Here is a 57,671-nt window from a genome sequence, read left to right on the forward strand (position 1 = left end):
GCAGCTGATGCAGCTGCGCTAGACCGAACTTATCAGCGCGCTCAATGATAATAGTATTAGCATTAGGCACATCGATGCCGGTTTCAATAATAGTTGAACAAATCAGTACATTGAACTTTTTATGATAGAACTGCTGCATAATTTGCTCAAGTTGCCGCTCTTGCATCTGGCCATGCGCGACCCCTACTCGCGCCTCTGGTACCAGCTCACGAATGGTCTCTGCCATGCGCTCAATACTAGCGACATCATTGTGCAGCAGATAGACTTGCCCGCCGCGTAACAGCTCTCGCAAGATGGCTTCTTTCATCAGCGAGTCGGTCTTTTGCATGACGAAAGTCTTAATCGCTAGGCGGCGCGCGGGCGGCGTAGCAATAATCGACATATCGCGCATCCCTGAGAGCGCCATATTAAGCGTACGCGGAATCGGTGTGGCAGTCATTGATAAGCTATCGACGTCAGTCTGAATGGCCTTGATACGCTCTTTATGGCGTACACCAAAACGGTGCTCTTCGTCGACAATCATTAAGCCTAGATTGGCGAATTTGACGTCTTTTTGTAGCAGTTTATGCGTACCAATGACGATGTCGACTTTACCGGCTGCAAGATCAGCAAGTACCGTATCTTGATGCTTTTTGCCGCCAAAGCGCGATAAAGTCTCAATACGCACCGGCCAATCGGCAAACCGGTCGCGAAAGTTATCCTCATGCTGACCTGCGAGCAAAGTGGTCGGTACTAACACCGCGACTTGGTAGCCAGCACTGACCGCAATAAATGCCGCCCGCATAGCGACTTCTGTCTTACCAAAGCCGACATCGCCGCAAATGAGACGATCCATCGGCTGATTTTGGCGCATGTCTTCCATTACTGCATGAATGGCATTGGCTTGATCAGGCGTTTCTTCAAAGGCGAACTGGCTAGCGAACAGCTCATATTGCGAAAACTCTATCTTAAAGTGAATGCCGACTTTAGCCTCGCGCCTTGCCTGCATGTTTAACAGCTCAGCCGCCACATCATGGATTTGCTGTAAGGCTTTTTGCTTGGCTTTGTCCCATTTACCGCTACCAATCTTATGCAAAGGTGCTAACGCCGGATCGCCGCCACTGTAGCGGCTGATCATTTGCAGGTTAGCTACTGGCACATAAATACTAGCATCGTCAGCGTATTTCAGATGAATAAACTCTTGCTCGCCATCGCCGACATCTAGAATGATTAGGCCATTATAACGCCCTATACCGTGCTCGATATGCACCACTGGACTGCCTTGGGTCAGTTCAGTGACACTCTTAACTAAGAACTCTTCAGACACGCCGCTTTGGCGACGACGACGGGTTTGTAGCACTTGCCGACCAAACAATTGTGTCTCGCTAATGACTACTAAGCGCTCGGGCACATAAACGCCGCGCTCAATCGGTGCGACGGTCAAGCCTACGTGCGGTAGGTTATTGTCCTTACTGCTATTATCAGAGGCACTATGATCAATGGCTAAAAAGCCTCTGAAACTATCGTAAGCTTTAGTCTCGATTTTACCTTTGAATAACTCAATGAGGATTTCACGGCGACCTGCGGTTTCAGCCACAATAAGTACGGGCGTCGCCGTCTGATTCTGCGTCTCTAGAAAAGCTAATAAATCAGCTAAAGGCTCAGCTTTTTGGTGATTCACAGACAACTGAGGCGGCTTTTGGGCGCTTAAGGTGACTAGCCCCTGTATCTTTTGATTATCTGAGCTGCTCTCCTCTGCTACCGCCTGAGTCTGGCTAGTCACAAGCTCGCCGCGCGCGCTAACAATCACACGCGGATAGCGATTGAGCTGCTCGTTAAAGCGATTAGCAGGCAAATATAACAACTCAGGCGCAAGCACGGGCTTATCGATATCATGGCGACGCTCTTCATACCGGCGCTGAATCTGTGACCAGTAATCGACTTGCCGCTCGCCAATGAGCTCATCGGTTATAAATAGTGCGTCACTAGGTAGATAATTGAATAAGCTACTCTCTTCTTGCCAGTCATCAGCGTCAAAGAATAACGGCTGATAATACTCTAGGCCGCTACTAGCAATACCCGCCATCACATCTTTATGTAGCTCAAACTTGCGGCTACTCGCATTAGGGAACATAGTGGCAAAATTAGTGCGGAATGTCTCACGGCCTTCATCCAGCGGAAATTCTTTAGCAGGCAGGATTTGAAATTTTTTGATCGGTTTTGAGATGTCAGGGAGCTTGTGTAATAGCGATAGCGACTCTGCGCCCATGCTACTGTCATTGCCCGACAACATGGACCGCAGATCATCTTCAGTTAAGGTGCGCTGCGTCTGCGGGTGAAAGAAGCGAATAGTCTCAATCTCATCATCAAACAGATCTAAACGCAGTGGAAATGGCTGACCCATAGCAAAAATATCGATGATACTACCGCGTACGGCAAACTCACCAGGCTCAAAAACGTTTTCTACTGCCCGGTACCCCGCTTTTGCCAATAGCTCGCGCTGAGTATTGATATCGAAAACATCACCCACACTCAAGTCAAAATGCTGACCTATCAGCCAGCTTGGCGGTGCCACGCGCTGCATTAGTGTCTGTACGGATATTAGCAACACCCCTATCGTCGGCATGTCAGTCAACAGGTTGATACGCTCACTAACAATATCTTGATGCGGAGATAGCTCATCATAAGTTAAGGTCTCCCAATCAGGAAACACATAAGCATCAACGCCGCAAAACGCCAGTTCAGTCTCAATCTGATTGAGCTGGTTTTGATCGCGCGCCACCATAATCTTTAGCCGATCAGCCACTTGCCATAATTCAGTGTTGACTAAGCTTGCAAGCCAAAGGCTACCCACCGCGCCATGCACGGGAGCCAGCCAACGTCGTTGCTGATCCTTGATAGGAAAAAGTTGCTTGTTAATAGGAAAAAAAGCGTCAGTCAAAGCAGTGATAGGCATAAAGAGTAGTATCGAGGTTAAGAGATCAAGGGAAGTTATAAAACAAAGGAATATTATACGAATTTTTTAGCCATAGACCAAAAGCTATGCGGTAACGGTTTGTCAGTTTAACGGCTTATTTGTCTGACGTTTTCGATTTTAAAGATATGGACGAATGGTCAAACCAAGCATTATAAAATGAGCTAAACGCTAACTTGCAGTATGAAGTCAACGCTTAGCTCTCTATTTATCTTATTATCATTTTGTCATTATTTTGCTTAGTAAAATCATGGTACTTATTAAGTATTGTACTTATTGTAGTCATTTGACTGGTGTACAAAACTAATGGTTAAGAAGCCTAACTGTTAAAGTAACGCTTTATCACTAGCGATCATACCGTTATTGTCAGCATAGAGATACATACCTGAGTTTAGCGTCAGATCACCAAAACTGATCTCAATATCCGTTTGTCCTTCGTCACGGCGCGTAGATTTGCGAGGGATACAGCCTAATGCCATTACCCCTACTTCCATCTGTGCCATATCATCGACATCACGGACGCAGCCGTAGACCACAACGCCTGCCCAGCCATTATCAATAGCCGCCTGCGCTATCATATCACCAAGTAACGCGCAGCGCATGGAGCCACCGCCATCGACGACCAGCACCTTGCCTTCGCCATTTGTGTCCTTGCCATCGCTATTGAGCAATGCCTTAACTCGGCTATTATCTTCAAAGCACTTCACCGTCACAATCTCGCCGCAGAATTTATCTTTGCCGCCGAAGCTATAAAACGATTTGCCTTCGATATTTGGCAGACAAACTTGTGATTCAGGATTGGCGTCCAACAAGTCACAAGTCACAAAGTCTTCTTTGGTCATCTCGTTAATATCTGGCATAGTTCTCTTCCTTTTTGAGCATTATCGGTAATGTTTTTAGTATTTTTACTTAGACCATTTAGTCTATCAAACTCAAGATGTTTGGTTCTTGAGTCTTCAATACTAGTGTTTTACTCGCGTCATCGCAAGCATCTGCTTATTTTCAATAATACTTGTCGTACTAGGCAAATCAGCGGACTGAAATTTGCGGCGCTCATAAAGATTATTAGCGCTCATAGTCATCGCGCTAGCGACTCGCCTAGCGCTAATAGGATGAATAGCTAATGACTCTGGTACTAAAGGCGAGAGGACTTTAAAGACGTTTTGACTCATATTTTCAAGTGTTCGCCCTTTGTGTTTACCTAGTAATAACGAGGGCCGAAAAATAAGCAGTTGCTTAAACCCCAAAGCTCTAATGGACTGCTCCGTTTCTGCTTTTACACGGTTATATAAGAAGCGACTGTCAATATCATTATTCATTGCGGATAATAAAAAGAAATTTTCTACGCCTTTTTCTCGGCATAACGTTGCAAAGCTGACGTTATAATCGTGATCGACTTTACGAAATGCTTCATCACTACCGGCTAGCTTGCGAGTCGTACCTAAGCAGCTAAAGGCATCGGTATTTTGATCGGCACCAACACTACTACATATTTCAGTTAAGTTATCAAAATCATTAACTTGATAAAAATGAATGCTGGCATTGATATAGCGCAGCGGTCGTCTTGCAATCACGATTAGAGTGTCATAAATCTCGCTTAATTGCTTTACTAAGTATTGTCCTACCAAGCCTGTGGCGCCAATTACAATTGCTTTTCGCTGCATAGCCTATCCATCATCATAGTCAAGTATTTTGTGGTCAATCTTTTTGTCATCGTCTCAGATACTTTAGGGTCTGTCAGTGCCAAGGTCGAATGTTCAACAAACCCTAGTTCTTATCGACAACAACTCTTATAAGTTAACCCATTACCTCTATTATTGCTTATCATTAATTGTAAGAGATTTTATCAAAAAATCGATGGTAAAAGTGAATATCGATAAAGCAGAAATTTTGTCTCCTAACAATGTCTAACACCCTAAGTTAAAAAAATTGATATAATATTGCTGATACTTAAATACACACTTCTTTGTGCTTCTTCGCTCAAACATATTGTTCTTAGATCAATAATTTGTTAAAATGACCGGCTTTACACGTTGAAGCTATTTAATTATTCCAAACGGCTTTGACGCATTTGATGACTTACTATACATTTGGCATCAACATCATGTTTGGCGAGACGGCTGCTCGTCACCGATGATGGTTAAAACTATTACTGTATTCAACATTCATATTTTTATCTGTCTTTATCAAGGAGATACGCGTGGCTAATACTGCACAAGCTCGTAAACGCGCCCGTCAAAACACCAAACGTCGCCAAAACTCTGCTTCACAGCGTTCTATGGTTCGTACTTACCTTAAGCGTGTTGACGCAGCTATCGAGTCAAAAGACTATGATGCGGCAACTGAAGCTTACAAAAAAGCGGTACCGGTTCTAGACCGTATGGCTGACAAAGGCATTATTCATAAGAATAAAGCAGCTCGCCGTAAGAGCCGTTTAAACAAAGCAATCAAAGGCTTACAAGCTTAATAATAAGAGTATTCTCTTATTTAGATTGCTAGGTTTAAACCGAAAAAACCTTGTCACAGACTAAAATGCTGAGACAAGGTTTTTTTATGGGTGTTAAATCGTCAAAGCTATCGGCGCTATCAGATAGTTATTACTTATTAGTTATCAAGCTCGCAAAGTTATTAGGTTAAAAAAACCGCTACAACCTTAATCCCACTTCACCTCTGGCGGTAGCAGAAGTTTGTCACTATCAAAGCCTGTCGCACTATAGTTCTCTAATAATCGACTCACTGGGCGGATATAATGCTTACCTCGCCATATCAGATTAGCGTTCACACTTTCAAAATCGCCGTCATCGAACCATAAAAACACCCCTTCCATCATCTTGGGCCAATCATTCCAATCAATCTCTACAAAGTCTAGCATCACCGCCAAAAAAGCTGATAACAAAGTATCATGACTTACCGCTAACAGCATATGACCTGGCTGCGGCTGATGTTGATAAAACAGCGAGAGAATATCTAAGCCGCCTTGATAAGGGTTCTTGGTACCATCAAGATTATTTTGCAAAAAACGATTGATAAAGTTCAGTACACCGATCTCTTTAAATATTGGATTGGCAATGTCGGGATCGGTGACTAAGCTACCCGGCTCCACCAATAGCGACTGATGGATAATACTACGGCTGAGGCCTGCGCCTTGTTGCATGAGCATGGCCGTGTCTATGCAGCGACCTATCGGACTTGAGAGGCTATCGACATCTAAGGAGTACGGTAGATGCCCGGATAGCCATCGTCCCCAAGCTTTGGCCAAGACGCGCCCTCTAGGGGTCAAAGGCAACTGGTAGCTGGCAAAACCGTTACCGTCTGAGCGCTCACGCAAAGAGTGCCGAGTAAATAATATTAGCCGCTTGTCATCAGGTAACACCCCAACAGAAGACATCATACTATCGGGCAGATGCGCTGGAGCTGGTGTGCTTGGGCTATGTCTTGAGTGCACATCCAAGAAAGAGCTAGCACGATTAGGGTCAGTAGTATTAGTCATAAAAGATAGTGTAACGAGCTCTTTATTTATAGGGGTAAAAATACAATTTTAGTAACAACTTTGACTAGTCCACTTTTAACTGGTCTACACCTCAATAACTTTATCCCAAGCGAACTCAAGAGCAGTACTGCTCACTTCGTTCGGATAAGCACGCGGGTTGACGATAACGCGAGTATCATTGATACGATAATCGAACGCTTCATGAGTATGACCATGCACCCAAAGCGTTGGCGCCCAGTCCTCAAACATCCAAGCAGATAAGTCGGTGACAAAAGCGGCGTTACTCGGTAGAGTGGCATACTTCTGGGACACTGACAGAGGACTGATACTATGATGGGTCATCACTACCGTCTTTTTCCCCAACTGTTTGGAGGCTATAAGCGCTTGCTTGAGCCATCGACGCTGCTCATCATGAATCTGCATGGAGACTTCCGGTGAAAACAGCTCATGACCCGCGTATATTTGCTTATAGTCGCGCATAAAGCGCTTGGCAATATCTATAGTATCGCCATCAGCCTGATATTGATAGTCCGTCCATAAAGTACAGCCTAATATCCGTACCTCACCGATATCGATATGCTGACACTGTAAAAAACGTAAACCTAAATTCTGAGTCGCATCGTAATTATCCCAAGTCGCTAGCTTTTTATCAAAATGCAAAATATCTTCGTTGAAATATTCATGATTACCAGCAATCGTTAGCAAAGGGACTTGTAGCCGTGCAGCTTGCTCCTGTAGCCAAGGCATACCGCTATCACTGTTAGCAGTATCGCCTGCTACTAACACAATATCAGCATCAGTCTTTGGAATATGTCCTATGGGGTGCGATTGTCTAGCATAGCTATCGATATGAAGATCGCTTAATATCTGGAATTTCATACAACTCAATATAATAAATGGTTAAAACTGTAGATTTTGAACCGTTTTAGCGGTGAGGCTAAGACGCTCATCTAGTGTAGCATTTATTTATATGGCGTTAGAGAGTAAAAAAGACAACGGCTAGGTTGTCTTTTTATAATAGCATGAGGCGGCTTTAATGATATCTTATACAAATAGCTATACCTTAGATATCAATACTGCGTAGGATAGTCTGTAATTTAGCAGTAGGATCAGGCGAGTTGGTAATGGAGCGCCCAATGACTAGATAGTCGGCGCCATCATCTAAGGCTTGTTTAGGCGTACAAATGCGCTGCTGATCATCACTATTATCTTCTGGCAAGCGGATACCTGGCGTAATCAGTTTAAAACCATTACCGCATAATGTTTTGAGCCTTTTCGCCTCTTGCGCAGAGCAAACCACCCCATCAAGACCTGCACTTTGCGTCAATTGTGCAAGCTTACTGACTTGGGTCTCAATCTCATTATTGACTCCGATTTGCGCTAAATTCTGTTGATTCATCGAGGTCAGTACGGTCACTGCAATTAGTAGCGTTTCATAATGACCATCAAGCAAACGCTGTTTGGCTAGATTCATAGCATCGTGGCCACAGCTAGCGTGAACGTTGACCATCCATACTCCCAAATCAGCAGCAGCCATGACGGCTTGAGCAGTGGTATTAGGAATATCATGGAATTTTAAGTCTAAAAATACCTCAAAGCCTCGCTTTTGTAGCGCCTGTACGATAGCAGGTCCTGAGCGCGTAAATAGCTCTTTACCTACTTTAAGACGGCATAGCGCAGGGTCTAGTTTATCTGCTAACACAAGAGCAGCATCTAAGGAGGTATTATCCAAAGCCACAATAATAGGAGACGTCAGGGTTGTGGAGGCTGCTTCGAGAGGCGCTAAAGTATCAGTCATTAGTTTACCGCTTTATTTAAGATAACAATTGATGAGTTGGTATTATATGAAGCAAATATCCCATCAACGACGAGGACTTTTGCTAATGGTCTCAGCAGCAATGGTATGGTCAATCTCATCAGCGACTACTCCAGGCTGAGCGGGCGTGCCATAGACGGCTTGTTCGGCTGTTGGCGCATTAGCTTGACGATCAATAGCAATATTGGCTTGATTGAGCTGCTCTTGTAGATGAGCATTGTTTTTTTGCAAACGGGAAATCTCCCATTTATTCTGAAATACTCGAAACAACAATAATGATAGAAGCAGACCAATCACAATACCAAGAGTCATACTCAAAATTAGTAACAACCCTAAATTCATAGCAGGCGCTTGTGAGAATAACAAGTTCACGCCAATATCAGAATTATTCGCTAGTACTAAACCAAGCGCGTAGGCAAAGCTCAGAAATAGTAGGACAAATAGTATAAAGCGCATAATGGGGTTACCTTTTAGTCAGTAGTCATCTGTTGGTAGAGCCTAATCTTGAGCAAAGCTTCAACTGCAGTATAAAGCCAAAAGTAACTACACCGCTACTTTATCATTGACCGCTTCACGCAGCGCTTTACCCGGCTTAAAGTGCGGAATAGCTTTTGCAGGGACAGGAACACTTTCTCCCGTTTTAGGATTGCGCCCTATACGTGCACGTCTGTGATGCAAACAAAAGCTGCCAAAACCGCGTACTTCAACACGGCCATCATTTGCTAAGGTGTCCACCATAAGGTTGAGTATTTCACGCACTGCGTCATCAACGACGCTCTCAGCCATCGTGTCACAGCTGACACTCAAATTATTAATAAAATCAGATTTATTTATCGCTTGCTGCATTGTCACACTTGCCTTATTGATTTAGATTTGCCAGATTAAAAAGAAAAACCTTTACTTGTTCAAGCACTTAATATGAGTTTACGTCTCAAAACTCATGGTGACAAATGATATCTCAAATAAAAACAAATAGAAATCAAAGTTTGCTCATTTTAGCTAAAATTTTTTTATTTTTTATAAAAATTGGTTTTATCATCAGATAATATGATATTTAACGGTAATAGTCACATCTACCGTAGAAACATATATCGCAAAAAGTTAAACATAAAAAAAAGCGACCGAAGTCGCTTTTTTTAGTCATGCTTTAGAGTATTTACTGTAGCGTTATTATGATCTAAAGCTTACTGCATTTGCTCTTTGATCAAGTCACCAATAGTCTTAGGCTGAGCATCAGAACCTGCCGCTGGAGTCGCTCCTGCGCCGCCAAGATCTTTAATCGCTTGACGCTCTTCAGCTTCGTCTTTGGCTTTGATAGACAAGCTGATGTTGCGAGTTTTACGATCGACACTGATGATTTTCGCTTCAACATCATCACCTACAGATAAATGCTTAGTAGCATCTTCTACGCGGTCACGTTGAATCTCAGAGGCACGTAAGTAAGCTTCAACTTCGTCAGCAAGCTCAACAGTTGCGCCTTTAGCGTCAACTTCTTTCACTTTACCATTGACGATAGCACCGCGGTCATTGGCGACTAGATATTCGTTGAATGGATCAGAGCTTAACTGCTTCACGCCTAGGCTGATACGGTTCGCTTCTGCATCTACTGACAAGACCATTGCTTCAACGGTGTCGCCTTTGTTGTAGTTACGGATAGCATCTTCGCCAGTCTCATTCCAAGAGATGTCAGATAGATGAACCAGACCGTCGATACCACCGTCCAGACCAATAAAGATACCAAAGTCAGTGATAGATTTGATGGTGCCTGTGATCTTATCACCGCGCTCATGCTTCTTATCAAACTCATCCCATGGATTCGCTAGAGTCTGTTTGATACCTAAGCTGATACGGCGACGTTCTTCGTCGATATCAAGGATCATCACATCAATCTCATCGCCAACTTGTACGACTTTTGAAGGATGGATGTTCTTATTGGTGTGATCCATCTCTGATACGTGGACTAGACCTTCGATGCCCTCAGAGATCTCAGCGAAACAACCATAATCAGTTAGGTTGGTTACGCGAGCCTTAACAATACTGCCTACTGGATAAGTACCGCCAACATTATCCCAAGGATCTGTACCTAATTGCTTAAGACCTAAGCTGACGCGATTACGCTCACGGTCAAACTTCAATACTTTAACTTTAAGATCTTGACCCACTTCAACCACCTCAGATGGGTGCTTGATACGGCGCCATGCCATGTCAGTGATATGCAGAAGACCATCGATACCACCAAGGTCAACGAACGCACCGTAATCAGTTAGGTTCTTCACGATACCTTCGATCTCGATACCTTCTTCAAGCTTATTCAATAGCTCTTCGCGCTCAGCTGAGTTTTCAGCTTCCATAACCGCACGGCGGCTAACCACAACGTTGTTACGCTTTTGGTCAAGCTTGATAACTTTAAATTCTAGCTCTTTACCTTCAAGATGCGTAGTATCACGGATAGGACGGACGTCAACCAATGAACCTGGCAGGAACGCGCGTACTGAACCGATATCAACGGTGAAACCGCCCTTAACTTTGCTTGAGATGATACCTTTGACAATCTCATCATTATCAGCGATCTTCTCTAAGAAGTTCCAAGTCTCAACACGCTTCGCTTTTTCGCGTGACAGTAGGGTTTGACCCATACCGTTGTCAACAGCTTCAACGACAACATCAACACTATCGCCAACTTCAACCTCAAGTTCGCCTTCTTCGCTTAAAAACTCTTCACGAGCGACGATACCTTCTGATTTAAGACCTGTATCTACAGTGATCCAGTCGTTATCGATGGCGACAACAGCACCAGTGATGACCGAGCCACGCTCGATATCTAGGCCTGTTTCTTCGATGCTCGCTTCAAATAGTTCAGCAAATGATTCCATTATGTCTACCTTTGTATAGCCGTAGCCTGTCCAGCACAGTACGGATCAAATTTATGATTTTATAAAACGTTATGCTGGTTTTATATCTTATAAAATCATATAAAAAAAACGGTTGTTGCTAATAAGCATGTCGTTATATCAACTCACTAGTAACAACAGTCTAAAATAGGGAATCAATCAAAAATTAGTGCTCTATCGTTATCAATGGTCAGTAAAAGCGTATAAAAATGACACTAATACGGCTCAATGATTTAATCTTACAATTTTACCCTAAAACAGAGTCATTTACGACTCATTAATCGTTATATTTCTGTCAAAAACATATACCTCGCTTTTGACAATAACTTTTTATCTGCTCATAAACCAAATTAGCATCCAATGCAGAGCTATCTAGCAATAAAGCATCAGAGGCAGGCTTTGATGGCGCGGTACTCCGGTTTTCGTCGCGATCGTCACGCGCTTTGATCGTCGTTAAGATAGCTTGGTAGTCGGCGACTTGTCCGGCCTGCTCTAGCTGAATCACTCGGCGCTCAGCTCGCGCCTCTGGGCTGGCTGTCAGGTACACTTTGACATCAGCATCAGGAAACACAACCGTACCCATATCACGGCCATCAGCCACCAACCCTGAACGCGTGGCCATATCCTGCTGTAGCTGCAATAAAGCTTGACGCACTTCAGGGAATACCGCCACTTGCGAAGCATAGCCACCAACGGTCTCATTGCGAACTTGCTCACCTACTCGCTCATCGTTGACGATGATATCGATGCGCCCTGAGGTGTTATTCAGCTCAAAAGCAATATTTAAGCTTTGAGTCAGCTGTAAAAGAGCAGCTGCATCGATAGCCTTATTGCCGTCGGCATCGATCAATCCGGCTTCAAAAGCTTTTAGACCGACAATCCGATATAACGCTCCAGAATCTAACAGCTGATAGTCTAAGCTTTGCGCCAGTCGCCATGCCACCGTGCCTTTGCCAGCACCGCTAGGACCATCAATACAGATCACAGGATAGCGCACTGGCGACACTTGACTATCTTTATTTGCAAATTCAGTCTTGTTAGTAAATTGATTAGATAGCTCAGGTGCAGTCATAATGGCTCAGTCATCATTAGTTAGCAATACTAGTTGGAGTAATTATCAACTCAAGAAATAGCTCTAGTGGCTAGCAAGAGAAACCACTTTGATCAACAAATAAAGAGTATTTGCACAATTAAATAGCGTCATATTATAGCAAAATAACGCGGCTGCCACTAGCACTAGATGGATACCATTGTCTGACGATGGCATCGCTTTTATTAGCCTTTAGGTGCCATGTCTACTCTTACAGTACTTGCTAGTGCTGTGCTTGCTGAATTTTACTAGCTTTTAACGCTTGTCGGCGCTGCCGAAAAAACGCTTTTAAAAGTTGACTGCTATGCTCCCGGCATAAGCCTTGTTGCACTTGTATATGATGATTATAAAAAGGCTGAGTACTCAGATTCATCTGACTACCGACCATACCAGCACGCGGCTCATTAGCCGCATATACTAGCCTGCCCACTCGAGCGTGAATAAGCGCGCCGATGCACATAGTACAAGGCTCTAAGGTGACATATAAAGTTGTAGCCGCCGGCAAGCGATAATTATCTAGACTCTGGCAAGCCGCTCTTATGGCAATCATCTCCGCATGCGCGGTCGCATCGTGACGACCTATCGGCTCGTTAAAGCCTTCACCGATAACGCTATGTTCATGGACTAATACGGCGCCTACAGGTACCTCTCCATGCTCAGACCCTTGCCGAGCAAGCGCCAAAGCATAGTGCATCCAGTGGTAATCTGTAAATGACCAAAAATGATAACTAGCTAGCTCATAACCAGTGGCTGCTTCAAATAGCTCATTGTCAGACCGTAAAGGCTGCAAAGCTCTTAAGGAACGCCATAAGGGCGATAACGGTAAATATTGACTGCTCATTTGCATAGTAAGCTACTGCGGTAATTGCCAATCGATCGGGGTTTGACCATGCTGCTTTAAGTAATCGTTGGTCTTGGAGAAGGGTTTAGTGCCAAAAAAGCCACCACGGTTGGCGGCTAGTGGCGAAGGATGAACCGCAGTCAAAATTAAGTGCTTATCGGTATCGATATATTTGCCCTTTTTTTGCGCTTTACTGCCCCATAAGATAAATACAGTATGCTCGGTTTGCTCGTTTACCACATCGATGACTTTATCTGTAAACTGCTCCCAACCTGCGTTTTGATGGCTATTGGGCTCGCCCTCGCGGACCGTCAAAGAGCTATTTAGTAATAGTACTCCTTGCTGCGCCCAGTGCGTCAGATCCCCATGCTTGGAAGGCGTTGTACCAATATCCGTCGCCATCTCTTTTAGTACGTTATTGAGTGATGGCGGCTTAGGGATGGTTTTAGGGACTGAGAACGATAAACCCATCGCTTGACCTGCGCCATGATAAGGATCTTGTCCTAAAATGACGACTTTGACACGCGATAAAGGAGTCAAGTTTAAAGCATTAAACATTAAAGGGGCCGGAGGATAAATGCTATCACCTGATTGATAAGCTTGTTTTAGAAATTCGCGCAATTCATCCATGTTCTCTGAGGTCAGCTCTTCTTCTAGTGCGCGCTTCCAGTCTTCTGGTAGCTTTACTTTATCTAAAATTTCTTTTTTTTCGGCGGCGGTTTTGGTGTTAGAGTCATCATCCGATAGATCATCAAATAAATTCATGGTTATCAAGCCTTATTAATTATCAGTAAATCTCAATAGCAAGGGTAACAAAAATAACTGTTGCTTTTCATTAAGCTTTTAAAATAAATTTAGCAAACTAAAAAAAACGACTACCTCTATAAGTAGAGATAGCCGTTCTATTAACTCATTATCAAGTTTTAGCTGGCGACAGATTCAGAATCTGAGCGCGGCTCATGAGTCTCAACGACTGTCAAAATGATACGACTATCATCTGAACCTTTTGCTTTGTGGCTGCTCTTATCAAGATCTACCGACTCTGTCGTTTGCTCCTCTTCAGGCGCCAAAGTGAGATGCACAACTCCGCCATTCACCAAATCGCCAAATAAAATCATACTGGCAAGCGGCTTTTTGATCTCATCTTGAATCAGACGCTGCATCGGACGCGCGCCCATTAGACGATCATAGCCTTTATCCGCTAAGTAGTCACGCACTTCATCATCAATCTCAAGGGTGACTTGCTTGTCATCGAGCTGAACTTGTAGCTCAACTAAAAACTTATCAACCACTGAGGTGACTACTGAAGGCTCTAAGGCGTTGAACTGAATAATCGCATCTAAGCGGTTACGGAATTCAGGAGTAAACACGCGCTTGAGCGCTTCGGTATTATCGCGGCTATGATCTTGCTCGGTAAAACCCATCGATGAGCGACTAATACTGTCGGCACCCACGTTGGTAGTCATAATGATAATAACTTGTTTAAAGACCGCAACACGGCCATTATTATCCGTCAAAGTACCATGATCCATCACTTGCAATAGTAGATTGAAGACATCAGGGTGGGCTTTTTCGATCTCATCAAGCAATAATACACAGTGCGGATGCTGGTTGATTTTTTCAGTAAGCAGGCCGCCTTGATCAAAGCCAACATAACCAGGAGGCGCACCGATCAGACGAGAGGCTGTATGCGCTTCCATATACTCTGACATATCGAAACGGATCAGCTCAACACCTAACAAGTTTGCAAGCTGACGCGATACCTCAGTCTTACCTACGCCAGTGGGGCCTGCAAACATAAAGGAGCCAATAGGTTTATCTGGCGCTTTAAGACCAGCACGCGATAGCTTGATCGCATCTGCTAGATTTTCAATCGCTTCATTTTGACCGAAAACCAAGTGCTTAAGATCACGGTCTAAATGCTCAAGAATGCTCTTATCATCGGTAGAGACGGACTTAGGCGGAATACGAGCTAATTTTGCGACAATCGCTTCAATATCAGCCACATCGATTTTGATGGGTGCTTTTTGCGCTTTATCAGAGCCGGCATAGTCAAAATCAGTAGCTTGCTGAGTATTTTTAGTGGTCTGCGATTTATCGTCCGATTTCGCTAATTCTGCTTGCTCACTCATCTCATTATCAGTGTCATCGTCAAGACTGGCGTCAATATCATCATAATCTGTCTCATCGATGTCCTGCTCAATATCAGCGATAAAGCTCTCTTCTGCTTGAATATCTTCGGCATCAGGAATTACACCCAAACGCTTATACGCGCCAGCTTCATCAATAACATCGATCGCCTTGTCTGGCAAGAAACGTTCATGAATATGCTTAGAGGACAGCTCTACTGCGCTAACTAAAGCCTCATCGGTATATTCGACATTATGGAACTCTTCATAGCGAGGCTTTAGACCACGCAGGATATCAATACTATCGTTTACACTGGGCTCTTTGACGTCGATTTTTTGGAAACGACGTGATAGTGCATGATCCTTTTCGAACACTTGACGGTATTCTGTGAAGGTCGTGGAACCAACGCAGCGTAGCTCACCATTCGCCAATGCCGGCTTAATCAGATTAGAGACGTCCATGTTGCTACTCATAGAGGAGCCAGCACCGATAATCATATGAATCTCATCGATAAACAAGATTGCATTGGGCTTTTTCTTGAGCGCATCAAGCAGTGATTTCATGCGTTTTTCAAAGTCGCCGCGATACTTAGTACCCGCAATCAGAGAGCCGATATCAAGGCTATAAATCACGCAGCCGTTGAGTGGTTTTGGCGCTTTATCATTAATAATTAACCAAGCTAAACCTTCAGCAATGGAGGTCTTACCTACGCCTGGCTCACCGACTAATAACGGATTGTTTTTGCGGCGGCGGCATAATACTTGTGCGGTGCGCTCAATCTCAGGAGCACGGCCGATTAGTGGATCAGTCTTGCCTTCAGCGGCGCGCTGATTAAGGTTAGTGGCAAACTCCACTAGAGGATCTTTACTGGTCTTCTCAGAAGAACTACGGCGCTCACCAGTCATAGAAGAACGCGACTCAGCAGGCTCGTCTTTGTCTTGACCATGCGAGAGATACTGGGTCAACTCTAAGCGGCTGATACCTTGTTTTTTGAGCAAATAAACCGCGTAAGTATCATGCTCTGAGAACATAGAAACTAAGATATCCGAGCCTTCAACCAGACGGCCACCACCGATAGACTGCACATGAAAAATAGCGCGCTGCAAGATACGATCGAAGCTTTGAGTCGGCTGCGGAGACTGCTCTAAATCGACATCTACCGTTGGCGTATGCTTATTGATATAAGTTTCAAGCTCTGTACGCAAACTTGAGATATTAGCATTGCAGGCAGTCAGCGTGTTGGCCGCATGAGTGTTCTCAAGCAGCGCTAGTAGTAAGTGCTCAACAGTGAGATACTCATGCGATTTTTGGCGCGCAAGCGTCATTGCTAAACGTAAAGAAACTTCAAGATGACGACTTAACATAACGAATTCCTACGGTTGTATAACTCTTTATAATTTAATAGCTTAACTGGTAAATTAGGGCGATATAATGAATGTTCAAGCTCAAATAACAGGGTTATGAATAGATAATAGCTGTTATTTGTTGCTGATTGAAATTTTCATTAGCGTTTATTCATATCAACATGATAGCAATAGATAGTCAATCTTTTAACGGCTACTAAAATGTATCAAGGCATATTAGCTATAGGGTAAACGAGTAAGTAAGCAAGCAAGCGATAATCAGCCACTTAAACATTGACTAATAAAAATAATAATATATTGAAGACGATGAAAGTTTAAAGAAGATAATAAGTTACAAAAGCTGTGGCAGCTATAGCTGAATAAAAGAAGTGCTGTAATGAGAATAGTTTTATAAATAAGACTGACTATATGAGTCTAGCCCTTATAAACTATATAGGGCTTTATATCATAGAAATCAAGGGATAAAACAAGGAGATAATACGAAACAGACCCTAGAATGACTCCGTGAAAAATAGAGTAAGACGAGTTGATTAAGCATTTATTAGAGAGAGAATTTAGACTCGGTTATTTATTATTCACCTTGATGTGGTTCAATTTGGGTTAATAGCGGATAGCCTTCACGATGCGCTAAGCTATTTACCTTTTTGGCTTTCGTTTCAGCAATATCTTTAGGATAGATACCCGCAATACCTTTGCTAGTATTATGAATCGTTAACATGATTTGTACCGCAGAATCGACATTATGCTTAAACTCTGATTGCAGCACATAGACGACAAACTCCATAGGCGTATAGTTGTCATTGTACATCACCACCGCATACATAGGCGGCTTAGCAACCTCAGGCTCAGCCACTAGTACGTCGGCTTGCGGCGCGCTTTCTGTATCTGGGTCGTCATCTTGCGCGCGGATACCTGCAGGCATACTGGGCAGATGCCAATCCATCACCATAGGTTCACTGTTTTTAGCGGTCGATAATTGGGATGTCATCATAATAACTTCGTAATAATAATATTAAAATAAAAAAGTAAAGATAAGCTACCAGTAACCGATCGTAACTAGACTGGTAGCCGTATTGAATAGGTTAAAGCGCCAAGGAGTTAAGGCGTGCACCTATATGGGAGATTGATCAACTTCTGGCAGATCTATAAGAGACAGCGGCATACTATCTACTCGATCCCCTAGCGTCCAGTCATATAGCTGCTCAACTTCTTGACCGTTAGCTGTTAGTACGAGCTTGACTTGTAATGGCTTAAAATTGTTAGGCATAACAAAGCGGCCACGAATACGCGTAATCCCTTTGAGCAAATAACTAGCCGAATCTAAGGGAACTTCTACAAAATCATCATCGTTCAGCAACGTCAAAGTGGCATTCAACCGTTTGGCCTGACCGTCTTTGCTCAACATGGCAATATCGAAGCCAAACTCAAAAGAGTTCTCAGGTAGTGGCTCAATTTTAGCCCCTAGTACTTGTAGCGGCAGACCACCTTCTTCACTGAGAGCTTCAGCATAAACTTCATTAAGCTGGTTGAGCTGTTTGTTTTCGATACTGAGCTCTTTTTGTTTCTCACGTAATTCATCTAAGTTATTTAGGCTGATGGTAAGCTCTTGCTTGGCTACCGCAACTTGATTGCTCAGCGCTTTATAACTCGCCCGCATTTCCTCTAATTCTTGCACCGTCATCTGACTACTGTTGAGCGCTTGTTTATTCTCAGCTTCTAGAGCATGGTAGCCACGCTTGTAACCTAAGTTATGACCGAGAATAAGCCCTACTATTACCGTAAGCATTATCGCTGCCGCGAACAATGCTAGTATCCAAGAGGCTGCACCTGTCTGTCTGCTTTTAAAGCTAGTACTGTGAATTTGCTTGATACTCGAAGCTTTTATAACACTACTCTTAAACTGATGATGAGCATTTTTTATCTGACGTGCTCCGCTCTTTGCTGACTGATCGCCGTTATTGCTAGCTCTCTGTTGCTCTGTCAATACTGACTTAAAAGACGGTAAATCAGCCTGATAGGACAAAGGTACTGGCGGCAAGCGTAAGCGAAGGTCAGTCTTAACACGCATCTGGACAGTATCTCTTAAGAGGAAAGGCGAGACATTATAACGGAATTTATGAGCAATACCTAGCATCGCTCCGTAAGCCAAATGAATCAATAGTCAACATCCTTGATTAAATTATTGTCAGCCTTAATCATTATTAGACTCAGTAAAAGCAAGTTTATCCCTAACCTATAGCGTCAGTAATTAGCATCAGCAATCAAGAATTATACTGATTTTTTTGGCTTGATTGCGGTGATAAAAAAACTATCAAGGTACAATCGGTGCCGCGTTCAAACCCATTGATTCCTCAAAACCAAACATCACATTCATGTTCTGCACAGCCTGTCCTGCTGCACCTTTAACCAAATTATCTTGTACTACCAAGACCGTCAGCTCACGGCGCTCACTGTCTTGATAGATAGCAATACGCAAACGATTGCTCGCACGAACACTACGCGTGTCAGGATATAGACCACTCGGCAATACATCAATAAAGGTTTCGCCGGCATAACTATTCTCAAACTCCTGCTGCCAATCAATAGCCGCACCTGCCTCTGTCAGCTCTACATGAATAGAGCTGAACATGCCGCGAATCATCGGTACTAAATGCGGCAAAAAGCGAATACGCTGAGTGAATTGACTCTCTAATAGCTGCTCCACCCCTTGCTCAATCTCGGGTAAATGACGATGTCCTGTCACCCCATAAGCCTTAAAATTATCAGTAGTTTCTGCATAGTTAAGCGCTAGACTAGCTTGGCGTCCAGCGCCTGAGACTCCAGACTTTGCATCGATTATGATACGAGATTCTATCAGCCGCTCATTTTGCTGATTTTGCAAAGCGATAATCGGCTTTAGGCCCAAAATAGCAGTTGTCGGATAGCAGCCTGGATTACCTACTAACATAGCATCGGCTAATTTATCACGGTTGATCTCAGGCAGGCCATAAACTGCGCTTTTGAGCAGATCAGGGCAGGCATGTGATTGCTTATACCATTTTTCAAACTCCGCTAAAGACTGCAAACGAAAGTCAGCGGCTAAGTCAATTACTTTAACGCCAGACTCAGTCAAAGCCTCAGCCTGCTGCATAGCCACGCCATGCGGTGTGGCAAAAAACACTACGTCACACTTTTGCAGCGCCGCAAGCGTATCCTCACCTAGATCGCTAAAGACGATATCAGAAATCCCGCGCAAGCTTGGAAAAATCTCATCAGCGCGAGTGCCCGCCTCACTTCGTGAGGTCAATAGATCAATAGACACGTTAGGATGAGCAGATAATAAGCGGATAAGCTCAATACCTGTATACCCTGTACCACCGACAATCGCTGCTGAAATCATAACTTATCCTTTTCTAAAACTTAATTCTATCCTTAACACCCAACTGATATCTCTACCGTTTAAATCGAGTGTTTAAATCTGATAGTCATGCACGGCATCAATAAAGACTTTGGCGTTATCAGGGTTGACCCACTGAGTAATACCATGGCCTAAATTAGCAATATAACCTGTTTTGTCACCACCCGCATAAGCACCATCTAGCATCAGCTTGACCTCGCTGCGAATGGTCTCTGGGGAACCGTATAAAGTTGCTGGATCCAGATTTCCTTGTATAGCTTTACTGCCCTGCAAGGTCTTATGACGCTTCGTCAGATCACGCTGGCTTTCAGTCAATATTTGGCGAGCACGGTCCAATGGCATGGTCCAATCTAGCCCTAACGCATCCGCGGCACTATCGGCCTGCACATCGAGCCACAAACCGCCGCCCTTAGTAAAGAGCACCACAGGTACGTCTGGATGGCGCTGTTTTAACTCAGCGACAATGCGCTTATTATAAGCATGCGAGAAGTCGATAAATTGACGATGGCCTAGCGCCCCGCCCCAACTATCAAATATCTGCAAGATTTGCGCGCCAGCGATGACCTGCGCATCTAAGTAATCGATAACCGCAATCGCGAGCTTATCTAATAACTGATGTAAAAAATCAGGATTGCTATACAAAAAGCCTTTGGTATAGCGATAATCTTTTGAGCTACCGCCCTCAATCATATAAGTGGCCAAGGTCCAAGGGCTACCTGAAAAACCAAACAACGGTACTTGTCCATTAAGCTCTTTACGGATACTAGTCACTGCACGCATCACGTAATCCAAAGAGTCATTGACATCTAAGGTTGGTAGCCGCTCAAGATCGGCCTTAGTACGAATAGGATGCTTGAATTTAGGACCTTCACCAGTTTCAAAATAGAGACCTAAGCCCATAGCATCAGGAATCGTCAAGATGTCACTGAATAAAATAGCAGCGTCCAAATCATAGCGACGAAGTGGCTGCATAGTGACTTCAGTCGCGCGCGCCGTATCTCTACATAAGCTCATAAAGTCGCCCGCTTCCGCTCGCGTCACTTTATACTCTGGCAAATAACGACCTGCTTGACGCATCATCCATACCGGAGTGGTATCAATTGGCTCAAAACGCATGGCTCGCAGCAATCTATCATTTTTTAGGGGAGCAAATTCGTGCTTAGGCGAACGGCTACTGTCTGAAACACTCATTGACAAATCTCCAAAGTAGAAATAGGTATTATTATAAAAAATTTTGTTATAGGCCAAATATTTGTTGTAAGCTGAATAACAGCTAGCTCAACAAAGACGTTCAGCTAGGGCAAGTTACGCTGTCGCTAACCCACCCTACAAGATTAAGTTGAAAGTGGCGTATCAATTAAGCATCAAGATGTCAAAGCTAAGTTATCGCGGTGCACCATCACTATACGCTCATCTTTATTACCAAGAATTTTATCGAACTGCTCAGTGCGCTCACGTGCCACACGGCGCGCCTCGGTAGAAGAGAAGTTTACTTGACCGACAGCCAAACGCTCATTAGTGTCTTGATGCACGATTTCAACGACGTCGCCCTCATCAAAACCACCACGCACTTCTACTACCCCAACCGGTAATAAGCTACGATTTTGCTCAACAAGAGCTTTAGCCGCCCCAGCATCAACGATCAAACTACCTGCCATACGCAGATGAGCCGCTAGCCACTGTTTACGAGCAATGATTTTGTCCGCTTCATTGGTGGTCAATAAAGTACCTAAAGCCTCGCCTGAGACCACACGAGTAATCACGTCATCAATAGCACCACTCACAATCACGGTTGGGCAACCGCCCATGGCCGCAAGACGCCCAGCGCGAATCTTCGTTAACATACCGCCGCGGCCAAGCTTACCGCCATCACCAGCTATGTCGAACAAATAATCTGCCATAGCACGTTCTTGACGGATCATCTGAGCATCAGGATTGTCGCGCGGGTTATCGGTAAACACCCCTTCTTGATCGGTTAAGATAATGTATAAATCAGCATTGACTAAGGTCGCTGACATAGCCCCTAAGGTATCGTTATCACCGAATTTGATCTCATCAATAGTGATCGTATCATTCTCATTAATGACTGGTAATACACGCCATTCAAGTAACTGAGTCAAGGCGCCGCCAGTATTTAAATAACGGCTACGATTGGATAAGTCATCATGAGTCAGTAGCAGCTGCGCGCTTTGGACGCCATGTTGAATCAGCGCTGACCACCAAGTTTCGATCAATCCCATCTGACCGATAGAGGCGCAAGCTTGTAGCGCCATAAGCTTTTTGGGACGCTCCTCTAGATTCATCCGTACTACGCCTTCAGCGACGGCACCTGATGAAACGAGCAACACTTCCATGCCTTGGTTATGCAATTTGGCAATCTGTTTCGCCCAGCCATAAATAGCAGTTCGATCGAGCCCGCGACCGTTATTGGTCAATAATGATGAGCCGATCTTGACAATAACGCGCTGAATATCAAAGTTGCGGGATTGCTCAATAAACCTTGCTTCTTCCGTCGTTTGTTCGTTGTCAACTGCCATAAAAAACTCCTTTCTATGAATGGTGCTTAGGGATTGGTGCTTAGATTAATATCTATAATGCGCTGTTAAAATTTTGGGGGAAGATACCACTCAAAACCTTAAGCGCTAAATCTAACACGTTTACTTCTTAGTGTTGAGCAATGTTGTATCAGAATCTATCAACTCGCCAGTTAGTGAACCGATATATGATTATCGTTGCATTTATGGCTATTGTATTTATGACTATGGCACATAAACCACTTCTACGCCGTCATCGTCGTCATCATCGAAGTCCGTTAGATTCTCATCAGCAATCTCAGTACCTTCACGCTGCGCTTTACGAGCAGCACGATAAGCTTCGCGCTGAGCTTCCGTATTACGACGCACCTCGATCTCTAGACGCTCAAACCGCTCTTTTTGATCTTCGGCGAAAATAGGATCTTCAAGTTCGCGCTCACGCTCACGCTCGATCTCATTCATCAGATGGTATTTGACCGCATCGACACCTTCACCGGTAAGGGTAGAAGTACGAAACACAATACCGGTCCAACCAAGCTCAGCGACAATGTGCGTACACAGCTCATTAAGCTCTGTCTCGTCAACGATTTGATCGACTTTATTGAGCACTAAAATTTGTGGTAGATTAGCTAACTCTGGTGAAAAACGCTCAAGCTCATTTAAGATGACATTGGCATTCTCAACAGGATCACTACCATCAAGCGGCTGTATATCCACTATATGTAATAAGCGGCGCGTGCGGGCCACATGTTTTAAAAAGCGAATACCAAGCCCTGCCCCTTCTGAAGCACCTTCAATGAGGCCTGGGATATCCGCCATTACAAATGAGCGATGCTTACCAATATCGACCACCCCTAAATTAGGAACTAAAGTAGTGAAAGGATAATCAGCCACCTTCGGGGTAGCGGCAGAGACTTGGCGAATAAAGGTAGACTTGCCGGCATTAGGTAGCCCTACCAGGCCTACATCAGCCACAACTTTTAGCTCAAACTTGAGCACCTTTAGCTCACCTTCAAAACCTGAGGTCGCCTTACGCGGAGCTTGGTTGGTTGAGCTTTTAAAATGGGTATTACCCAAGCCACCATCACCACCTTTAGCGATCAGTAAGGTTTGATCAATCTCAGTCAAATCACCGATGACTTCATCGGTCTCGGTATCAATAATAGTCGTCCCAATAGGGACTGGCAAGTAGATATCGTCAGAGCCTTTACCGGCGCAGTTCTTGCTATGGCCGTTCTCACCGCGCTTGGCATCATGGCGACGAGTATAACGATAATCCACTAAGGTGTTAGTATTGTCGTTGGCGATGACATAGACATCTCCCCCTTTACCACCATCACCACCATCAGGACCACCGCGAGGGACGTATTTTTCTCGGCGGAAACTGGCGATTCCGTTACCACCGTCACCTGCCTTTACCGTTACGACGGCTTCATCAATAAATCGCATGCTACGTTCCTTAATTTACTATTCAAGTACTGCTAAATATAAATACTGCTAAATAATTTGGGCATTTACGGTCTATTAGTAACGTTTACTTATACACAATAAGGTTATAGACCATAATACCAACAACACCCGATAACCAATGCGACTATCGGGTGTCTTATAGGCGACATTATACAGCTTAAAAGCAGTGTTTATTCGCTATGATTGGCTATATAGTGACAACCTGACCGGTCTACTCTACGCGCGCGCAAGCAAACATTACGCAGGGATTTGCGTATAGCTGATACCAGCCATTTGCGTCGCTACCCGTAAGACTTGAGTGCTGTAGCCTACTTCATTATCGTACCAAATATAAACCGTGGCATGATTATCAGTGACGATAGTTGCTTGCGCATCAACGATACCGACATGTTTAGTTCCTACAAAATCAGTAGATACCGCTTCTGTAGAATCAGTATAAGCAATTTGAGATTGCCAAGTGCTACTATTTGCCATGTCACGTAGGAAATCGTTAAGAGCATCGGCACCTTTTGGCGCAGTTTTTAGATTGAGATTTAAGATAGCTAAGCTGACATTCGGCGTCGGTACACGAATGGCGTTACCGGTCAATTTACCACTGAGCTCTGGCAAAGCTTTACCCACTGCTTTAGCCGCGCCAGTACTTGTAATCACCATGTTCAACACCGCACTGCGGCCACGGCGATCCGCTTTATGATAGTTATCAATCAAATTTTGATCATTAGTAAAGGAGTGAATAGTCTCAACATGACCGTTTTCGATACCGTACTCATCGTTTAACACTTTGAGCGTCGGGGTAATGGCATTAGTCGTACAGCTTGCGGCGCTAACGATTTTATCATCACCGATAGTGTCGCTGTTCACTGCATAAACGACGTTTTTGATATCGCCGCCAGCAGGAGCCGTTAACAGCACCTTTTGTACGCCTTTAGATTGTAAATGCTTACCTAAGCCGTCTTCGTCTTTCCAAATACCAGTATTATCAATAACAAGCGCGTTGTCGATACCATAAGCGGTGTAATCGATCTCACTTGGGTCTTTGGCATAGATAACTTGGACGAAACGACCATTGATTAAGATGCCGTTGTTCGCTTCATCAACACTAACACTACCGGTGAAACCGCCGTGGATGGAGTCACGCTCAAGCAGTGAAGCACGCTTAGCTAGATCGCCTGCAGGCGCAGGACGGACAACGATAGCTTTTAGTTGTAAACCCTTAGCACTTGAAGCCTGTGCTAATAATAAGCGAGTGAGAATACGACCAATACGACCAAAACCGTAGAGCACCACGTCAGTAGCGTCGTTAGTAGCGCCATTAGCGTTAGCAGCTTGTAGCGCTTGCTGTACATCGCTGTCGTTTGCAATGAGCTGACCGACATCTACGCTTGCTGCGGTAACATCGCTTTGTCCTAGCGTTTTTACGATGGCTAGCGTATCAGCAATAGCGATTGCTTTATCGCCATGATTGCGATTTGCTGACTTTTGATGCAGAGCCAATATTTGCCCTACCGAGTTAGTATCTAATGTCTCACCAAATAAAGTGACTTGTACATCTTGCTCATTATAGAGGGTATTGAGTAAACCCATCAGCTCAATAGCTTGTTGCTCTTGGTTATTATATTGGCTTAACTGGTCTTGATGTAATTGGCGTAAGGTATCAGCATTGCTCACAGGAAGCATCCTTATAGTCAGTAAATGAAGAAACAATAAAAGAGAGGAAGAGTGTGTTAGTTGATTATCCTTTGATGACCGCTACAAACAATAGAGGACTCAAAGGCAATAAATGGCGTAGATTTTAGCTCAAAACGCTTTATTTTGCCAGTACTAACCGCTTTGCTTGAAATAATATCACCTTATCGCCACTCTATAGCGCTATCGGCAGCTATACGACAAAAAAAAGCTTTTATCGCTTTTCGCCTTCCTTTATCTTATATACTACATGTCGAATCCTAGTGTTAGTATCTGAGGGTTCACAGCGTCAGGTTCAACCCTAAATCCATATCATCTGGTGTTTGAACTATTAGGCTTAATTCTTATAACCATTAACGTTTTTAGTTTAATACTGCCAAAAAGTATAACCTACTCCATAGTGCTTAATCTAAGTGACACTGCACCTGTTATTATATCATTCACTCAAGATCTCTAAATCTTATGGGATTAAGGTAACTGTTTGCTCAGCATGCGGTGTCAGAGTGAACTCCTTGAGATCATACCCTTGACCCTGTGCAATCTGACGATATTTGGCATAGGTCTGCTGAGTCACATTAGGTGAGCGAGCTAGTAACCACAGATATTCTTTATCTGGGGTGCCGACTAACGCCGTTTTATAATCGGCGTCACGCGCTAATACCCAATAATCAGCGCGACCAACAGGCAACCAGCGAATCCAAGTAGGAAGGAAAGTCACTTTTAATTTACTGCCGGTACCATCATCCGGCTTAGCTAAGCCTTCAGCGACGATTTGTGAGCCGTCTTTATCCAAACATTTATTCGTCACAATAATGCCAGAACCATCTGTCTTTTCGGTATAGTTAGCGGTTACATCGCTTGCGCAATTGCGCTGAAAGTACATAGGCAGGCGTCCTATCTCATACCAAGTGCCCACATATTTATCCAAATCAACGCTGTCTACTGTCGTAGGCTCAGTAGCTGACTTATGAATAATAGCCTCGGGATCAATACTTATCTCTGCTGTTTGATCCTTAGTTTCGTTGGTAGCATTTATTATCTGCGTAGGAGTCGCCGCATAAGCTGAAAACGCTGCTAGTGGAATAATAATAGCTAAAGCAATGCCAGTGTGCTTAAGAAGACTGGTCATAAAGACTCTCTCCGAAACTTCAATAGTAGTGGTTATAGTACTTTGATTATTGTGCAGCTTTTTATTGGCCAAATCAGGATTATCTAGCGCTACAGTAGCCCCTAACTCATTATTAGTAGAGGGTTTTTTTACTTCTTTTTTAATTATGTCTTGGCTACTTTGCCCTAAGCTCTTTTGCTCTATAGCGCTATAAATATTTTGCTGATTATTAGTTTGCTCAGCATCATTTTGCATCTCGGTATCATTCTCCATATAGTGCAATAGCATTTCTTCTTCATCAGATACTAAAGCATTGCCAACAGCAGGCGTGGCTTTTTTGTAGCCACAACTGACATCACTAGTGCAACTAGGAGCACTGACTTGTTCACTAAGTTTATTGGCTTGCAGGATATTTTGCTCATAAGCATAACTTGCATCATTACTCGCAATTGAATTATTTGCACTCGATTGTGATAGGCCAGACTGCAACAAAGAGGAATAGCTATCATTTGCTGATTTTTGCGTAGCGAGCAATTTTTGAGTATTTTTAGCCTGATGACCGTTCGCCTGCCTGTCGTATGAGCTGTCATACGGGTCGGACTTAGGTAATGTATTGGCTTTCATAAGGTTACCGTGTTTATTCATTTATTGAGGTCTATCAAATAAGACACTCCTTTGATATTTATGCTATTAATGATAAGGACGAGTAGGCAAAATAAGTAGTGACGCTATGTATGAAAAAGCTACGGTTTGTAAAATACTCTGAAATTATTAACGCTATCAAATACATAGTAACCAGATAGTTGCCATTTATTAAATATAGGTAATGTTTTAGCCGTAGTGTTAAATTCCCTCTTTAAAAGCTGCGAATACCTGCGACAGTGTGCGCGCCGTATGTAGCCGCCAAATCGCTCATAGCCGGTGATAAACCGCCCAAAGCAATGACCGGTACATCGGCAAACGTGGCCATTAAGGACCATTGTTGCCAACCTAGCGGAGTCTGCTCTGGGTGTGTTTGCGTCGCTAATACGGGGGATAGAAAAATAGCGATAACCGGCGTTAATGACAGTGTTAGGCGCAAATTGGCCAGTTGATTGGCGGCAGCTATACTCTCAGCGTCATGACAGCTAATAATCAGCCCAGTAGTGCCCTGATCAGTAGAATTAAGTAAGTCTAAGACAAAGTCACAGCCTATCTTATCAGTAACACCATCAGAGCTAAAATCGGTATTATTTTTTGTGTGGCTATCTTGGCTATTATGCTGCTTTTGATATTGGTTAAACCACATCATCAGCTCCGATTGCGTGATGTGATAGGCAGATATTTGCAAGTAATCTTGGTTTAAAATCGGCTTGTTAGTGTTTGCACTTATACCATTATTTTCCAAATTATCTAAATCTATAGCACTACGTAAGCGGTAAGGAATAATGGCGCTAATATCGCTTCTAGCCGCAAGTAATTGCGTAATGATTTTGGCCTCTTTATAAGTATTATCTTCTTCTTGAGCAAGCTTAAGACGTAAATAACTCCAGCCTTGATGTGAGAGCTGCTGCTGATGATACTCTAGCCATTTTTGGGCTGAATCATTACCTAAATCCTGAGCAACATCTTCTGGCGGCATAAAATGCGCTAATGGATAAGTAATGCTGATATGCTCAGGCAGCTTGAGCCAAGCCAAAATAGTCTGGTTGGCAGCGGGCAGCGGATAATGATTGTTGAGTAATTGATCTTTATTGACCCATGTCAGCATTTGTTCCTCTAGGCCATACTCTTGCTGCCTGTAGTGCTGATACTGCTCAGCGCTTAGCTCAATTTTGTAAATATGCAAAGCGACCTGTTTATCACCATAGTCATGATGCAACCGCCCAAGCTTGAGCGCGATATTGTGGCTAATATCAAAGCCGGTCTCTTCCTTGACTTCGCGCAACAAAGCGGCAACTGGGGTCTCCTTAGCCTCTATTTTACCACCGACAAACTCATAACGGTCGCCTTGATGCTGCGCCCGCTTGCGATAGCCGAGTAGATATTGATCCTGATAATAAATAACAGCTACCGCGACATTGACGACATCTTTTAGGGGTTCGACTAAGGGTTTATTGAAAGTAGAATCGGAATTATGTGGCATGATGGCCCCTGATATTCAAAGTGTTCACAACTATTAAAAGGCTATTATTTATAGACAGTCATCATTGAAATGAAGTACCGTCTATGATTGAGCTAATCATCAAGCCTAAAATGATTTAATTCATAAAAGCACTTGCAAAAGCTTTTGATGTAAATGATAATTATTATCGTTAAGTTGATTTATTTATTGACGGTTTATTTTACTATCAAAAGGAATTTATTATGAGTCTGGTCATCTCTCGCTATCTAAACAACCGCGACAATCGTTTGCCCACCCTGCAGTCGCAGCATTTATTTGCTTTAACCAAAGAAGTTCGTATAGAGCATGAAGGGGAAGAATATCGTCTACGCTTGACTCGAAATAATCGTTTGATTTTGACCAAGTAGCTACTAAGATGATTTTTGGGCTGGGCGATACTTAGTTTCTTTTCAACTAAATATCTTTTTCAGTAAGCATCCTTTTAAATAAATATCTGTGCAAGTAAATATCTATCTCGCTAAATCCAAAAAAGGTAGTGACACTTGCGACTGTTAAATCCATAAAAAACGCCTTTAAACAAAGGCGTTTTTTATACGTATTAGAACTGCCAACTATAGACCACATCCACCGCATTTTCAGCAGCGGAGGTCGCTTCTAAGTAGACACGGCGAGTCAACTGATAACGCACCGAGAGACTGTTTTCGGCATTAAACACCCCTACCCCGTAACGAATATATAAGTCAGGTGAGATATAACCGGTAACATTGACATTGGTGTCATCACTATTGCCCGAAGCATCAACGGTTAAGCTTTGGAAACCGAAAGCTTGTCCAATCTGATTGGTCAAACTACGCGTACCACTCAAGCCAAAGTTAAGACCGGCTGCTGCCAAGTTATTGGTCACTTGCGATTTAAAGCCTTGCTCACTGATTTGACTAGGGCTACCGTCATTGATACGTCCTGTCACCAATGCATTCATCGCTTGTTGCTGTGTGAGTCCCGCATTATTAAAGACAATAATATTTGGGTTTTCAGTATTGCCTTTGACGCGTACGCCGACGATATTATCATCAATGATTTTGACCGCTTCGATACTGAGATCAGGCTTCATGACGTCACCATTGAAGCGAATCTGTCCGTAATTAAGCTCTAAGCTTTGGCCAAAAGCATCGATACTAGTACGCTTCGAGACTTGCACTACGCCTTTAGCACGCATCACGCCGCTGCCACTTTGAGTGATATTGATCGCTCCTGCTAGTGGTATAACGGCACCAAAACCACGGAAATTAATATCATCGCCCAAATCGACACCAATATCAGCATTAATTGACCAAGGCTTAGAAACTGCAAGAACCTCGTCAATGTTACCGATCAGACGCCTGTCGAGCACCACAGCATCTTCGGTTTGGGTGATGATATCTTCGCTAGCCTCAGGAGGACGAATCGTCGCGGTAGGCACACTTATAGCGCCTTGAATATTGACGTACTTATCGCTTGGGCGCACGATGATATCGATGTCTGGATTGACCTCTGCCGAGAGTAGCGGCGGCTGGGTCAGCACTAGACGCTCACCGATGATACTGAGCTTCGCCTGTAATTTTTGTTGCCAATTGACCGTCCCTGTGAGCTCACCTGTGCCAGTGCCACTATTAAAACTACCGTCTATCACCGCTTGGGTACCACGTATTTTGGCAGTGGTATTGACTTTGGTGAGATTCACCGGTAACCCAAGCATAGCGATACGGCCATTAGCCAGTTTTACATCGCCATAGAACTGCGGTTTGTCTAGGGTACCGCCAAGGCCACCTGCCATCGTGATATTACCCTCAAGCACGCGCATACCCGGAAAGAAAGGTTTGAATATCGCTAAGTTTAGCTCATTCAGTACTAAAGCGCCGGAGATAGGTTTAGGGTCTTTGTATGGATCTACGACAACCTCCGCATAGCCACGGGCGCCGCGACCGGTGTTGATATCTGTACGCAGCTTGATACCCTCAGGAACCGATAACGCAATCAGCGAGACGCGTTTATAAGGCAAACTAACAGGGTTCAAATCACCATCCTGAATCAGACCAATTTTGCCGTTGTCCGAATATAAAGTGGTATTAATAGTAGGAGCACGGCCTTGTTGCCAGCCCACTATAGCCTTACCATTTATCTTCGCTTGCCAATCGATATCTTTAGGCAAGAATACCGAAAACAGCGACGTATCGACATTTTGGATCGCTAAATTGACTTGACCGGCGTCGGCGGAAGCGATTAGGTTCTCCCGTAAGCATAGCTTGCCGCTTTGATCAGCGGCCTGCCAGCAATGCGCCGCCAGTTGTACTTTTAGTGGCTTACTCTCGCCTTGTGGCAGATTTACGATAAGCTGCGCAGGCTGTAGCTGGTTGAGCGTGGCATATTTAGATTTGACGCTACCATTTCCTATAGCGCCGCGCCATATCAGCTCGTCGCGGTTAAAGCCGCCTTTGAGCCGTGCCAAGACGTTAAGCTCGTTATTGGCCACATCGAGATTGACCACATGCGCCTGCTCAGTACCATTAAAGGTCGCTTTTACTTTTTGGAAGCTTTGACCAGCGACATCTAGGCCTTGGGCGCTAACTATCAGCTGACTTGGACTGTTGGCGAGATTAACCAGCTTACCGCGCACGCGCCCTTGGCGTAAAATAAACCCTGGCAAGGCAATGCGCTCACCCACTAAGTCAATATAAATCGTTGGCAAAGCTTGGCCTGCTGGCTGGGATAGTGTCGCCCCGCCGCTTACCTTTCCGGCTAACTGCTCGGATAGCTGATCTAAGCTAGTAATGTTGATTTTGGCTTGTAATTGCTTAGCATTACCATTAGCGGTTAAGTAGTTATCGCCCCAACGTAGCACCAAATCATTAGCATTAAGGCTATCAATTAAAGCGTTTACTTGTTTGTATTGAGTTTCGCTATCTTGAGCTTGCAGGCGTTCAAAGTAGCTACCCAAATCCTTTGGTAAGCTGAGCTTAGCAGACAAACTGCCTTTGGCACTTAGCGGTTGACCCTTGAGCATACCGCGCAGATTAATCTGCTGCAAGTTGATAATCTGCTGGTTTTCGCCCCAGCGTCCATCGGTTTTTATACTACCTGTGATGGTACTTGGGGTGTCCTTTAAGAAGTACCCTAAATTGAAGCGATCCATAGTGGCATTGATATCCCAAGCAATGCCTTGGCGCACGTCTACGCTGCCTTTGGCATCGATACTGCCTGCCGCGCCAACATGACGAAAGCGCCTGATACGAATCAGCTGCGCATTGCCACTAGCATCAATCGTCAGCTTACCTGCTGGCAGCTGCTCAGCATCTAATACGCCATCGAAATTGATAGCAAAGCGCTGCAGCTTACCTTGGCTACTAGCAGCCTTGCTTGTGGGCTGTTGCCACTCGCCACTAGTGACCAGATCACCGGTCAAGATCGCCGGATTATCAGGAAGGAAATAGCCAACATCAAAGTTATCGAAGCGCCCTGCGACGCTCCAGCCAATGTTGTTACGCAGATCGATAACGCCTTTTGCATTAACTGCGCCAGCTTCACCACTGTAGTTCAATTTGCGTATGCTGATCAATTTTGGTGTACCTGCTGCGCTTATCGATAAGAGGCCGTTGGGCACATCTTGGGTATCGACGCGTCCATCGAAGCGCGCGTCAAACACCGACAGTTCACCACCGATAAGGTCTATCTCGGCGGCGCCATTACCAGTAACACCGATAGCGCGCTGATTTTGACTAGCATCTAGCTGTGCTTGTAGATCGCTACTAGTAATGTTGACAATATGCCGCTGGCCTTTGACTCCGTTTTTGCTGATATTTAGCAAACGTCCGCGCGCGCTTAGGTTGCCTGTTAAGCGTTCAAGCGGCAGATCACTACGATATTGTTTCGGCAATAAACCCTTGGTACGCGCATCAATCTGCCAAGTCAGTGGGCGCTGATTGGTGGCTAATTGTATTTGCCCGGTGCCCGATAAGTCGCCGACGATACCCTGATAATTGAGACGATTGATATCGATGACGTTAGCGTTTTTGCGAATACGAACGTCATAATTACCTTTTGGTGCTGCATTGAGCTCATTGATGACAGCATTGGCATCGACAGATAAGTTTGAGCCGCGCACAATGACATCGGCACGGCCGCTTGGGCTATCGATATTACCAATACTTGGCACATCACGGCGCGTTAAATTCTGCCACATAGCATCAACATAGATAGGCGCTGGTTGCGTAGATTTCGCCGACGTTTTGCCGCGGACAATCTTGGCGTTGAGATGCTCGCCATCACGCTGACGTAAATCGGCATCGACTTGCAGGTTGCTAGCGCTATTTTTTTGTTGATAATGTAGCGATAGTCGACCATTAAGCGTCTGCGGCGCATAAGCTTTATAGTCGCTATACTCATCTGGAATCGCTTGACGGATATCAAAGCCATTACCGACAGCACGGATCTTGGCATCGAAGCTTTCACTCCAGTCCAATATCCCTTGTAAGGTTAGGCGACCTGCGGGCACATCCGCATCTAAACGATCGATACGTAGCTGACTATTAGCAATCACAGCACGGCCTTTATAACGGCCTGAAGGAATGTCTTCAGCGGTCAGCTCAGTATTGATGCGTAGTTGAATGTCTGAAACCACGCCAGAAGCGGTTGCCATACCATTTTTTAGATGAATATTTTGTGAGTCAGCATAGGGAATTAGCACATCATCCCAGCGCAGTTTGGCTTCAAATGGTGAACCTTCATCTAAGCCCTGCGCGACGAACTCGCCGCTGACATCACTATCATTATAGCGGCTACGAACTTCGCCTATCGTACGCTTTAAGGTACCGGTCGCTTTGACATTGAGTGGATCTATGTAAGCTTTTTCAAGGGCACTGACTTCAACAATAGCGCTCAGATCTAAAGGGTAATCGCCTTGTAGATCGATCTCACCTTGCAAAGCGCTAACTTTAACAATATCACTATAAGATAGATTACCGTTACCAACAGTGACCTGACTGCCGACCCAAGTCAAATCTCGCGCATTAATATTCTTAACAATGACGGGTTCTTTGGTCACTTGCTTGTAGACAATGGTTTTGATTCTAGCTTGATCAAAACGCAGATTGACTGGCAGCTTAAGGGTCTTATAATCGAACGGCTCACCGGTAGGTGGTTTAGTATTGATAATCTCGATACGCTGAATATCAGCATCACGCAAGTGCACTTCTTTGGCAAACACAGCGCGCCAACCTATTTTCACGTAAGCTTTATCTACTTTAATCTCAAGATCTTCGTTAGCCTTAATATCGATATCAGTAACCATGATACCGTCACGCAGATTACCACTACCATATTTGAGCTTGACGCCCGTTTCGCTACCGACTTTTTCTAATAAAAACTTAGTGCCTGCATCCGTACCTGCTGCATAAAAAAACACTGCGAACATCACAACTAAGACGATAGCGATCAGTGCTAGCAGCTTTAGCAAAAATGATAATGGATACCACCGACGCACCGCATGGGCATCTTTTTGCGCAGGATCTTCAGACGACGGGTCGTTAAGTGGGGTTTTATTATTCAACATGATACTCAATCAAGTAAAAAATTTATCAGCTCTTAAAAAGCGCGCCTTGCTTCGGCTTTCATTCAGCTTATAGCAACAATCGCTTCATTATAGTTTAGTTGGAAGGTCTTGGCTGACAGATTATAACGGCGAGCCGATAAAGAAATGCAGGCGTACTGGTATACTATCTTCTGTTACCCCTGCTGCCACATCGACTCGAACCACACCGACAGGGGACGCCCAGCGAATACCAACGCCGACCCCCACTTTAGTATCAGTCTTGAAGTCTTTATCATAAGCATTACCGACATCGGTAAATAACGCCCCACGAAAGCCAGGTCTAAATTCATAGTTATACTCAGCGCTACCGACGGCAAGAACCTGTCCACCAGTCAAATAGCCGTTTTCTAACGGTGATAGGCTCTCGTAGTCATAACCACGAATGCTCTGATCACCGCCAGCAAAGAAGCGCAGCTTATAGGGCACTTCAAAGAAGTCATCTGCCCAAATATAACCCGTATTGAAGCTGCCTAGCACTTGATGCTTATCATCCTCACCAAAACTATAAATCCCGCTGACACCAGCGCGAACAATCGCTAGATCAGTATCGCTAAGCACATTCTCTGCGCCGGCTTCAACACCATAATATTGACGGTAGCCGCTAGTGGGATTAATCGCATTATTGACGTCGGTTTTATTAATACCGTAACCAAATAGCAAAGCTTGCTGGGTGGGTTTGGAGGAAGTGAAACGTACCGGCAGATCTTCTAACTGGGTATCGTCAACACCCGTTTCGAGCTCGTCCAAACGATAACGTACTGAATAGCTCCTATTCCAGCCACTCTCTTTGCGGATATTTCTAGCCAAAGCGGCCTTTACAGTGTTAGTCGATAGATCAAAGTTCCCTTCTCCTTGATCGATGACTTCCTCTTCGTAGGTCAGACGCGCCTCTAACTTATCGTTAAGCGGATGCTTCCAAGGGCGACTACCATAAACGGTCACATTTTTACTGATGCGTGAGGCTTCTACTTCCGCACCGGCTTGATAACCCTTGCGATTGACGAGATTATAATCAATTTTTGCGGTAGCACGCACATCGGTATCGGTACCATAACCTAGACCGACTTGCGCATCACGCGGCTTATCAGCAGACACAAACACGTACAATGGAATTTTTTTATTGTTAAAGACTTCTTCAGGGGTCAGACGATTGGCTAAAGTGGGCGGTACAAAATCCTCATCGATAATGGACTCTTCTTCGGGGAATATCTTCTCGGCAATATTACTGATTGAATCGCTGATTTTTCCTAAGAAGTTCTCAGCTTCTTCGTCTTTTTCATCCAATACTCGATCATTGGGTAGGCTACTTAAACGATTGGCTTTGGCTTTGATCTCTTGTAATTTATTTTGTGTTTGTTCATCGACTGTGAACTCAATAGGAGCGATGTCAGCGGCATCAACGGTGGCGCCACTATTAGCATCGATACTTTCAGTAACAACCTCATTGCTATCAGTATTATTAGCGCGGTTATCACGACTCTCGCCAATGAGATCAGTATCGCTAGCGACTACGCCTTCACCATTAGCTCCGTCACCATCACTCACATCATTGTCTAACTCGCCATCCTCTGCATTGCCTGACTGATTAGGGACATTATCAAAAGCCAGCGTGCTGCCGGCGCTACGCTCATCGGGTGGCAGTAAGCTCTCAACGTTGATCGTATTGAAGTAGCGAGTTGCCGCTAGATCATTGCTTAATTTAGTCACATCAGGACGATAAAAAGGATCGCCGGCTTCAAAGTGTAGCAGCTGACGCAATAAAGGCAACTCTACGGGTAGCTTATCAGGGTCGCGGGTAAGTGTACCTGTGGCCTCATCGTAAGTAAAAAACACCACTTCATCGAAGTCATAACGCACTCCGGTATCATAAACTAGTGATATATCGGCTTTATTATCTGGCAAAATAATGTCAACCGATTTATTCAACCAATACTCATCAAAGTAGCCATAAGTACGGCTTAAAGCTTCAAGAGCTGCCTTGCTATTTTTATAAACTCTATGGTTAAAGACATCGCCCTCTGCCGGTAGCGCCGTTTCTTCTAGAGTTTTGAATTCAGCTTGCTCGCTCCCTTCACCGCGGATGTTCACGATGCGACTATCGACGGTCACCGGCTCACCAAGTTTTTCGATAATCACATCGATACTATTGGCGTCCGGCTGGCGCAGTTTGAGAGTAACATCGTAATAGCCTACTGCTTTTGCCGCATTTAAAGCGGTCTCACGCAAGCGCGGCAGGGCTGCGGTAAAATCGGTTACCGACTGAACGGTAGTATCATCGATAGCGGCTTTGATATTATTAATCGGCTGAATGTCTTCATCAGCTTTGATCAGTCTTGGCGTAGCACTGGTAGCATTATTAGAGCCAGTAGCTGCTTCTTGCTGCAGATACACAGTGGTCTCGACGCGCGGCAACGCTGCTACGCCGCCGTTGAATAAGCGATTATACAACCGTTTTACGATACCGCCTTCATTACGAGCTAATGGCTTAGATTTATTCGCTTGAATAACACCTTCAGTGACGGCATCCGCATTGTCTTCTGCTTGATAATCTGGCAGATAGTCATCAGGATTAAGATCGCCACTCTGATCGCCATTTTGAGCAACCGTCACCTCACCATCGCTAGCCTCGATTTGCGCCTCAGCAATGGTGTCATCAGCACCTGTCACTGAACGGTTATCTTGCTGAGTCAGTACTTGCTCAGGGTTATTTTGTTCGGTAATGTCAGCACCATCATCGACTCGGCCACTACTAACAGAGTCGCTAACCTCAATAGGACGCGCCATAATCTCTGCAGTTTGCGCCTGCTCTTCAACGCTTTGTGCGCGGTTTAAGGTTTCAAGATTGTTGGGCGCAGGCAAAGCCGCAGAATCGATTTTTGGGTCTAAGCCTAAGGGTAATTGCTGACTATCTAGTCGAGCAACAGGCGCATTAAAGCCTTCATTGTTATCAAAATTATCAAACCGGCTCTCTAAGTTATTACTGTTGGAGCTATTTTGATCGCTACTGAAACCCGCGTCGAAAATACCACCTAAACCATCAGTATCGCCATTATTGAAACTCTCCATAAAAGAGTCATTCTCAGCGTCCAAAGCCGCAAGCTCCCGGTCAATTTGCTCGGGGGTCATCATCTGATAACCTTGCTGCTGTATGGCCGTTGCCTGTCGTTGCAACTCCGCATCGCTATCGAAATCTTCGTTATTCGTTTGCGATAAATCTATTTCATTATCATTGGTATTGTTATTATCGTTGGCTGCACTATTAGTAGTAGAGTTGTCATTAGCGCTAATAGTGTCACTTTCAGCATCATTGCCCGTGTTGTCTCTCATACTAGAGTTACTATCACTAGCACGACTCTCCTTATCTTGCTTTCTTTGTTCGCTGAACTCATCGAGTACCGATTTATCGATTTCGCCCTGCTCAAAATCTCTTCTTAGTCGCAAAGCTTCTAAAGTAGCATCAAGATCCGCTTCTGAGTCAAAATCAATAAGGATATCCTCTGAATCGTCTTGTGTTACATTATTCTGAGAGTTGCTTTGAACTTTAGTTTGCGTGTTAGTCGCTGTAGGATTTTCAGCCATTTCTTTTCGAGGAGCGGTCTCAGCGGCACTGGCAGAAGCCATCCCAAAACCAACCAAAACACTAGCGACGGCGCTAAATAAGGCGGTTCGGGCAAAATAGTGACGTGCACCAACGCTTGAGTGCTGAGCACGCGTGTTTATTACCGCCAACCGACTAGAGGGAGATGACGGAATGGTGCTGGACAAATGAAGGTCCGACACTGGTATTGAAGCGCGGTGCAATGAGGGGTTACTTCTCATGACTAATACTATCCTATCATATGGCCATTTAAGCCTAGCGTAACGGTCGACAAACCCTCTAAAAACTATCGTTTATAGTCTTCTAAAGCTGACCTGTTGATATAGCGAAAACGATGCAAACTTAATGATGCAGAGGCTTATCATCATTAAGGAATGACTACTGCGAATCATCACTCATAAAATTTACAAATCATAACTGAGTTAACAGGCAAATCATAGCATTTAACACATGTATTTGCCCCACAGCCTTGCTATTATACGAGGTTATAATCATAAAACCTATCATATATTTTAATAAGTTATTGATACTATTGATAATTACGATTTTGGCACTCCCATAATAGCTATTGCATTATAGTGGTGCTGCTATCCGATCAACCCTTTTTATCTTGCGCTTACGCTCGTTTAAATATTAGAGAATATTCGCTCATAGGAAGCCTAATGGCAAATCAGTTTCAGTTATTCAAGCGGCGTCGTTTTAGTGCCATGTTTTTTACCCAGTTTTTGGGCGCTTTCAATGATAATATTTTTAAGCAGGCGCTGATACTAGTACTGACTTATACTGCTGCAAGCCAGCTTGGCGCCGAAGTTAGTATTCTCAATAATTTAGCCGCGATGCTATTTATTTTGCCGTACTTTTTATTTTCTGCGCTCGCCGGACAAATCGCCGATAAGTTTGAAAAATCCAAACTGACGCGTTTGGTCAAGGTGCTTGAGATCGTCATTATGACGGTAGCTGCTATTGGCTTCGTGTTTGAGTGGTATGTGCTGCTGTTTGTCGCGTTATTTTTGATGGGCACTCATTCTACCTTTTTTGGTCCTATTAAATACGCTTATCTACCGCAGGCCATGCGAGAAGATGAGCTGGTTGGCGCTAACGGCTTATTCCAGATGGGTACGTCTTTGGCGATCTTACTGGGGATGATTATCGCAGGGGTATTAACCCAGCTACCGCAGTCGCTGTACTGGATCAGCGCGACCGTACTCTTAGTTTCAGTACTAGGCTATCTAGCTGCTCGCGGTATTCCGAACATGCCTGCCATGCAGCCGAACCTAAATATTAACTGGAATATCTTCACTACTAGCTTATCCACGGTACGCTACTTGTACTCGCTGCCTTATTTATTTTTTATTATCTTAGGCAACAGCTGGTTTTGGTTTTATGGTGCGACTTTTCTGACGCAAACGCCAGAATTTAGCAAAGTTATTTTGCAAGGTGATGAGTCGGTAGTGATATTTTTACTGACCTTGTTTTCTGTAGGCGTCTCTATCGGTTCACTGCTATGCAAGAGACTAACCAAAAATGAGGTAAGTTTGCGTCTATTGCCTTTTGGTATTGCCGGTCTGAGTATTTTTGCTATTGATTTATATCTCTCATTATCCGGACTGAGTATCGAGGTTGCCAGCGAGACTTTATTAGGAATTAGCGACCTATTTGGAATTTCGGGCACTTGGCGGGTGTTTATAGACTTATTCTTCTTAGGCTTTAGTGGCGGTTTATATATCGTACCGCTTTATGCTTCTATGCAGGCCTATGCGCCAAAGAGTCATCGCGCCCGTATAGTCGGTGCTAATAATATTTTTAATGCAATCTTTATGGTCGGCTCTGCTATTTTTGCTATTGTATTATTAAATAGCTTGCAGCTAACGCTACCACAGTTGTTTTTGGTCACTGGAATACTTAATATTGGCTATGGCGCCTTTTTGTACTTAAAGCTAAAAAAGCATCAACAACAAGCGGTAATACAAACCAAAGATGATATTGCATAGCTTCTTGAGTCATTACCAGTGTTTGCTATTCATAATATGAAATTAAAAAAACCATATGCAATTAGAAAAATCGTGTTTTATCAGGAGTTCTTTATGACAGCGCGTCCTCTATCTAAGATTGATCATTTACTATTGAGCGTTGATAAAGCGCTACGAGCCGTTGTTCCACACTCAAACCCAAGCTCTCGGCCCCTGCCCGTTAGCAACGATGAGATTCCTAAGCTCAGTATCACCGAATCTCGCCATGTCGCAGGACTGATGCGTATTAACCATACCGGTGAGGTCTGCGCGCAAGGCCTCTATCATGGTCAAGCATTTGCAGCAAAAGATGAGACTGTCAAACAAGCCATGCACCAATCCGCCATTGAGGAGGTCGATCATCTCGTCTGGTGTGAGACTCGCCTTGATGAGCTTGGTAGCCATCCTAGCGTGTTTACTCCGCTATGGTACGGTATGTCATTTGGTTTAGGGGCGGTTGCAGGGGCTATCTCTAATGAGTTTAGCTTAGGGTTTGTCGCCGAGACCGAAGCGCAGGTCAGTGAGCACCTACAAGATCATATCACTCAGCTGCCAGTGCAAGATCAGCGTACTCGCGAGATACTTGCGCAAATGGATATCGAAGAGCTGCACCATCGTCAGTTAGCACTTGATAATGGCGGTGCGGCGCTAGCACCACCGATACGCCGCAGTATGCGTTTTATGGCGAATTGTATGAAGAGCGCTGCTTATCATATCTAACGATATAAACAAAACTAGATCAGTAAATCTAAATAAGCAAATCTAATGACGGAGTCAGTTACTCGTACTTTATTACCGATGACTCATCGATATATTCAGTTGGATAGCATTCAGTATTATTATTAACAATCCTACCGTTGCGAGCGCGGATACTAATTGCTAGGGTATAAAAAATAAACTGCTTTGATATTGTTGACTTTGATACTTGTGACTTTAATCTTTACAAGATGAGCAAAAATATTCCTTTTTCCTTGAGACTACTAGAAGGCAACCCTTTTTATGAAACACAACGCTACTCAAAAATTTGCGACCTTAACCGCTCTGGCAGCCGCTTGTACTATGCTGCTTACCGTCCCCGCTCTTGCTGCACCTGATAGCGTTGCTGCTAATGTGCCTAGTGCTAAGGACTCAAGTCAGCGCATTATCCGCCGTGCACAGCCTAATGCAGCTATCAATTCCGCGCAGCCGGCCAATGCTCAACCTGACGCTCAAGCTAGCGCTCAACCTAACCCGGCGCAATCGAATGTAGCGACTCCAGCAACCGCTACGGCTAATAACGTACCAAGTGAATCAGGGCTAGCGACGCGCGTATACCAGCGTGGCCCTATTACTAGTACTGGCATCGATATCAGTCAAGGTCAGCTCCGTAATATTCCAGCGCCGCAAGCCAAAATCTCTGATATCAGCTTCATCTCAACAGTACTCATTCCAACCAAGCAAGGTGTGGGCGCCGATAAGCTAGATGTTAGCTTAATTGATCATTTCATCGAAGACGTCTCTCCCAATGCGCGTCACTATCCACCAAACTTCCCAAATCGCTCACAGCGCTACTACACGCGTGAGAAGATTAAAGTATTGGCAGATTGGATCGACCCTTTCGCCAGTGCGCCAGATGCTTCTTATGAGGTGTTAGTCCGCGCCGCCAAGCTCAACGGTATGGGCCGCAATTTAGACTTAGGCTCTGATTATGCAGTACGCGGCGGTAAGTATATAGATCGCGCGATCAAAGCTAAACCTGACAGCGGTGAAGCTAACTTTTTGTACGGGATGATGCTCTCAGAAGGTGGCGGCTTTAAGGAAGGTCAAAAGTATCTTGATAAAGCGGTCAGCTTAGGCTATACCGAAGCGGAACAAAGCTTGGCACAGTCTGATCTGCTTAGTGATCGCCGTAGTGAAGCACTCTCGCGCTTGCGTCGCCTTGAGCAAAAAACACCAGATAATCAAATGATCCGTCAGCAAATTAAGCTCATTGAGGACGGAAAGTACTATATTTGGGATATACCAGCTCCTGATATCGATATCAGTCCAAATAGTATCAATCAGACTAGTTAATCGGCGGTTAAAGATAGTGTTAGTTAATAACAGTGTTAATCGCTTAGGTTGATTTTAGTGATCAAACCAGTCGATTATGGCTTCGCTCTCATTTAAGCGCGTCTGCTTTGTAGTGACTCACCATCGTCTATAAAGCAGGCGCGCTTTTTTTGTTTTAGCGCTATACTGTTTGAGTTTATCTTATCGAATCTGCCTTTATTATTACCTACTGAGACTCGCTATGACAGTTACAAGTAACGCCATAATCGCTATGACAAACGCTCACAAACAAGCGCTTTTAGGTATAGCCATCATCGCCACTACGTTAGTTACTAGCGGTTGTAACACTGTATCAGTCAGCCAGCAAACCAAGTCCAAAGTCATTAGTAGTCAACGCGGCAATATTGTCTCAGATGACAAACTCAGTAGTAATACTGCTTCGACCTTGCTCTCTGCCGGTCTCAATGAAAAAGCCTGTTTGCAGCATTTTGAGCTATGCTTAGGACAGCTATCTGATAGCCTACTCGATGATAACTATCGACCGGAGCTTGCTATCTTCGCTGAGCTACATTATGCCAAAGCGCGGCAATTAGCAAAATCGACAGACTGCCTTGCTGCTTTATCTCGGCCACCGATTGACCCTTATTTTGCTAACGCCCCACTTGATGATGAACAAGCAAAAAATAAACAACAGAGAACGTCCGCTTGTCTTATGGATTACCAGGAACGGCTGTTTGATGCGGTCAAATCTAGCTATGCTTATCTTTTCTATGACAGATTAGAACATGACTTTGAAAGCGCAGCTGAAGCAGAAAAAAAACCACGTCTACAAAACCGCATTCCAAACGATGTCGATATTCAAACTCAAGATATCTATAACGCGGCAAGCAATGACATCATTACTCAGCTGTATCAGTCAGAAGCTCGCTCAAATAGATTGATGGACGATACTAATATTGAGTACCTGCCAACAACAGCGGTCAGCAACTTAGCTCGAACCGCTATCCCTAATCAGGTTGCACTCAATAGCCGCGCCACCGACCAAGTCAAAGTCATGACTATGCAAGTTGGTGATTATGGCCTCAATGTCCATCTACCCAATGAAAATAACTATCTGCAAAACGCTCGTGAGCAGACTTCTGCCTTGGCAGACCTAACCTCTACTTATGAGCTGCGCCTCACGGGACTAAACTCGATAAGCAAACGCCCAGGACTAGGTGTGAGCTTCGTGGCGTCTCTCAATGATCGGTATACGACGACTATTCGCCAGCTGCTCGTCTCCTCTTTATCAGGCAGATTGGCTCAAGAAAATAACGCTGATAGCAGTGTTAATAAAAGCGCAACCGATGAGGATCCTAGTAGCCGCATTTACCCCACCGGCCATCTGCTGATGACCGGTTTGATTAAACCTAAAGGGGAGAGTGTCTTAGATGTACTAAGTAGCCAGCAGCTCGATATTCATTTGTATAACCCTTACCGCAGTGAGAGCACCACTATTTTAGGCGAAGCGTATCCGTTAGCAGCGAATTTTTCGGCAGGTTATGGCATGTGGCTGGCGGAGAATCAGCTAGACGGCGTAGGATATCTAAACTTAATCACTCGTCAACAAGAAGCCAATTTACCTAAGCTATTTATGCTTGAGCCTTATGACCCTGACAAGCGGGTATTGATTATGTTGCATGGTTTGGCTTCGAGCCCTGCCGCTTGGGTCAATTTAACTAACGATATTTTAAATGATGATAAATTACGTGAGAATTATCAGGTTTGGCAGATATTTTATCCTACTAACTTGCCCATATTAGAAAACCGTTATCAAATTCAGCAACTGATTGAAACGACTTATCAGCAAACAGATCCTAGCGGTCAAAATATAGCCAGCCAAAACAGCGTCATTATCAGCCATAGTATGGGCGGTATCATCGCGCGCATGATGTTATCTGATGATAATCTGATAGATGATTTAGATAGACTGGATGAACAAGGCGCGCTCTCCGCTAGTGAAAAACGAAAAATACGTGACGCGCTTAAACAGTCTTTTGGTGAAGAGCAGTTACAGAAACGTTTTAAATTACAGGCTCTGCCACAGGTGGATACTGCCGTGTTTTTATCGACGCCTTTTCGCGGTACCGATTATGCTGATCGCTGGTTCACTCGAGCGTTACGCCGTATTGTCTACTTGCCTGTCGGACTGGTAAAAACAATCACTGATAATTTAGCCACGCTAGCGATTCAAGGAGATATAGCCAACAACCCTTTAGGCGCTTTATACTTACAAAATGGGGCGAGCCAATTGAGCAATAAGTCCTCTTTTATCCAATTGACCAAAGATATCACTATCAACGATCGTATTACCTATCACTCCATCATCGCTAATAATGATGCCGATATCACCAAAGGTCTGGCACAAATGCAGCCAGGTGGTGGCAAGATAGATTTATCACAAGCGCAGGAAGAAAACAGCGACTCTGCAGCTGCCAATAATAATGATAGTGATGTGCGCCGCGAGCCTTTAGTCGCAGCCGTTACCGTCGAGGGAGACATCAGTCAGGCCATCACTGAGCGCTTATCTGACGGCATTGTACCTTATACTAGCGCCCACCTTGAAGGCGCGGCTTCTGAGACTGTTATTAATGGTGGACATAGTATTCAACAAAACCCGCAAACAATTTTGACTTTGCGCCGTATCTTGTATAAGCAGCTACAAGAATAAGCCTATGCCGTTTTGAGTTACCTAAAAACTGATGTAGCGCTTTTGGTTTTAACATTTTGGTCATTAATAATCTCGTTATGACTGTTAGGTATGCTTTGGTAACATGGCATGACTTGCACCCGCTGCACTGCAAGCGCATAATGACTCCAATATCATCTTTCGTTGTATCTAGTGAAAGTGATCGATTGATGAGGGTCTGTTTAATAATTCGGCCTTGGCACTGACAGAGACTATTTCTTAGTCGATTTGAAAATGAAATATAGTTTATAAGGACATAGATTCCACATCAGCCAAATTATTTTTGGCTATTGCCCGTGATAAAGGTTTATATGTTGCGGACAGTTACTTGAGCGTACCAGGGACATTTACGCCAATCAGCTAACCAATATAGGTAACCCTTATGTTTGCCTCTTTTATGATAGACCAGATGGACGCGCTCATGCTTGCGCGCATCCAATTCGCTTTTGTGATCTCCTTCCACATTGTCTTTCCGGCCTTCTCCATTGGGCTTGCCAGCTTTTTGACGGTGCTTGAATTTCGCTGGCTCAAAACAGACAAACCTATCTATGCCGAAGTCTATAAGTACTGGGTAAAAATATTTGCGGTGGTCTTCGGTCTAGGCGTGGTCTCAGGTGTGGTTATGTCCTACCAGTTCGGTACCAACTGGGCTGTCTTCTCCGATAGGGCGGGAAATATTATAGGCCCGCTACTCGCTTATGAGGTACTGACCGCCTTCTTCTTAGAAGCTTCTTTTTTAGGTATTATGCTGTTTGGTTGGGGCCGCGTGAGCAAACGCATGCACTTTGCCTCGACAGCGATTGTCGCTATCGGTACGCTGATCTCAGGCTTTTGGATCTTGGCTTCTAATAGCTTTATGCAGACGCCGCAAGGCTTTATGATGGGCGCGGATGGTCTACTGTATCCCACCAATTGGCTTGAGATTATTTTTAACCCCTCCTTTCCTTATCGCTTCGCGCATATGATGACTGCCGCTTTCTTGGCCACTGCTTTTGCGGTTGGCGGGGTCGGTGCTTATTATCTACAATCCAAAAAACATCAAGACCATCGTCAGCATGGCCGCGTGATGTTAGGTATGGCGATGGTCATGGCTATCTTTGTCGCGCCAGCACAAGCATTAATTGGCGATATGCATGGATTAAATACCTTAGAGCATCAGCCAGCCAAAGTCGCGGCGATGGAAGGATTATGGGAAGATGATAGTGCCGTACCTTTGGTTCTGTTTGCCATTCCTGATCAAGAGGCGCAGAAAAATCACTACGAGGTTAAAATCCCCTATTTATCGAGTATCATCTTAACGCATTCGTTAGATGGAGAGATCAAAGGACTTAATAACTGGGCACCCGAGGATCAGCCTTATGTGCCTATTGTATTTTGGTCCTTCAGGGTAATGGTAGGCATTGGTATGCTTATGATACTTATGGGGGTTTTTAGTCTCTATAAATACTTCAAAAAGCAGCAGTTCGACCCTAAAAGCGTCTGGTTCCACCGCGGTTGGATGATGATGATGCCGCTTGGGTTTGTGGCGATATTGGCCGGGTGGTTTGTCACCGAAACCGGACGCCAGCCTTGGACAGTATATGAGGTCATTCGTACTGCTGAGAGTATGTCACCGGTTGCCGCTCAACAAGTGGCCACTACGCTTATTGGCTTTATTGTGCTGTACACTTTTATCTTTGGTGCTGGCACCTTTTATATCGTAAATCTTATTTTAAAAGGACCGCAGCCGTATGAAGATCCTGCGGAAGATAATTTCTACGAACACTCGGTAACTGAAAGTCAGGGCCGTGCCTTAAGTGGTGATAGTAATCCTGATGAGAGCACTAGAGAAGATACCTCTGAAGGCGTCGATAAGCCTGCGGACGATGTGGATGATGGAGGGCTACGCTAATGTTTAACTATGGTGATGTATTAGATTTACCTTTGATTTGGGGCGGCTTGATTGCTTTTTCCGTCTTTGTCTATGTCCTACTCGATGGCTTTGATCTTGGGTGCGGTATCTTATTCCCGTTTGCCGGCTCTGAGAAAAACCGCAGTCGCATGATGAACTCAATCGCCCCTTTTTGGGATGGTAATGAAACTTGGTTAGTATTGGGCGGTGGCGGTTTATTTGCCGCTTTCCCAGTAGCTTACGGCATTATTATGTCCGGTCTTTATTTGCCCGTTATTTTTATGCTGTTCGGTCTGATCATGCGCGGGGTTGCCTTTGAGTTTCGCTTTAAGGCAACCAAGCATCAGTATTTATGGAATTTTTTCTTTTCCTTTGGCTCTTACGTCGCAGCTTTTTTTCAAGGGGTTATGCTGGGGGCCTTAGTACATGGTTTAGAAGCCAGCAATCGTCTGTATACCGGTGGTCCTTTTGATTGGTTCTCAACCTTCTCTATTATGTGCGGTATCGCCTTAATCATTGGTTATGCTTTGCTTGGTTCTACTTGGCTGATTATTAAAACAGAGCATACGCTACAAGTATGGGCACGAAAAGTTTCTAACTGGGTACTCTCTGCATTGATATTAATGATGGTTGCTGTCACTGTTTCGATGTACTTTTCTGATATTGACGCCCTTGAAGGTTGGTTTAGTTTCCCAGGATTATTATATCTTGCACCTATGCCTATTATCGTGCTGTTATTGTTCTTCTTAATGCGTAAAGATCTCAAAACTGAGCGTGAATATCGTCCCTTTTTATTGACTGTTGCTTTATTTTTAATGGGTTATATTGGTGTTTGTTTTGCGATATTTCCATATATCGTACCGTATCAGATGACGATTTATGAGGCCGCCGCCGCTGATACTACGCTATCATTCTTGTTAATTGGTGCTGGGGTCATGATTCCAATCATCTTAAGTTATACCGCTTTTGGTTACTACACCTTCAAAGGTAAAACGAGTCATGAACACATGTATTAAGTAGGACGGTAAGGAGGTCATGATGAAGAAGCTCAGTAAAAAACAATCGCAATGGGCATGGTTTGTCGGTCTATATCTAGCCGGGTTTCTAGTTGTCTTTACTATCGCTCAGCTAATTAGACTAGCGATGGGCGTATAAAAAAATGATTAACAACTGGTCATAAAAAGGTGGCGCTGACCCAGTCAGCGCCACCTTTTTATTTATATTAGGCCGTGTCTAAAATTACCTCTTAAGCGCCTTTATGATTACTAGCACCTTTCTCATTAATAAAGGTATTTACTTGGGCTAAGCGCTCAGGCGTGCCTACATCTATCCAGTTATCAGTAATAACTTCAGCGGTAATCTGAAACTTAAGCATCGCTTGCTTAAGCAATGGCGCTAACGCTGCTGGCTGACCACTGACTAAACCATCTAGGAGTCTTGGTGACATTACACTGATACCTGCGAAGGTATACTTGTCTGCTTCAGCAATCGACTCCTCGCTCGCTAAGCCGTTATTGAGCGCAAAATCACCACTATTATTATGCTCCGGATTATCAATTAACAGCAAGTGCGCGCGCTGATCGGCGCTGAGCTTATAGTCTTGTAATTGCACAAAATTATAAGTCGTCCACACATCAGAATTCACTAAAATAAACGGCTCATCTCGCAGCTTGTTGGTTTGCAGAGCCTGAAAAATCCCGCCAGCAGTTTCTAAAGGCTCCTCATCTTCTACTGACCAATGCAGGTTAACGCCATATTGCGAGCCATCGCCTAGCGCCGCCATGAGCTTATCAGCGAGCCATGAGGCATTGATAGTGATGTCAGTGATACCGGCTGCTTGCAGCGCTTTTATGTGCCAAACAATGAGGGGCTGACTACCCACTTCAACTAAAGGTTTAGGCGTCTCAAGGGTTAACGGGCGTAAGCGTGTGCCTTTGCCTGCAGCTAGTATCATCGCTTGGGTTATGCTCGCCATATTTACTCCTGGATCAAAAGATAACTTTTGAGATGACTAAAAGTGTTGTTCTGATTAAATGTTATGACTAAATATACTGCTGCACAAACTTAGTTTGATAAGCAGGCAGTACTGTCTCTACCACCCACTGATTAAAAGGGATGATTGCCTGCTTTATCTCCTCACTACCTTGCTTGGCAAGCCAGTCAAGCTCAAAGAGTAAATCACTCATTACTTTTGGAATATCGGCTAAATAACGGTTTTTGCCATCGCGTTCAAACAAACGAATAAAGATGCCAAGCACCTTCAAATGACGCTGAACCCCCATCACATTGACATCGTTTTCAAACTGCTCAGCACTAGTAGTAGTGAGTTCAGCTTGCTGCTGCAATTGCCAAAAGTCCTTAATCCAGCTAGAGATTTGTGCCTCAGGCCAATCGACATAAGCATCACGGACTAATGACACCAAATCATAACTATAAGCGCCGATAACTGCGTCTTGAAAGTCGATCACTCCTAAGCGCTTGGGGTTGGCTTGGTCTTGCATCAAATTACGACTGTGATAATCGCGATGGACGATGACTTGTGGCTGGCGCAAAATTTCAGTGATTAACACTTTTTTGACAGCCTCCCAAAGACTAGTGTCTAAACTTACCTCAATGTGCGGGATAAACCAGTCACTAAATAAGTCCATCTCGCGGTTAAGAAGTTCGTCATCATAATCTGGCAACTGGTGCTGGGTTTTGGCAGTCTCTACCGGTACTTGCTGCAGCGCAGTCAAAGTCTGCATAGCGGCTTGATAATAAGTATCGACTTGCGCTGGGGTTGCACCAACCAGTAAGTGTGCAAACTCCACCGTACCAAAGTCTTGCAGAACTAGAAACCCTTGCTCAGTATCTTGGGCGATAAGGGTCGGCACATTAATCGCTGGCGCCATTAAAGCTGTGACGTTTATAAACTGCTGCATCGCTTGCTGCTCATCAGCAGAGTCCATCACCATATAATGCTCAGAATTATTATTATCTGATTGGTTTAACCATTGTAGACGATGGTACTGGCGGCTACTGGCATCACCTGGTAGGCTGTCGAGTTTAAACTCTTGACCGGCAAATACTTGCTGCAACCAATGAATTAGCTGCTGCTGACGCTCATCAGCGGCTTCGGTATTACTCACTATTTGAGTTGGTGTTTGGGTGCTGATTGTAGAATCAGTGTTCATAAGCATTTTGTCTGTCATAGCGCTAGTAGTCATAAAGAAAATCGCCGGTTAAATAGAGTGATAAGTCGGGCAAATACTTGCTAAAATAACGAACCATCTGAGAGTGCTCAGTATTTTTATCAGTCTTATTGACTCGCTACTTACTATTAGCCAGCTTACCAATAAAGAAATACCTTGCTGTATTATAAAATTTGCTGATTAGTGTAGCTGATTTGGTTTTTTTTGACTATCATAAGTCAAAATAATTGTCGCTCTGCTCATTATTGAATGATTTAATAAAGGTTAAACTAGTCTTTACAGCGGTATAAAGCTACTGTAGCAAACGACCAAACAGATCCTATTGTTAAATAATTGAGATTAAATCAATAACAGTAAGTGATACTTATAAAATGTATATCGAGTGGTTAGCTTCTGGTTTGATACTCGCTTTTAAAATCCATTGACTATCTGTCTCCATCGTAACCCAAATGGCTAATAGGCTCTACAATCATAGGTGTGCCCTTGTTATATTCTCCGCTCTACCAAAGCATTCGCATGATTCTATTCGGTGCGTTAAGTATATCTAGCTTAACGGTCAGTGCCGCTATCACCGATGACGATCAGCAGATGCGCAAGCCTTTGGCGGCTGAAGGAACTGAGCGCGCATTGGCAGATATCGATACTACTAGCGACAATGATTTAGCTCCTATGGCGTCCATGAATGAGAGTGCTACTATAAGCTCAGGCGCCGCTATAGATAATGCTTCTGCGCTAGAAAATAACGACGACTCTCAAATAGCGACTAGCACAACTATAGAGCCAGTCGCGATCACTGACTCCATTATAGACTCTGATACGGGCATTACTGATACTGACCCTAAAAATCTAAATCTTAATGACGAAACTATCCAAGATAGCTTAATGCGCTTGGCGGAATTTTATGAATTAAGACCCGATAGCGATGTTACTAATAAAACTACGGTACCACCAAATAATGCTACGAGCCTAGTCAATAACGACCTACCTAACGCTGAGCTAGATCGTTCTTTAGCAGCAAAGCAAACCTTGCCAAAGCTAGGAACCGATCTGAATGTTGTTCCTATTACTGTCGATAATGCGCCTCGCTGTGAAGGTCAATGGGTCTATCCTGATAGCAATCCAAATTACCAAAGGGCGATAAACGAAGCCAATAGCGACGCAGATGCACCTCTAAATAATCGAGACTCTATCTATGCTGAATCTGACTATGGTTATTATGACAATGTCGACTATGCTGAGCTGTCAGGGAACGTAATTATCGATCAAGGTGAGCAGCATATCGAGGCTCAAAAAGTAGTTTTGAATCTCAGCAGTGGCGTAGCAGCAGCACAAGGGCAAGTGATGTTCACCGACCAAGCGATCGGCAATACGCCAAACCGCGATACAAGACTCAGTACCGGGAACGAACGCGCGACTGCTACTGTTAATGACAGAGTCACACAAGGCGGTTTGATTGGCGTCGCTGATAGCCTAGCTTATAATACAAAGAATCAGCAGTCGACGGCCCGCGATGTCGCTTTTGCCAGCGTCCCTCTGCAAGCGCATGGTTATGCCAAACAGCTCAACCGCCCTAATGAGAGCCAGTACGAGCTTGATGGCGTGATGTTCACTACTTGTCCGCCTACTGACCGTAAGTGGCAGCTTGAAGCTAAAAATATCGACTTAGATACCGATACTGGCCGCGGCGAAGCTTATAACACGACCTTCAAAATCGCCGATGTGCCAGTGCTTTATTTGCCTTATTTCAACTTCCCTATTGACTCACGTCGTAGCAGTGGCTTTTTATTACCCAATGCCAGCATCGGTAGTGAAAACGGTCTAGAAATTGATGTTCCCTATTATTTCAATCTAGCACCTAATTATGATGCCACACTTAATACCCATCTTTATACCAATCGTAACCCGATGCTTTCAGGAGAATTTCGTTATCTAACCGAAGATTATGGCGAAGGTATACTTAATGGCTCTTATTTACCTAATGATAGAGAATATGATGATGAAGATCGTAGCAGTCTGTTTTATGATCACTACTGGTCCTCTAACAGTATTCCACGCTTAAGCGGTGATGCTAAATACAGTTATGTCTCTGACGCGGATTATATTAATGATTTTGATACCTTAGGCTTATCTAACAATACGCTCAACCTGCCGCGGCGAGCTCGGCTGAATTATTATAATGACTATGTCAATGGTGAACTCAAAGTTGAAACCTATCAAACCTTAGACGCTATCACCAATACTGGCGAGTTGCTACAAGATAAAGATAAGCCTTACTCGCGCTTACCGCAGCTGTCGCTCAACTATCGCTTACCTTGGTCAGATAATATAAACTTCACAGGGGTTCATGACTCAGCCTACTTTAAGAAGTCAATTGACGATGGCTCTGAGGCCGAAAAAAGCGGCGTTAGAGTCTATAACAAGCTAAGCGCCGCTTATCCTATCGAGGCCGCGTGGGGGTATATCAACCCTAAGCTGAGCTTGCAGCATTTGTATACTTCATACGATCAAGACAGTTTAGACGCTAATAATCTTGATGAAGAAGATGGTAATCAGTCCGTATTTGTCCCGCAAGCGAGCATTGATGCGGGTCTGAACTTTTATCAAGCAGGCTCACCTTTTGGCGCTTTCGATGACACCATGGGCGGCTATCAGCTGCTGAGTCCGCGTCTGAAATATACCTACTCCCCTTTTGAAGATCAAAACGATATTCCTAACTTCAACACGCGTATCGCCTCTATCAACTACGAGCAGCTCTTCTCAGACAGTTGGTTCTTAGGGTATGATCGCCTGCAAGACTTGCATGCCATCACCCCTGGCATCAATTATCGTTACATCGACGCAACGGGTGTGACACGTTTTGATGGTAGCATTGCAGAGCAGTTTTATTATGGTGATGGACGGGTGACTTTAGAGGATCAGACGCCAGTATTTAATACGGATTCGTCAGGAATGGTCTGGAATGCCAGCACCCAACCCTATAACAACGTTTGGGTAGATGTCAGTGGGGCACTAAACAGTAGCTATGATCTCAATTACATTACCACTGAGCTGCGCTATCAGCCTGCTAATAATAGCTTATTCAACGTCGGCTTTGTCAAACGTCAAGAAGATGAAAATACCAATCAGCTCCCTATTTCAGCCCTCACGGCGTCAGCTATTTTTCCGATAAACAGTAACTGGCGAGTTCTAGCACAAGGCCAGTATGATTATCGGCGCAACCAAACCCTCGACGCTTTAGTCGGAATAGATTACGAAGATTGCTGTTTTGGCTTTGCCGTTTATGGTCGTCGTTACTATAATGATTTGAATATCAACGATAAGCCTAATCAAGCGATCATGGCTGAAATTAGGCTTAATGGTTTAGGCAGTGGCAGTGGCCGCTTGACTCGCTTATTATCAGATAAAGTATTAGGGTTTGAGCCGACACAAACCGCCTGGAAGGACTAACAAACGAACTACCCTATCGCTATATTAAGTTGGATTTTGCCTACAAGTGCATGCCGCTGATCAACCCATAACCGATATGATGACATCAATAAGGATTATCATGAGACTTTTTTCTTTACGCCAGACTAACCGAGCCATACTAACGAGTATGGGCGTCAGTCTAGGTCTTATACTTGCATTTAATGCTCAAGCGGCTACTGCTGAATCTACTAATAATCAGGCAGCCGGTGTTGAGAATCAAAACACTAGCCGTCTAACGCCTGCAACCAGTACCGATGGCATTATTGCCCTAGTCAATGATAATGCCATTCTAAAAAGCGAACTGATTAATGCTGTCGTTCAGACCCAAGCAAGAGCGCAAGCCGCAGGCCAACCTATCGCCAACTCACCACAACTGCAGTCTGAAGTCCTGAATGGCTTGATTCAACGCGAGTTACAGCTGTCTCTTGCCAATAGACTTGGCTTACAACCTGATGATGCAGCCATCAATCAGCGTTTAGCGCAGATTGCTCAAGGAGAAGGCGTTAATAGCTTAGCCGGTCTACAACAAAAACTAGATGCTAGCCAGCCGGGTAGCTATGCTGCCTTGCGCGCGAAGTTGTTTGAAGATGCGACTATTCAAGCCTTACAGCAACGCCAAGTCAGTAGCCGAGTTCGTATCAGCGAGCAAGATGTTGATGCCTTCTTGTCTTCCCCTGAAGCTAAGCGTCTCAACCAAAACGAATACCAGACCATTCATGTACGTGTGCCTTACATCGATGACTACAGCCGTCTCTCAGCCGCTCAGCGTGAGCAAGCGCTCGCAGTAGCAAAGACTCTACGCACTCGTTTATTAGAACCGAATGTCGACGTTGCGGCAGCGATAGCTGCAGTGCAAGGCGGCTACCCTATTCCACTACAAGGTGGCGATATGGGCTTTCATAGAGCTGCTGCACTACCGACTGAGCTATCAAGTCAGATTACCAAGCTTGCAGTTGGGGAAGTCAGCGCGCCTTTAGTCACTCCAGAAGGAATCGATATCGTCAAACTAGCCAACAAAACCGTTAGTGACAAAATGATTGTGCCACAATGGGATGTTCGACATATCTTGGTCAAAATTGATGAATTACAGACCGATAGCCTAGCGCAGCAAAAAATCAATGACCTCTATGAGCAGCTGCGTCAAGGCGCAGATTTTGCCAGCTTAGCTTCTACTTATTCTGATGATCCGGGATCTGCTGGACGTGGCGGCGATTTGAACTGGGTCGGCGAAGGTGAGATGGTTGGAGAGTTCGAAGCAGTCATGAAAAACACTACCGTCGGCGACTATTCCGCGCCCTTCAAGAGCCAGTTTGGCTGGCACATACTCAAAGTCGATGATAAGCGTCAACAAGACATCAGTGATGAATATCGCCGTGATATGGCCCGCCAAGCCCTATTTCAACGCTTAGCACCACAAGCGACAGAAGACTGGTTACAAGAGCTACGAGCGGGTGCCTACATTCAAGTGATTGAGTAGTTATGCTCTAGCGCGTGCTCTGCTTACTGCTAATAAAAAGGGGATATGCTAAGTCATATCCCCTTTTTATTAGACAAACAAAATGTTATCGAGCTACTATAGCTTTACACTGATGATTACTAGCGCCTGATCATTAGCAGTTATCGATAATCTTGTCACTGGCATTACTTTATTTCTATTTTATTTCTGTTTTACTTCAGCTTATTATGACTAACGATTAAACAATTATTTTGTTATGGTACTCAAAATTTGCGATTCTAATAATAAGCTCATTTTGCAAGCTTCAATTATCAACAATCATCTAGATATAAACAGTTTTAAATAGCAATAAAAACAAACACTTAGCTACAAAAAACTGTCTTTTGATACTCAAGCATTCTTTGTTGTCTTACTTGCTACTGATAAAATAGTTGCTAATAATTATAGATAATTACGCAAGTTTTACTCAATTATCAGCAGTGATAATACAAGCTAAAGCTGTCGTTATTTATAATAAAGTAATGATTGATATTGACAGGAGAGACGATGATACATACCGGTGATAAACTAATCTGCATAAGCGGAAATTATTTCTATAAAAAAGACGAGCTATATACCGTTGGCGAATTTGTGAATGACAAATACTTTGTACTATCTACCGGCCATAACGATGAGCACTGGTATGCCACCATCGATGAGAAAGGCATATATGTCAGTTTTGATTGTCTTACCGAAGAATGCGATGATGCTTGGTTTGCGGTTACTGAAGATAAAAATGATGACTGGTTAAATGTTTATAGTACCTTAGATCATGCCTAGAACCTACTAAGCGCTATGCTGTATTGACCTTAAATGGCTTTAATTAACTTTAAATAGTTTTGAGGATAATTCTGTTAACAAGTGGTATTTATGAAAACTGCAAAGTATTTGATGGTTGCTAGTAGTATCCTTTGTTAGTAGCAATTTTTATTAATAGAAACTCTTATTAGTAAAAACCATGGACAAGAAAAAACCCGAACCTTGGGCAATAGGTTCGGGTTATTGATATTTCATTTTATTATTATTATATCCCTGATGACTTATATTAAGTCCTCTCTAAGCCACTTCACACCGACTCATAACACTTGAGCTGACTCAAGGCTATAAGCCTCAACACTGCATCCTTGACTATCCTTGTGTTGATGAGCCTATTATATACTGGCTTAGCAGCGCTAACTAGACGCCAAAAGCCCTATTTTCTGTACGCTTATGCTTACAGAGGATTTGAGTCATCTATTTATATAATCTGAAAATGCTTATACCGGTTTTGCCGCTCGATCTTCTAGCGTTTTATTGTTTTCTTCGGCGTGTTGTTGCGAGACTTTTTGTCCCTCTTCTTTACCTTCTTCGATCTTATGATTGGTCTCTTGAATGTCTTCTGCATCGGTAGTAGGCGCGTTTTGTTCCTGTTTACTAGCTTCCTGCGGTTCATATTGTAGGGTCGTCATCACTGGAAAATGGTCGGAGCCAATAGATGGCATTCGACTGATATCAACTAGCGTAAAACAAGCACTATGAAAAATATGATCTAGCGCCCAACGCAAAAAGGGATATTTGACGTGAAAGGTATTGATAAAGTGACGACCAATACGCGGATCAAGTAAGCCTGAGATACGCTGAAAACGGCGCGTGGTTTTTGACCATGCTACATCGTTGAGATCTCCTGCTAATATAGCAGTTTGCTCATGCTCTTTGATATGCTTGCCAACCATCAGCAGCTCCGCATCGCGCGTGGTCGATTTATCCGCTTCGGTAGGACTTGGTGGCATGGGATGTAAACAATATAGCCAAATAACCCGACCACTTGGTAAGCGTAATTGGCTATGGATAGAGGGAATATCATCGATAATCAGATACTTAACTTCAGGATCTATCAGCTCAAGCTTTGAGTACAAGTGCATGCCATATAAGTTGTCTAAAGGAACTTTGACCGTATAAGGATAGTCAGGCTCTATCTGCTCAAGCGCTCGCTCCCACTGCTTATCTGTCTCTAAGGCGATCAGAATATCGGGGGTTTTGTCGTTTACCAAATCGACTAAATCTTGCTTTTGCTCATTAGGCGTTAATACATTGGAGACCATGATTTTGATCTGATGCTCAGCGAGCTCTGGGTCATCGGTGGCGTTTTGTACTTCTTTTTTCCATAACTGCGTATAAGGAAGCACCATTCTTAGCTGATAAGCTAAAGTCAGACTCAAGGCCAAAAACAATAGCCACTGACCTATCTGCCACTCGGAGTAGAATAAAATCATCGCCGCCCAAGCGACGACTCCTAACACCATAATCTGGATGCGCGGAAACTCGACTACTCGGACCCACCAATTATCAAGGGGCATCCAGCCCCAAATGGTTACAAAGGTGATAAACCCTGCTAACCATTGCGCGCCGTAATACAGTAAAGAGATATCCATAATATAGGTAACCATTTATTAAAATGAGGGCTAAGCCAGGAGTAAAGTCTGATTTAGAAACAATACTTATGATTAGTGCTTATAATTATTCAAAGTTATCATAGTCATTTTTCAAGCTTACTTTAGCATCTCGTTAAGCGGATAAATATTATAAAACGTTACTGTTTAAAGCTCATTAATAATAGAGATGTTGAAGTAGAAGAAATTTATCGAAAAATCTTGCTTTTTTGTTCTATTCCCGGCATTGTTACGGGTTGTCCTTGTCACAAACTATGTCACAAACCATCGTACAAGAGGAAGGCATTTCATGAGTAATTTAACAGTAGGTTTAGTAGGCTGGCGCGGTATGGTC

General features: G+C 44.1%; 40 protein-coding genes (2 of these 40 cut by a window edge). 13 read left to right on the forward strand and 27 right to left on the reverse strand.

The genetic code is table 11. The annotated features are described in order from the left end of the window. The 3 genes from mfd to ACS8E3_RS08040 form a co-directional block, all read right to left on the reverse strand. Positions 1-2,935 carry the 5' portion of a transcription-repair coupling factor gene (mfd, locus tag ACS8E3_RS08030; protein WP_439243023.1) on the reverse strand. It extends 764 nt beyond the left edge of the window, so only the first 2,935 of its 3,699 coding nucleotides appear in the window; it begins with the start codon at positions 2,933-2,935; its stop codon lies beyond the left edge, outside the window. Between the two features lie 344 nt (positions 2,936-3,279). After that, the gene (gene rraA, locus ACS8E3_RS08035; RefSeq protein ID WP_439243177.1) at positions 3,280-3,795 is read right to left on the reverse strand and encodes a ribonuclease E activity regulator RraA; all 516 of its coding nucleotides are present in this window, start codon (positions 3,793-3,795) and stop codon (positions 3,280-3,282) included. A gap of 120 nt (positions 3,796-3,915) precedes the next feature. After that, a complete protein-coding gene (locus ACS8E3_RS08040) occupies positions 3,916-4,617 on the reverse strand; it encodes an NAD-dependent epimerase/dehydratase family protein (protein ID WP_439243025.1) in 702 nt (233 codons plus the stop codon). Positions 4,618-5,153: 536 nt separating this feature from the next. On the opposite strand from ACS8E3_RS08040, the gene rpsT reads away from it, so the two are divergent. After that, complete coding sequence (rpsT, locus tag ACS8E3_RS08045; protein ID WP_367103515.1) at positions 5,154-5,420, forward strand: 30S ribosomal protein S20; 267 nt, start codon at positions 5,154-5,156, stop codon at positions 5,418-5,420. Between the two features lie 186 nt (positions 5,421-5,606). On the opposite strand, the gene ACS8E3_RS08050 is transcribed toward rpsT, so the two are convergent. The 19 genes from ACS8E3_RS08050 to ACS8E3_RS08140 all read right to left on the reverse strand — a co-directional run bounded on the left by ACS8E3_RS08050 (position 5,607) and on the right by ACS8E3_RS08140 (position 28,895). Further along, positions 5,607-6,443 carry a histidine phosphatase family protein gene (locus ACS8E3_RS08050; protein ID WP_439243027.1) on the reverse strand — a complete coding sequence of 279 codons (837 nt, stop codon included), beginning with the start codon at positions 6,441-6,443 and terminating at the stop codon, positions 5,607-5,609. 84 nt (positions 6,444-6,527) lie between these two features. Further along, positions 6,528-7,322, reverse strand: a complete 795-nt coding sequence (locus tag ACS8E3_RS08055) for a metallophosphoesterase (protein WP_439243029.1) — start codon at positions 7,320-7,322, stop codon at positions 6,528-6,530. 184 nt (positions 7,323-7,506) lie between these two features. Continuing rightward, complete coding sequence (pyrF, locus tag ACS8E3_RS08060; protein ID WP_439243031.1) at positions 7,507-8,241, reverse strand: orotidine-5'-phosphate decarboxylase; 735 nt, start codon at positions 8,239-8,241, stop codon at positions 7,507-7,509. 63 nt (positions 8,242-8,304) lie between these two features. Continuing rightward, a complete protein-coding gene (locus ACS8E3_RS08065) occupies positions 8,305-8,715 on the reverse strand; it encodes a LapA family protein (RefSeq protein WP_439243033.1) in 411 nt (136 codons plus the stop codon). 87 nt (positions 8,716-8,802) lie between these two features. Beyond that, positions 8,803-9,105, reverse strand: a complete 303-nt coding sequence (locus tag ACS8E3_RS08070; protein WP_439243035.1) for an integration host factor subunit beta — start codon at positions 9,103-9,105, stop codon at positions 8,803-8,805. A gap of 338 nt (positions 9,106-9,443) precedes the next feature. Then, positions 9,444-11,132 carry a 30S ribosomal protein S1 gene (gene rpsA, locus ACS8E3_RS08075; protein ID WP_439243037.1) on the reverse strand — a complete coding sequence of 563 codons (1,689 nt, stop codon included), beginning with the start codon at positions 11,130-11,132 and terminating at the stop codon, positions 9,444-9,446. 313 nt (positions 11,133-11,445) lie between these two features. Next, positions 11,446-12,222: a (d)CMP kinase gene (gene cmk / locus ACS8E3_RS08080; RefSeq protein WP_439243039.1), complete on the reverse strand. Its 777-nt coding sequence runs from the start codon at positions 12,220-12,222 to the stop codon at positions 11,446-11,448. A gap of 241 nt (positions 12,223-12,463) precedes the next feature. Next, positions 12,464-13,087 carry a tRNA adenosine(34) deaminase TadA gene (tadA, locus tag ACS8E3_RS08085; protein ID WP_439243041.1) on the reverse strand — a complete coding sequence of 208 codons (624 nt, stop codon included), beginning with the start codon at positions 13,085-13,087 and terminating at the stop codon, positions 12,464-12,466. A gap of 6 nt (positions 13,088-13,093) precedes the next feature. Then, positions 13,094-13,846, reverse strand: coding sequence for a uracil-DNA glycosylase (locus ACS8E3_RS08090; protein ID WP_439243043.1), 753 nt, complete (start codon positions 13,844-13,846; stop codon positions 13,094-13,096). Between the two features lie 158 nt (positions 13,847-14,004). After that, complete coding sequence (gene clpA, locus ACS8E3_RS08095) at positions 14,005-16,575, reverse strand: ATP-dependent Clp protease ATP-binding subunit ClpA (RefSeq protein WP_439243045.1); 2,571 nt, start codon at positions 16,573-16,575, stop codon at positions 14,005-14,007. Positions 16,576-17,146: 571 nt separating this feature from the next. After that, entirely contained in the window at positions 17,147-17,566 is a 420-nt protein-coding gene (locus ACS8E3_RS08100) for an ATP-dependent Clp protease adaptor ClpS (protein ID WP_439243047.1), read from the reverse strand. Between the two features lie 120 nt (positions 17,567-17,686). Next, positions 17,687-18,733: a hypothetical protein gene (locus ACS8E3_RS08105; protein WP_439243049.1), complete on the reverse strand. Its 1,047-nt coding sequence runs from the start codon at positions 18,731-18,733 to the stop codon at positions 17,687-17,689. A 153-nt stretch (positions 18,734-18,886) separates the two neighbouring features. After that, positions 18,887-19,954, reverse strand: a complete 1,068-nt coding sequence (gene argC, locus ACS8E3_RS08110) for an N-acetyl-gamma-glutamyl-phosphate reductase (RefSeq protein WP_439243051.1) — start codon at positions 19,952-19,954, stop codon at positions 18,887-18,889. Between the two features lie 72 nt (positions 19,955-20,026). Then, entirely contained in the window at positions 20,027-21,163 is a 1,137-nt protein-coding gene (hemE, locus tag ACS8E3_RS08115) for a uroporphyrinogen decarboxylase (RefSeq protein WP_439243053.1), read from the reverse strand. Between the two features lie 173 nt (positions 21,164-21,336). After that, complete coding sequence (proB, locus tag ACS8E3_RS08120; RefSeq protein WP_439243055.1) at positions 21,337-22,509, reverse strand: glutamate 5-kinase; 1,173 nt, start codon at positions 22,507-22,509, stop codon at positions 21,337-21,339. A 222-nt stretch (positions 22,510-22,731) separates the two neighbouring features. Further along, positions 22,732-23,955 carry an Obg family GTPase CgtA gene (gene cgtA, locus ACS8E3_RS08125; protein WP_439243057.1) on the reverse strand — a complete coding sequence of 408 codons (1,224 nt, stop codon included), beginning with the start codon at positions 23,953-23,955 and terminating at the stop codon, positions 22,732-22,734. Between the two features lie 258 nt (positions 23,956-24,213). Then, positions 24,214-25,653: a glyceraldehyde-3-phosphate dehydrogenase gene (locus ACS8E3_RS08130; protein ID WP_439243059.1), complete on the reverse strand. Its 1,440-nt coding sequence runs from the start codon at positions 25,651-25,653 to the stop codon at positions 24,214-24,216. Between the two features lie 469 nt (positions 25,654-26,122). After that, positions 26,123-27,394 carry a lipocalin family protein gene (locus ACS8E3_RS08135; RefSeq protein ID WP_439243061.1) on the reverse strand — a complete coding sequence of 424 codons (1,272 nt, stop codon included), beginning with the start codon at positions 27,392-27,394 and terminating at the stop codon, positions 26,123-26,125. Positions 27,395-27,626: 232 nt separating this feature from the next. Further along, positions 27,627-28,895 carry an NUDIX domain-containing protein gene (locus ACS8E3_RS08140; protein WP_439243063.1) on the reverse strand — a complete coding sequence of 423 codons (1,269 nt, stop codon included), beginning with the start codon at positions 28,893-28,895 and terminating at the stop codon, positions 27,627-27,629. A gap of 221 nt (positions 28,896-29,116) precedes the next feature. Between ACS8E3_RS08140 and hemP the strand changes: the two genes are divergently transcribed. After that, on the forward strand, positions 29,117-29,281 hold the full coding sequence (hemP, locus tag ACS8E3_RS08145) for a hemin uptake protein HemP (RefSeq protein WP_084212668.1): 165 nt from the start codon (positions 29,117-29,119) through the stop codon (positions 29,279-29,281). Positions 29,282-29,472: 191 nt separating this feature from the next. Here hemP and ACS8E3_RS08150 read toward each other — a convergent pair whose 3' ends face one another. Together ACS8E3_RS08150 and ACS8E3_RS08155 are read right to left on the reverse strand one after the other, a co-directional pair. Continuing rightward, positions 29,473-34,458 carry a translocation/assembly module TamB domain-containing protein gene (locus tag ACS8E3_RS08150; protein WP_439243066.1) on the reverse strand — a complete coding sequence of 1,662 codons (4,986 nt, stop codon included), beginning with the start codon at positions 34,456-34,458 and terminating at the stop codon, positions 29,473-29,475. 120 nt (positions 34,459-34,578) lie between these two features. Beyond that, positions 34,579-38,316, reverse strand: coding sequence for an autotransporter assembly complex protein TamA (locus ACS8E3_RS08155; RefSeq protein WP_439243068.1), 3,738 nt, complete (start codon positions 38,314-38,316; stop codon positions 34,579-34,581). 441 nt (positions 38,317-38,757) lie between these two features. Here ACS8E3_RS08155 and ACS8E3_RS08160 point away from each other — a divergent pair, with 441 nt between their 5' ends. The 7 genes from ACS8E3_RS08160 to ACS8E3_RS08190 all read left to right on the forward strand — a co-directional run bounded on the left by ACS8E3_RS08160 (position 38,758) and on the right by ACS8E3_RS08190 (position 47,909). After that, positions 38,758-40,086 (forward strand): MFS transporter, encoded by a 1,329-nt coding sequence (locus ACS8E3_RS08160; RefSeq protein ID WP_439243070.1) that lies wholly within the window; start codon positions 38,758-38,760, stop codon positions 40,084-40,086. 93 nt (positions 40,087-40,179) lie between these two features. Further along, complete coding sequence (gene coq7, locus ACS8E3_RS08165; protein WP_439243072.1) at positions 40,180-40,824, forward strand: 2-polyprenyl-3-methyl-6-methoxy-1,4-benzoquinone monooxygenase; 645 nt, start codon at positions 40,180-40,182, stop codon at positions 40,822-40,824. A 279-nt stretch (positions 40,825-41,103) separates the two neighbouring features. Beyond that, positions 41,104-42,156 (forward strand): tetratricopeptide repeat protein, encoded by a 1,053-nt coding sequence (locus ACS8E3_RS08170; protein WP_439243074.1) that lies wholly within the window; start codon positions 41,104-41,106, stop codon positions 42,154-42,156. 250 nt (positions 42,157-42,406) lie between these two features. Further along, positions 42,407-44,845, forward strand: coding sequence for an esterase/lipase family protein (locus ACS8E3_RS08175; RefSeq protein ID WP_439243076.1), 2,439 nt, complete (start codon positions 42,407-42,409; stop codon positions 44,843-44,845). Positions 44,846-45,245: 400 nt separating this feature from the next. Beyond that, positions 45,246-46,754: a cytochrome ubiquinol oxidase subunit I gene (locus ACS8E3_RS08180; RefSeq protein ID WP_439243078.1), complete on the forward strand. Its 1,509-nt coding sequence runs from the start codon at positions 45,246-45,248 to the stop codon at positions 46,752-46,754. Then, entirely contained in the window at positions 46,754-47,770 is a 1,017-nt protein-coding gene (cydB, locus tag ACS8E3_RS08185) for a cytochrome d ubiquinol oxidase subunit II (protein ID WP_439243080.1), read from the forward strand. Before ACS8E3_RS08180 ends, cydB begins: the two co-directional genes overlap by 1 nt. A gap of 22 nt (positions 47,771-47,792) precedes the next feature. Beyond that, positions 47,793-47,909, forward strand: coding sequence for a DUF2474 domain-containing protein (locus ACS8E3_RS08190; RefSeq protein WP_439243081.1), 117 nt, complete (start codon positions 47,793-47,795; stop codon positions 47,907-47,909). A 91-nt stretch (positions 47,910-48,000) separates the two neighbouring features. On the opposite strand, the gene murU is transcribed toward ACS8E3_RS08190, so the two are convergent. Both murU and ACS8E3_RS08200 read right to left on the reverse strand, forming a co-directional pair. Beyond that, a complete protein-coding gene (gene murU, locus ACS8E3_RS08195; protein WP_439243083.1) occupies positions 48,001-48,729 on the reverse strand; it encodes an N-acetylmuramate alpha-1-phosphate uridylyltransferase MurU in 729 nt (242 codons plus the stop codon). Between the two features lie 67 nt (positions 48,730-48,796). Further along, a complete protein-coding gene (locus ACS8E3_RS08200) occupies positions 48,797-49,960 on the reverse strand; it encodes an aminoglycoside phosphotransferase family protein (RefSeq protein ID WP_439243085.1) in 1,164 nt (387 codons plus the stop codon). 468 nt (positions 49,961-50,428) lie between these two features. Here ACS8E3_RS08200 and ACS8E3_RS08205 point away from each other — a divergent pair, with 468 nt between their 5' ends. The 3 genes from ACS8E3_RS08205 to ACS8E3_RS08215 all read left to right on the forward strand — a co-directional run bounded on the left by ACS8E3_RS08205 (position 50,429) and on the right by ACS8E3_RS08215 (position 55,688). Then, positions 50,429-53,392, forward strand: a complete 2,964-nt coding sequence (locus ACS8E3_RS08205; RefSeq protein ID WP_439243087.1) for an LPS-assembly protein LptD — start codon at positions 50,429-50,431, stop codon at positions 53,390-53,392. A 100-nt stretch (positions 53,393-53,492) separates the two neighbouring features. Beyond that, positions 53,493-54,890 (forward strand): peptidylprolyl isomerase, encoded by a 1,398-nt coding sequence (locus ACS8E3_RS08210; RefSeq protein ID WP_439243089.1) that lies wholly within the window; start codon positions 53,493-53,495, stop codon positions 54,888-54,890. Between the two features lie 525 nt (positions 54,891-55,415). After that, the gene (locus tag ACS8E3_RS08215; protein WP_439243091.1) at positions 55,416-55,688 is read left to right on the forward strand and encodes a hypothetical protein; all 273 of its coding nucleotides are present in this window, start codon (positions 55,416-55,418) and stop codon (positions 55,686-55,688) included. 476 nt (positions 55,689-56,164) lie between these two features. Here ACS8E3_RS08215 and ACS8E3_RS08220 read toward each other — a convergent pair whose 3' ends face one another. Beyond that, positions 56,165-57,319, reverse strand: coding sequence for an endonuclease/exonuclease/phosphatase family protein (locus ACS8E3_RS08220; RefSeq protein WP_439243093.1), 1,155 nt, complete (start codon positions 57,317-57,319; stop codon positions 56,165-56,167). 307 nt (positions 57,320-57,626) lie between these two features. Here ACS8E3_RS08220 and asd point away from each other — a divergent pair, with 307 nt between their 5' ends. After that, positions 57,627-57,671 carry the 5' end (the start) of an aspartate-semialdehyde dehydrogenase gene (asd, locus tag ACS8E3_RS08225; RefSeq protein WP_439243095.1) on the forward strand. 1,089 nt of this gene lie beyond the right edge of the window, so only the first 45 of its 1,134 coding nucleotides appear in the window; the start codon lies at positions 57,627-57,629; its stop codon lies off the right edge, out of view.

Source organism: Psychrobacter sp. 2Y5, from assembly GCF_051847375.1.
Classification (GTDB): Bacteria; Pseudomonadota; Gammaproteobacteria; order Pseudomonadales; family Moraxellaceae; genus Psychrobacter.

Coding starts and splice junctions, on each gene's coding strand:
- rpsA (WP_439243037.1), bottom strand. CDS start 11,132: ATGGAATCATTTGCTGAACTATTTGAAGCGAGCATCGAAGAAACAGGC.
- rraA (WP_439243177.1), bottom strand. CDS start 3,795: ATGACCAAAGAAGACTTTGTGACTTGTGACTTGTTGGACGCCAATCCT.
- ACS8E3_RS08140 (WP_439243063.1), bottom strand. CDS start 28,895: ATGCCACATAATTCCGATTCTACTTTCAATAAACCCTTAGTCGAACCC.
- ACS8E3_RS08065 (WP_439243033.1), bottom strand. CDS start 8,715: ATGCGCTTTATACTATTTGTCCTACTATTTCTGAGCTTTGCCTACGCG.
- ACS8E3_RS08215 (WP_439243091.1), top strand. CDS start 55,416: ATGATACATACCGGTGATAAACTAATCTGCATAAGCGGAAATTATTTC.
- argC (WP_439243051.1), bottom strand. CDS start 19,954: ATGATTTCAGCAGCGATTGTCGGTGGTACAGGGTATACAGGTATTGAG.
- ACS8E3_RS08220 (WP_439243093.1), bottom strand. CDS start 57,319: ATGGATATCTCTTTACTGTATTACGGCGCGCAATGGTTAGCAGGGTTT.
- murU (WP_439243083.1), bottom strand. CDS start 48,729: ATGGCGAGCATAACCCAAGCGATGATACTAGCTGCAGGCAAAGGCACA.
- ACS8E3_RS08050 (WP_439243027.1), bottom strand. CDS start 6,443: ATGACTAATACTACTGACCCTAATCGTGCTAGCTCTTTCTTGGATGTG.
- proB (WP_439243055.1), bottom strand. CDS start 22,509: ATGGCAGTTGACAACGAACAAACGACGGAAGAAGCAAGGTTTATTGAG.
- hemP (WP_084212668.1), top strand. CDS start 29,117: ATGAGTCTGGTCATCTCTCGCTATCTAAACAACCGCGACAATCGTTTG.
- pyrF (WP_439243031.1), bottom strand. CDS start 8,241: ATGACTGATACTTTAGCGCCTCTCGAAGCAGCCTCCACAACCCTGACG.
- tadA (WP_439243041.1), bottom strand. CDS start 13,087: ATGCAAATGAGCAGTCAATATTTACCGTTATCGCCCTTATGGCGTTCC.
- cgtA (WP_439243057.1), bottom strand. CDS start 23,955: ATGCGATTTATTGATGAAGCCGTCGTAACGGTAAAGGCAGGTGACGGT.
- ACS8E3_RS08150 (WP_439243066.1), bottom strand. CDS start 34,458: ATGTTGAATAATAAAACCCCACTTAACGACCCGTCGTCTGAAGATCCT.
- ACS8E3_RS08155 (WP_439243068.1), bottom strand. CDS start 38,316: ATGAGAAGTAACCCCTCATTGCACCGCGCTTCAATACCAGTGTCGGAC.
- ACS8E3_RS08135 (WP_439243061.1), bottom strand. CDS start 27,394: ATGAAAGCCAATACATTACCTAAGTCCGACCCGTATGACAGCTCATAC.
- cydB (WP_439243080.1), top strand. CDS start 46,754: ATGTTTAACTATGGTGATGTATTAGATTTACCTTTGATTTGGGGCGGC.
- ACS8E3_RS08175 (WP_439243076.1), top strand. CDS start 42,407: ATGACAAACGCTCACAAACAAGCGCTTTTAGGTATAGCCATCATCGCC.
- ACS8E3_RS08070 (WP_439243035.1), bottom strand. CDS start 9,105: ATGCAGCAAGCGATAAATAAATCTGATTTTATTAATAATTTGAGTGTC.
- ACS8E3_RS08160 (WP_439243070.1), top strand. CDS start 38,758: ATGGCAAATCAGTTTCAGTTATTCAAGCGGCGTCGTTTTAGTGCCATG.
- ACS8E3_RS08190 (WP_439243081.1), top strand. CDS start 47,793: ATGAAGAAGCTCAGTAAAAAACAATCGCAATGGGCATGGTTTGTCGGT.
- ACS8E3_RS08100 (WP_439243047.1), bottom strand. CDS start 17,566: ATGATGACATCCCAATTATCGACCGCTAAAAACAGTGAACCTATGGTG.
- ACS8E3_RS08200 (WP_439243085.1), bottom strand. CDS start 49,960: ATGACTACTAGCGCTATGACAGACAAAATGCTTATGAACACTGATTCT.
- ACS8E3_RS08055 (WP_439243029.1), bottom strand. CDS start 7,322: ATGAAATTCCAGATATTAAGCGATCTTCATATCGATAGCTATGCTAGA.
- ACS8E3_RS08180 (WP_439243078.1), top strand. CDS start 45,246: ATGTTTGCCTCTTTTATGATAGACCAGATGGACGCGCTCATGCTTGCG.
- ACS8E3_RS08040 (WP_439243025.1), bottom strand. CDS start 4,617: ATGCAGCGAAAAGCAATTGTAATTGGCGCCACAGGCTTGGTAGGACAA.
- ACS8E3_RS08090 (WP_439243043.1), bottom strand. CDS start 13,846: ATGAATTTATTTGATGATCTATCGGATGATGACTCTAACACCAAAACC.
- ACS8E3_RS08210 (WP_439243089.1), top strand. CDS start 53,493: ATGAGACTTTTTTCTTTACGCCAGACTAACCGAGCCATACTAACGAGT.
- ACS8E3_RS08130 (WP_439243059.1), bottom strand. CDS start 25,653: ATGCTTCCTGTGAGCAATGCTGATACCTTACGCCAATTACATCAAGAC.
- coq7 (WP_439243072.1), top strand. CDS start 40,180: ATGACAGCGCGTCCTCTATCTAAGATTGATCATTTACTATTGAGCGTT.
- hemE (WP_439243053.1), bottom strand. CDS start 21,163: ATGAGTGTTTCAGACAGTAGCCGTTCGCCTAAGCACGAATTTGCTCCC.
- cmk (WP_439243039.1), bottom strand. CDS start 12,222: ATGACTGCACCTGAGCTATCTAATCAATTTACTAACAAGACTGAATTT.
- ACS8E3_RS08170 (WP_439243074.1), top strand. CDS start 41,104: ATGAAACACAACGCTACTCAAAAATTTGCGACCTTAACCGCTCTGGCA.
- clpA (WP_439243045.1), bottom strand. CDS start 16,575: ATGTTAAGTCGTCATCTTGAAGTTTCTTTACGTTTAGCAATGACGCTT.